Source organism: Paraniabella aurantiaca (assembly GCF_050309965.1).
In the GTDB taxonomy this organism is placed as follows: Bacteria; Bacteroidota; Bacteroidia; order Chitinophagales; family Chitinophagaceae; genus Niabella.
The window spans coordinates 2,478,650-2,536,320 of the sequence record NZ_JBLOSY010000001.1 but is presented as its reverse complement, the minus strand read 5'-3'; the positions used below and the strand labels follow the sequence as shown (position 1 = coordinate 2,536,320).

56 protein-coding genes (2 of these 56 running past the window's edge) are annotated in these 57,671 nt (G+C 41.5%); 26 read left to right on the top strand and 30 right to left on the bottom strand.

The window, feature by feature from the left end; all coding sequences use genetic code 11:
• Together ACLOAU_RS11080 and fusA are read right to left on the bottom strand one after the other, a co-directional pair.
• On the bottom strand, positions 1 to 166 hold the beginning of the coding sequence (locus tag ACLOAU_RS11080) for a lipocalin family protein (protein WP_427861935.1). The gene continues 317 nt to the left of window position 1, outside the view; the window shows 166 of its 483 coding nt (coding positions 1-166); the start codon lies at positions 164 to 166; its stop codon lies beyond the left edge, outside the window.
• A 168-nt stretch (positions 167 to 334) separates the two neighbouring features.
• Positions 335 to 2,485, bottom strand: a complete 2,151-nt coding sequence (gene fusA, locus ACLOAU_RS11075; protein WP_427861934.1) for an elongation factor G — start codon at positions 2,483 to 2,485, stop codon at positions 335 to 337.
• A 448-nt stretch (positions 2,486 to 2,933) separates the two neighbouring features.
• On the opposite strand from fusA, the gene ACLOAU_RS11070 reads away from it, so the two are divergent.
• Entirely contained in the window at positions 2,934 to 3,614 is a 681-nt protein-coding gene (locus ACLOAU_RS11070) for a metal-dependent hydrolase (protein ID WP_427861933.1), read from the top strand.
• 7 nt (positions 3,615 to 3,621) lie between these two features.
• Here the strand turns inward: ACLOAU_RS11070 and ACLOAU_RS11065 are convergent, their stop codons facing one another.
• Together ACLOAU_RS11065 and ACLOAU_RS11060 are read right to left on the bottom strand one after the other, a co-directional pair.
• Positions 3,622 to 4,143, bottom strand: a complete 522-nt coding sequence (locus ACLOAU_RS11065; protein ID WP_427861932.1) for an META domain-containing protein — start codon at positions 4,141 to 4,143, stop codon at positions 3,622 to 3,624.
• Positions 4,125 to 4,394, bottom strand: a complete 270-nt coding sequence (locus tag ACLOAU_RS11060) for a hypothetical protein (protein ID WP_427861931.1) — start codon at positions 4,392 to 4,394, stop codon at positions 4,125 to 4,127. The genes ACLOAU_RS11065 and ACLOAU_RS11060 overlap by 19 nt, the downstream gene beginning before the upstream one ends.
• 138 nt (positions 4,395 to 4,532) lie before the next feature.
• Here ACLOAU_RS11060 and ACLOAU_RS11055 point away from each other — a divergent pair, with 138 nt between their 5' ends.
• The 9 genes from ACLOAU_RS11055 (at position 4,533) to ACLOAU_RS11015 (ending at position 17,402) form a co-directional block, all read left to right on the top strand.
• Entirely contained in the window at positions 4,533 to 7,517 is a 2,985-nt protein-coding gene (locus ACLOAU_RS11055; RefSeq protein WP_427861930.1) for a DUF2135 domain-containing protein, read from the top strand.
• 58 nt (positions 7,518 to 7,575) lie between these two features.
• Positions 7,576 to 7,989: a hypothetical protein gene (locus ACLOAU_RS11050; RefSeq protein WP_427861929.1), complete on the top strand. Its 414-nt coding sequence runs from the start codon at positions 7,576 to 7,578 to the stop codon at positions 7,987 to 7,989.
• 156 nt (positions 7,990 to 8,145) lie between these two features.
• Positions 8,146 to 8,388 (top strand): hypothetical protein, encoded by a 243-nt coding sequence (locus tag ACLOAU_RS11045; protein ID WP_427861928.1) that lies wholly within the window; start codon positions 8,146 to 8,148, stop codon positions 8,386 to 8,388.
• A 246-nt stretch (positions 8,389 to 8,634) separates the two neighbouring features.
• Positions 8,635 to 11,787, top strand: coding sequence for a SusC/RagA family TonB-linked outer membrane protein (locus ACLOAU_RS11040; RefSeq protein WP_427861927.1), 3,153 nt, complete (start codon positions 8,635 to 8,637; stop codon positions 11,785 to 11,787).
• A gap of 10 nt (positions 11,788 to 11,797) precedes the next feature.
• Positions 11,798 to 13,207 (top strand): RagB/SusD family nutrient uptake outer membrane protein, encoded by a 1,410-nt coding sequence (locus ACLOAU_RS11035; RefSeq protein ID WP_427861926.1) that lies wholly within the window; start codon positions 11,798 to 11,800, stop codon positions 13,205 to 13,207.
• Between the two features lie 18 nt (positions 13,208 to 13,225).
• A complete protein-coding gene (locus tag ACLOAU_RS11030; protein WP_427861925.1) occupies positions 13,226 to 14,287 on the top strand; it encodes a cyanophycinase in 1,062 nt (353 codons plus the stop codon).
• Positions 14,288 to 14,321: 34 nt separating this feature from the next.
• On the top strand, positions 14,322 to 15,374 hold the full coding sequence (locus ACLOAU_RS11025) for an isoaspartyl peptidase/L-asparaginase family protein (protein WP_427861924.1): 1,053 nt from the start codon (positions 14,322 to 14,324) through the stop codon (positions 15,372 to 15,374).
• Positions 15,374 to 16,213, top strand: a complete 840-nt coding sequence (locus ACLOAU_RS11020; RefSeq protein WP_427861923.1) for a cyanophycinase — start codon at positions 15,374 to 15,376, stop codon at positions 16,211 to 16,213. The genes ACLOAU_RS11025 and ACLOAU_RS11020 overlap by 1 nt, the downstream gene beginning before the upstream one ends.
• Positions 16,214 to 16,268: 55 nt before the next feature.
• Positions 16,269 to 17,402, top strand: a complete 1,134-nt coding sequence (locus ACLOAU_RS11015) for a PKD domain-containing protein (protein ID WP_427861922.1) — start codon at positions 16,269 to 16,271, stop codon at positions 17,400 to 17,402.
• 154 nt (positions 17,403 to 17,556) lie between these two features.
• On the opposite strand, the gene ACLOAU_RS11010 is transcribed toward ACLOAU_RS11015, so the two are convergent.
• From ACLOAU_RS11010 to rpmI, 3 genes are all read right to left on the bottom strand, one after another.
• Positions 17,557 to 19,041, bottom strand: coding sequence for a type III PLP-dependent enzyme domain-containing protein (locus ACLOAU_RS11010; RefSeq protein WP_427861921.1), 1,485 nt, complete (start codon positions 19,039 to 19,041; stop codon positions 17,557 to 17,559).
• Between the two features lie 160 nt (positions 19,042 to 19,201).
• A complete protein-coding gene (gene rplT / locus ACLOAU_RS11005) occupies positions 19,202 to 19,546 on the bottom strand; it encodes a 50S ribosomal protein L20 (protein ID WP_114792010.1) in 345 nt (114 codons plus the stop codon).
• A gap of 72 nt (positions 19,547 to 19,618) precedes the next feature.
• On the bottom strand, positions 19,619 to 19,816 hold the full coding sequence (rpmI, locus tag ACLOAU_RS11000) for a 50S ribosomal protein L35 (RefSeq protein WP_114792011.1): 198 nt from the start codon (positions 19,814 to 19,816) through the stop codon (positions 19,619 to 19,621).
• Positions 19,817 to 20,208: 392 nt separating this feature from the next.
• Between rpmI and ACLOAU_RS10995 the strand changes: the two genes are divergently transcribed.
• On the top strand, positions 20,209 to 22,452 hold the full coding sequence (locus tag ACLOAU_RS10995; protein ID WP_427861920.1) for a cation:proton antiporter domain-containing protein: 2,244 nt from the start codon (positions 20,209 to 20,211) through the stop codon (positions 22,450 to 22,452).
• A 22-nt stretch (positions 22,453 to 22,474) separates the two neighbouring features.
• Here ACLOAU_RS10995 and ACLOAU_RS10990 read toward each other — a convergent pair whose 3' ends face one another.
• Positions 22,475 to 23,125 (bottom strand): hypothetical protein, encoded by a 651-nt coding sequence (locus tag ACLOAU_RS10990; RefSeq protein WP_427861919.1) that lies wholly within the window; start codon positions 23,123 to 23,125, stop codon positions 22,475 to 22,477.
• Between the two features lie 167 nt (positions 23,126 to 23,292).
• Here ACLOAU_RS10990 and ACLOAU_RS10985 point away from each other — a divergent pair, with 167 nt between their 5' ends.
• From ACLOAU_RS10985 to ACLOAU_RS10970, 4 genes are read left to right on the top strand one after another with little or no spacing between them, the layout of a single operon-like run.
• A complete protein-coding gene (locus ACLOAU_RS10985; protein ID WP_427861918.1) occupies positions 23,293 to 23,703 on the top strand; it encodes a DoxX family protein in 411 nt (136 codons plus the stop codon).
• A gap of 2 nt (positions 23,704 to 23,705) precedes the next feature.
• Positions 23,706 to 24,131 carry an acyl-CoA thioesterase gene (locus tag ACLOAU_RS10980; RefSeq protein WP_427861917.1) on the top strand — a complete coding sequence of 142 codons (426 nt, stop codon included), beginning with the start codon at positions 23,706 to 23,708 and terminating at the stop codon, positions 24,129 to 24,131.
• A complete protein-coding gene (locus ACLOAU_RS10975; RefSeq protein ID WP_427861916.1) occupies positions 24,112 to 25,104 on the top strand; it encodes a site-2 protease family protein in 993 nt (330 codons plus the stop codon). Before ACLOAU_RS10980 ends, ACLOAU_RS10975 begins: the two co-directional genes overlap by 20 nt.
• A gap of 50 nt (positions 25,105 to 25,154) precedes the next feature.
• The gene (locus ACLOAU_RS10970; RefSeq protein ID WP_427861915.1) at positions 25,155 to 25,532 is read left to right on the top strand and encodes a VOC family protein; all 378 of its coding nucleotides are present in this window, start codon (positions 25,155 to 25,157) and stop codon (positions 25,530 to 25,532) included.
• Between the two features lie 185 nt (positions 25,533 to 25,717).
• Here ACLOAU_RS10970 and ACLOAU_RS10965 read toward each other — a convergent pair whose 3' ends face one another.
• From ACLOAU_RS10965 to dacB, 7 genes are all read right to left on the bottom strand, one after another.
• Positions 25,718 to 26,125: a thiol-disulfide oxidoreductase DCC family protein gene (locus ACLOAU_RS10965; RefSeq protein WP_427861914.1), complete on the bottom strand. Its 408-nt coding sequence runs from the start codon at positions 26,123 to 26,125 to the stop codon at positions 25,718 to 25,720.
• Position 26,126: 1 nt separating this feature from the next.
• Positions 26,127 to 26,546 carry a hypothetical protein gene (locus tag ACLOAU_RS10960; RefSeq protein ID WP_427861913.1) on the bottom strand — a complete coding sequence of 140 codons (420 nt, stop codon included), beginning with the start codon at positions 26,544 to 26,546 and terminating at the stop codon, positions 26,127 to 26,129.
• Positions 26,547 to 26,556: 10 nt separating this feature from the next.
• On the bottom strand, positions 26,557 to 27,858 hold the full coding sequence (locus ACLOAU_RS10955) for a Gfo/Idh/MocA family protein (protein ID WP_427861912.1): 1,302 nt from the start codon (positions 27,856 to 27,858) through the stop codon (positions 26,557 to 26,559).
• Positions 27,859 to 28,121: 263 nt separating this feature from the next.
• On the bottom strand, positions 28,122 to 28,856 hold the full coding sequence (locus tag ACLOAU_RS10950) for a DUF4488 domain-containing protein (protein WP_427861911.1): 735 nt from the start codon (positions 28,854 to 28,856) through the stop codon (positions 28,122 to 28,124).
• A gap of 25 nt (positions 28,857 to 28,881) precedes the next feature.
• A complete protein-coding gene (gene mgrA, locus ACLOAU_RS10945; protein ID WP_427861910.1) occupies positions 28,882 to 29,868 on the bottom strand; it encodes an L-glyceraldehyde 3-phosphate reductase in 987 nt (328 codons plus the stop codon).
• Positions 29,869 to 29,916: 48 nt separating this feature from the next.
• Positions 29,917 to 31,236, bottom strand: coding sequence for an NAD(P)/FAD-dependent oxidoreductase (locus tag ACLOAU_RS10940; protein WP_427861909.1), 1,320 nt, complete (start codon positions 31,234 to 31,236; stop codon positions 29,917 to 29,919).
• A gap of 22 nt (positions 31,237 to 31,258) precedes the next feature.
• On the bottom strand, positions 31,259 to 32,635 hold the full coding sequence (dacB, locus tag ACLOAU_RS10935) for a D-alanyl-D-alanine carboxypeptidase/D-alanyl-D-alanine endopeptidase (RefSeq protein WP_427861908.1): 1,377 nt from the start codon (positions 32,633 to 32,635) through the stop codon (positions 31,259 to 31,261).
• A gap of 146 nt (positions 32,636 to 32,781) precedes the next feature.
• Between dacB and ACLOAU_RS10930 the strand changes: the two genes are divergently transcribed.
• A complete protein-coding gene (locus ACLOAU_RS10930) occupies positions 32,782 to 33,282 on the top strand; it encodes a hypothetical protein (RefSeq protein ID WP_427861907.1) in 501 nt (166 codons plus the stop codon).
• Positions 33,279 to 34,058, top strand: coding sequence for a tetratricopeptide repeat protein (locus ACLOAU_RS10925; protein WP_427861906.1), 780 nt, complete (start codon positions 33,279 to 33,281; stop codon positions 34,056 to 34,058). The genes ACLOAU_RS10930 and ACLOAU_RS10925 overlap by 4 nt, the downstream gene beginning before the upstream one ends.
• 30 nt (positions 34,059 to 34,088) lie before the next feature.
• On the opposite strand, the gene ACLOAU_RS10920 is transcribed toward ACLOAU_RS10925, so the two are convergent.
• Positions 34,089 to 34,976, bottom strand: a complete 888-nt coding sequence (locus tag ACLOAU_RS10920; RefSeq protein ID WP_427861905.1) for a DUF6528 family protein — start codon at positions 34,974 to 34,976, stop codon at positions 34,089 to 34,091.
• A 67-nt stretch (positions 34,977 to 35,043) separates the two neighbouring features.
• Here ACLOAU_RS10920 and ACLOAU_RS10915 point away from each other — a divergent pair, with 67 nt between their 5' ends.
• From ACLOAU_RS10915 to ACLOAU_RS10905, 3 genes are all read left to right on the top strand, one after another.
• On the top strand, positions 35,044 to 36,336 hold the full coding sequence (locus ACLOAU_RS10915; protein WP_427861904.1) for a CinA family nicotinamide mononucleotide deamidase-related protein: 1,293 nt from the start codon (positions 35,044 to 35,046) through the stop codon (positions 36,334 to 36,336).
• A 216-nt stretch (positions 36,337 to 36,552) separates the two neighbouring features.
• Complete coding sequence (locus tag ACLOAU_RS10910; protein ID WP_427861903.1) at positions 36,553 to 37,872, top strand: dihydrolipoamide acetyltransferase family protein; 1,320 nt, start codon at positions 36,553 to 36,555, stop codon at positions 37,870 to 37,872.
• A 169-nt stretch (positions 37,873 to 38,041) separates the two neighbouring features.
• On the top strand, positions 38,042 to 39,457 hold the full coding sequence (locus ACLOAU_RS10905; RefSeq protein WP_427861902.1) for an AAA family ATPase: 1,416 nt from the start codon (positions 38,042 to 38,044) through the stop codon (positions 39,455 to 39,457).
• A gap of 109 nt (positions 39,458 to 39,566) precedes the next feature.
• Here ACLOAU_RS10905 and ACLOAU_RS10900 read toward each other — a convergent pair whose 3' ends face one another.
• Positions 39,567 to 40,454, bottom strand: coding sequence for a DMT family transporter (locus tag ACLOAU_RS10900; RefSeq protein ID WP_427861901.1), 888 nt, complete (start codon positions 40,452 to 40,454; stop codon positions 39,567 to 39,569).
• A 125-nt stretch (positions 40,455 to 40,579) separates the two neighbouring features.
• Here ACLOAU_RS10900 and ACLOAU_RS10895 point away from each other — a divergent pair, with 125 nt between their 5' ends.
• The 3 genes from ACLOAU_RS10895 to ACLOAU_RS10885 all read left to right on the top strand — a co-directional run bounded on the left by ACLOAU_RS10895 (position 40,580) and on the right by ACLOAU_RS10885 (position 43,612).
• On the top strand, positions 40,580 to 42,019 hold the full coding sequence (locus tag ACLOAU_RS10895; protein WP_427861900.1) for an arginine deiminase family protein: 1,440 nt from the start codon (positions 40,580 to 40,582) through the stop codon (positions 42,017 to 42,019).
• 72 nt (positions 42,020 to 42,091) lie between these two features.
• A complete protein-coding gene (gene ctlX / locus ACLOAU_RS10890; RefSeq protein ID WP_427861899.1) occupies positions 42,092 to 43,012 on the top strand; it encodes a citrulline utilization hydrolase CtlX in 921 nt (306 codons plus the stop codon).
• Between the two features lie 3 nt (positions 43,013 to 43,015).
• Positions 43,016 to 43,612 carry a DUF1684 domain-containing protein gene (locus tag ACLOAU_RS10885; RefSeq protein ID WP_427861898.1) on the top strand — a complete coding sequence of 199 codons (597 nt, stop codon included), beginning with the start codon at positions 43,016 to 43,018 and terminating at the stop codon, positions 43,610 to 43,612.
• 80 nt (positions 43,613 to 43,692) lie between these two features.
• On the opposite strand, the gene ACLOAU_RS10880 is transcribed toward ACLOAU_RS10885, so the two are convergent.
• From ACLOAU_RS10880 to ACLOAU_RS10865, 4 genes are all read right to left on the bottom strand, one after another.
• Positions 43,693 to 44,580: an SDR family oxidoreductase gene (locus tag ACLOAU_RS10880; RefSeq protein ID WP_427861897.1), complete on the bottom strand. Its 888-nt coding sequence runs from the start codon at positions 44,578 to 44,580 to the stop codon at positions 43,693 to 43,695.
• 177 nt (positions 44,581 to 44,757) lie between these two features.
• The gene (locus tag ACLOAU_RS10875; RefSeq protein WP_008585204.1) at positions 44,758 to 45,615 is read right to left on the bottom strand and encodes a sigma-70 family RNA polymerase sigma factor; all 858 of its coding nucleotides are present in this window, start codon (positions 45,613 to 45,615) and stop codon (positions 44,758 to 44,760) included.
• Positions 45,616 to 45,785: 170 nt separating this feature from the next.
• Positions 45,786 to 47,072 (bottom strand): prolipoprotein diacylglyceryl transferase, encoded by a 1,287-nt coding sequence (locus tag ACLOAU_RS10870; protein WP_427861896.1) that lies wholly within the window; start codon positions 47,070 to 47,072, stop codon positions 45,786 to 45,788.
• Between the two features lie 184 nt (positions 47,073 to 47,256).
• The gene (locus ACLOAU_RS10865; RefSeq protein WP_427861895.1) at positions 47,257 to 47,673 is read right to left on the bottom strand and encodes a BrxA/BrxB family bacilliredoxin; all 417 of its coding nucleotides are present in this window, start codon (positions 47,671 to 47,673) and stop codon (positions 47,257 to 47,259) included.
• A 199-nt stretch (positions 47,674 to 47,872) separates the two neighbouring features.
• Here ACLOAU_RS10865 and aqpZ point away from each other — a divergent pair, with 199 nt between their 5' ends.
• The 3 genes from aqpZ to ACLOAU_RS10850 all read left to right on the top strand — a co-directional run bounded on the left by aqpZ (position 47,873) and on the right by ACLOAU_RS10850 (position 50,577).
• Positions 47,873 to 48,586 carry an aquaporin Z gene (gene aqpZ, locus ACLOAU_RS10860; RefSeq protein ID WP_427861894.1) on the top strand — a complete coding sequence of 238 codons (714 nt, stop codon included), beginning with the start codon at positions 47,873 to 47,875 and terminating at the stop codon, positions 48,584 to 48,586.
• Between the two features lie 120 nt (positions 48,587 to 48,706).
• Entirely contained in the window at positions 48,707 to 49,153 is a 447-nt protein-coding gene (locus ACLOAU_RS10855; RefSeq protein ID WP_427861893.1) for an Hsp20/alpha crystallin family protein, read from the top strand.
• A 128-nt stretch (positions 49,154 to 49,281) separates the two neighbouring features.
• Positions 49,282 to 50,577 (top strand): hypothetical protein, encoded by a 1,296-nt coding sequence (locus ACLOAU_RS10850; RefSeq protein WP_427861892.1) that lies wholly within the window; start codon positions 49,282 to 49,284, stop codon positions 50,575 to 50,577.
• Between the two features lie 83 nt (positions 50,578 to 50,660).
• Here ACLOAU_RS10850 and ACLOAU_RS10845 read toward each other — a convergent pair whose 3' ends face one another.
• From ACLOAU_RS10845 to uxaC, 9 genes are all read right to left on the bottom strand, one after another.
• On the bottom strand, positions 50,661 to 50,828 hold the full coding sequence (locus ACLOAU_RS10845) for a hypothetical protein (protein WP_427861891.1): 168 nt from the start codon (positions 50,826 to 50,828) through the stop codon (positions 50,661 to 50,663).
• A gap of 9 nt (positions 50,829 to 50,837) precedes the next feature.
• Positions 50,838 to 51,161 (bottom strand): hypothetical protein, encoded by a 324-nt coding sequence (locus ACLOAU_RS10840; protein ID WP_427861890.1) that lies wholly within the window; start codon positions 51,159 to 51,161, stop codon positions 50,838 to 50,840.
• Between the two features lie 174 nt (positions 51,162 to 51,335).
• Positions 51,336 to 52,778 carry an MFS transporter gene (locus ACLOAU_RS10835; protein ID WP_427861889.1) on the bottom strand — a complete coding sequence of 481 codons (1,443 nt, stop codon included), beginning with the start codon at positions 52,776 to 52,778 and terminating at the stop codon, positions 51,336 to 51,338.
• A 9-nt stretch (positions 52,779 to 52,787) separates the two neighbouring features.
• Positions 52,788 to 53,450 (bottom strand): bifunctional 4-hydroxy-2-oxoglutarate aldolase/2-dehydro-3-deoxy-phosphogluconate aldolase, encoded by a 663-nt coding sequence (locus ACLOAU_RS10830; protein ID WP_427861888.1) that lies wholly within the window; start codon positions 53,448 to 53,450, stop codon positions 52,788 to 52,790.
• A 120-nt stretch (positions 53,451 to 53,570) separates the two neighbouring features.
• Complete coding sequence (locus ACLOAU_RS10825) at positions 53,571 to 54,032, bottom strand: NanQ anomerase/TabA/YiaL family protein (protein ID WP_427861887.1); 462 nt, start codon at positions 54,030 to 54,032, stop codon at positions 53,571 to 53,573.
• Positions 54,033 to 54,121: 89 nt separating this feature from the next.
• Complete coding sequence (locus ACLOAU_RS10820; protein WP_427861886.1) at positions 54,122 to 55,147, bottom strand: PfkB family carbohydrate kinase; 1,026 nt, start codon at positions 55,145 to 55,147, stop codon at positions 54,122 to 54,124.
• Positions 55,148 to 55,257: 110 nt separating this feature from the next.
• On the bottom strand, positions 55,258 to 56,157 hold the full coding sequence (gene kduI, locus ACLOAU_RS10815; protein ID WP_427861885.1) for a 5-dehydro-4-deoxy-D-glucuronate isomerase: 900 nt from the start codon (positions 56,155 to 56,157) through the stop codon (positions 55,258 to 55,260).
• 83 nt (positions 56,158 to 56,240) lie between these two features.
• A complete protein-coding gene (locus ACLOAU_RS10810) occupies positions 56,241 to 57,005 on the bottom strand; it encodes an SDR family oxidoreductase (RefSeq protein WP_427861884.1) in 765 nt (254 codons plus the stop codon).
• 46 nt (positions 57,006 to 57,051) lie between these two features.
• Positions 57,052 to 57,671, bottom strand: the final stretch of a protein-coding gene (uxaC, locus tag ACLOAU_RS10805) for a glucuronate isomerase (protein ID WP_427861883.1). The gene runs 793 nt beyond the window's last position; the window shows 620 of its 1,413 coding nt (coding positions 794-1,413); the start codon falls outside the window, past its right edge — the gene reads right to left on this strand; its stop codon occupies positions 57,052 to 57,054.

The following is a 57,671-nucleotide window of genomic DNA, read 5'->3' as shown; positions in this document are numbered from 1 at the left end:
GTACAGTATTATCATATCCTTTCTCAAGAATCTGCCGGGTTTGTGGCTGCCATTTTTTTGCGATCAATACCTCAGGCAATGAGTCGTTCAGTTTCGTATCCGACCCTTTACTACAGGAAAGCAGGGTTGCAAAGAGAAAAATGACGGAGTAGTTTTTTAGGTTCATATTGGTGCTATTTGATTTGCAAAGATACTAATTTCCAGGTAGTTAACCAACAACTGGCTATTCAAGAGAGGCGCCACCCTGCCGACATCAAAAGCCCCGACTCTTGGGCCGGGGCTTTAATATTTAAGGAAACTACCTGTTCACTATTCCCTACTCACTGTTCACAAATTAAGCAGTTACTTTACCTTTTGTTTTTGCAATCACTTCTTCAGCGATGTTATTTGGCGCCGGAGAATAGTGCGAGAACTCCATGGTAGAAGAAGCACGACCAGAGCTTAAAGAACGCAATTGAGTTACATAACCAAACATTTCGCTCAACGGAACTTTTGCTTTGATTACCTGAACACCGGCACGGGTATCCATACCTTCCATCATACCACGACGACGGTTCAAGTCACCCGTTACATCACCCATGTACTGCTCAGGAGTTAATACCTCAACTTTCATGATTGGCTCTAACAAGATAGGTTTTGCTTTTCTGCCTGCCTCGCGGAAACCTTGTTTAGCACAAAGCTCGAAAGACATTGCATCAGAATCCACTGCGTGGAAGCTACCATCAAATACACGGATCTTCAGGTTATCTACAGGGTAGTTAGCCAATACACCGCTTGTCATTGAAGTTTCAAAACCTTTCAGAATTGCAGGGATAAATTCACGGGGAATAGATCCACCAAAAATATCATTTACGAACTGGAAGTTCTTATCAGGATTTTCTTTTTGCCATTCTTCATCAACAGGTCCCAGGCTAAACTGGATATCGGCGAACTTACCACGACCACCGGTTTGTTTTTTCAAAGTTTCACGGTGTTCTACAGTTGTATTGAAAGCTTCTTTATAAGCCACCTGGGGAGCACCCTGGTTAACTTCAACTTTAAACTCACGACGCATACGGTCGATGATGATCTCTAAGTGAAGCTCGCCCATACCGCTAAGGATGGTTTGACCAGTATCTTCGTCAGTTTTTACACGTAATGTAGGATCTTCTTCTACCAGTTTAGCGATAGCCATACCCATTTTATCAACGTCAGCCTGCGTTTTTGGCTCAACAGCTACAGAGATTACAGGCTCAGGGATGAACATGTTCTCTAATGTAATCGGATGGTTTTCGTCGCAAAGGGTATCACCGGTTTTGATCTCTTTAAAACCTACTGCTGCGCCAATATCACCTGCTTCGATAAAATCGATCGGGTTTTGCTTATTGGCGAACATTTTCATGATACGGCTGATACGCTCTTTCTTACCGCTTCTTACGTTTAATACATAAGAACCTGCATCTAAGTGACCGCTATAACAACGGAAGAATGCCAGACGACCAACGAATGGGTCAGTCATGATTTTGAAAGCCAATGCTGCAAATGGTTCTTTTGCATCTGGTTTACGAACCAGTTTCTTTTCAGGATCGTTAGGATCTGTACCTTCAATCGCCTCGATATCAACAGGAGAAGGCAGGTAACGGCAAACTGCATCTAAAGCGGTTTGTACACCTTTATTTTTGAAAGAAGAACCGCACATCATAGGAACGATGCTCAGGTCGATAGTAGCTTTACGGATCGCTTCGTGAATTTCATCTTCAGAGATAGAATTAGGATCTTCGAAGAATTTCTCCATTAAAGTGTCATCGTATTCAGCAACTGCTTCAACCAGTGCAGCACGCCATTCTTCAGCCTCAGTAACCATATCGGCAGGGATATCGATCTCGTCAAAAGTCATTCCTTCTGTTTCTACGTGCCAGATAATACCTTTCATACGGATCAGATCTACTACACCCTGGAAATTATCTTCAGCACCAATTGGTAACTGCAAAGGAACCGCTTTAGAGCCTAACATTTCACGAACCTGTTTTACCACGTTCAAGAAGTCAGCACCCTGACGGTCCATTTTATTTACGAAACCGATACGTGGAACCCTGTAACGGTTAGCCTGGCGCCATACAGTTTCAGATTGAGGCTCAACACCGTCAACCGCAGAAAATAAAGCGATCAGACCATCCAGTACACGCATAGAACGCTCTACCTCTACGGTAAAGTCCACGTGACCCGGAGTATCAATAATGTTGAAAGAATAGTCTTTGGTGGTACCTGCAATCGCTTTTCCTTTATCTGTAGGAAACTGCCATTTACAGCTTACCGCAGCAGATGTAATAGTAATACCGCGCTCTTTTTCCTGCTCCATCCAGTCGGTAGTAGCACCACCATCGTGTACTTCACCAATACGGTGAATCATACCTGTGTAACGTAAAATACGTTCAGTTGTAGTGGTTTTACCGGCGTCAATGTGGGCGGCAATACCAAAGTTCCTTTGAAATTTTAAATCTGCCATGATTATTCTTAATTGAATTATAAACTTTCTTATTACTTAAACAACTCATTTTCAATAAGGTAAAAAATATTTACCCTAAGTAAGAAATTTAAGGCTGCAAAGGTAAGGAAAATAACAGATTTCAAATTTAGTGTTTGAAACATTAGTAATAAATTTTTAATGGTACTGTTTGCACGCCCCTGCTCCGAACAGGATTTTGGTAAATACTCCGCAACAAACAAATAGATTCATAAGAATTGCCCTGTCAAACAAAGACGGAACAAAAAAATGCTCGCCGGTAATTAAAGCGGTACAGAAGTACAAAATATATCGCAACTACAACCCGGCATGCCAGGAGTTCTTATATAAAGGGCTCTTTCTATCATATCAGTATCTCAGCTTTCAGAATAACAACAGTTCGTTAATCAACTAAAAATATTTAGTATCTATATTTACGCAAAAAATTATTATGCAATTCACATACCTTGGTCAGTCATCTTTTTCAGTAACAATAAGTGGCAAAAAACTATTGTTCGACCCCTTTATAAGTGGCAATCCTTTAGCCCAACATATCGATATAGAAAAAATTGAGGCAGATTATATATTAGTCTCGCATGGCCATGGTGACCATATTGCCGATGTAGTGCCTATTGCCAAAAGAACCGGTGCTAAAATAATAACATCTCCAGAGGTTGCCGGCTGGCTGGGTAAACAAGGAATTGACAACATACATGAGCTTAATCATGGTGGGCCTATGCCCTTCGACTTCGGGAAAGTCAGAGCTGTTAACGCCATACATTCATCGGGCTTGCCGGATGGCTCTTATGGAGGAAATCCGCTCGGATTTGTGATCACCTCAGAAGAAATAAACTTTTATTTTGCAGGCGATACTGCCCTCACTATGGATATGCAGCTCATTCCCCTGTTTACACATTTAAATTTTGCCGTATTGCCGATCGGTGGCAATTATACCATGGATGCAGCTGACGCTATCATTGCATCGGACTTTATTAAATGTAACGAAATCATTGGAGTGCATTATAACACTTTTGATTTAATAAAAATAGATATAAAAGCTGCTGTAGATGCTTTCGCCGAAGCCGGTAAAACATTGCTGCTCCCTGCTGTTGGTGAAACTATTGAGTTTTAATTTTTCCTTATAGCAATACTTCTGTTGCCAACAATAGCAATACATTATCCTTATCAAATAATTTCAAACTGTTACCGACAACCTGGTATTTGTTAACCAGCGGTAACAGTTTGGAAAAAACTGATTCATTAGCTGCGGCATGCTGACAATACATTTCGGTTGCTGCAGCATCAGCCAAAGCGATATGATAGGTATCATCGGCAGTTACTTTAAAAGAGAACTTGTTACACCCTACTCCCCCCTGAGCTCTGGTCAGATCAGTAAGGTCTAAAAAACCTTTATCTTTTGTCAGCTGCTCATGATCTGCATTGATCATTTCCTGTATCAGCCATTTCCTACTTATCGAATTTCCCTCATCGTCTGCTGCCCTTTCTGCGGAGAAAACAGTATGCCCATCTTTAGCCAGCAAGCGTAGCTCCTTGTCGGTTACAGAAAATGAGTATACAGATTCCAGGTTCAATTTTAATGTCTGGTCTGCCAGATCATCCGGGCAGGATAATAAATGTGTACTTATATTAGCAATCTGCATTCTGCTGTTATGGCCGATTTAGGTGTGAATGAAAAATACCGGCAGCCGGCTGTTGCTCCGGAATGACGTATATCCCTTAGATCAATATAAGTATCTCCACCTATCGCCATACCATCAGCACTCTTCACCTTCCATTTATGGTGCACACTTTCTGTTTGCATGGTGCTTACCGGAGGGGCTCCCTTTCTGCTGCAGGCAGCAACTAACGATCCAGCCACCAATATATAAAGTATCCCGTAAAAACGATTCATATCAATAAGTTTTTCCTCTTTGCTAAAGTAGCGAGATTTCCCGCCACTTCAACACGACATTTTCAACACATTTCAATAATAAGGCCAGTTATTTTATGAAAAACAGGTAGCTGCTGCATCTAAGGAGAAACAGATTCTATGAGACTTTCTTTTATCGTGCTATTTATGCTAACCAGTTGGTGCTCCTATGCTCAGATGCCCACTTTAAAGGTAGGCGAAGAAAAAAACAACCCGGTTATATTAGAACAGATAGATATAGATGTAGCCATCACTGGCAATATTGCTACCACAACCATGCTACTGAGTTTTAAAAACAATGGCAGCCGGGTGTTGGAAGGAGAACTTACCTTTCCCATGCCTGAAGGAGTCACGGTAAGCAAATATGCGCTCGACATTAACGGGAAGATGCGGGAAGCGGTTCCTGTGTCAAAAGCACGGGCCACTGAAGTATTTGAAAGCATCCAGCACCGCAATATCGATCCGGGCATCCTGGAAAAAGTAGAAGGCAATAATTTCAGAACAAGAATATTTCCCTTGCCGGTTGGCGGCATACGTACTGTTATGATTGGGTATGAACAAGAACTTACCACCAATAAACATCATGATTTACAATATTACCTGCCTTTTAATTACACGCAAGCTATTCCCAGGTTTTCACTAAAAGCATCAATATGGGGAACCAAAGAAAAACCGGTTTTATTAAAACAGCCCGATGGCAGTTTCACATTTTCCGGGTACGACAATGTTTTTACGGCCAAAATGGAAAAGCAAAACTACCAGCCTGTTCAACCGCTGTTAATCAACCTGCCTAAGAAAACCAATACTTATGAAAGCATTTTGCAGCGCAATACGGATGGACGTGCATATTTCCTGATCAATGATTTCCCCGCCACTGAAAGTCGTGCCAGGCAATGGGGCAATACTATTGGGTTATTGTGGGATGTATCGCTCAGCGGCGCTGAAAGAGATCATCAAAAAGAAATCGAGCTACTGGACCAGATCATCCAACAAAAGCAAAACCTGACCATTGCATTGGGCCTGCTCAACAACCGGCTTTCCTATGGTGGCAACTATAAAATTGTGAATGGGCAATGGAGTGAGCTTAGAAAAAAACTGGAGCAGCTTACATATGACGGAGCTACTGATTACAGCGTATTAAAGCTCCCGGTATTTATTGACCAGGTACTTTTTGCCGCACTGGACGAAATACTCTTTTTTACAGATGGTATGAGTAGTTTCGGAGATGCTGAAATCCATATCAATCGCCCCATACATACCGTTACTACCAATCCGGTTGCTGACTATAGTGTATTGAAAAATATCAGTCAGAAAACCGGCGGACAGTTTATTAATCTTGGCAACCAGAGCGCGGATCAGGCTTTTGATGCCCTGGGTCAGGAATATATGCAGTTCCTGGGCGTAGAAGGACCCGGTGTAAGCGAAGTATATCCCAATATTAAAATACCGGTTATTCAATCAATATCCGTTGCGGGGCTGATCACTGATCCCGGTAATGAGATCACCTTACTTTATGGCTGGGGGAACAAAATAACGTTACGAAAAAAGATAAAAGCGGGTGTAGTAGCTAAAGACATCAGCGTGCATAAAATATGGGCACAAAAGAAAATTGCGGCCATGGACATTTATTATGATAAATACAAAGAAGAGCTAAATGTAATAGGTGAACAGTTCGGTATTGTAACACGAAATACCAGCCTGATGGTACTCGAAAATATCGACGATTATATTCGATATGACATTACCCCTCCTGCCGAACTGCTGGCGGAGTTTAACCAGCTGAAAAAAGAAAATAGGATTGCCCAAGAGCAAAGGGTAAACGATTTACTGGAGCGGGCAGCTACGACGGTAGCTGATTTAAAGGAATGGTGGCGCACCGATTTTACAAGCATATCAAAAAAAAATAAGTATCCTATTCCTTCCATCATGGCCGATTCGGCTCCTTCCACTGTTGACGCTGTAGGTACGCCTCCTCCCCCTCCGCCAAGAGTTGAGGTGCCAGCATTTACCAGCCCCAATGTGGTAAGAGACGAGGAAGTAAAAGAAGCACCTGCCATCTCCAATGTTCAAAGAAATGCTGAAATGACAATCGCTGCCATTAAAAACACCAGCATAGAAAGAGAATTACAAGGCGGGATGCCGGGTGTAACAACCGGACAAACAAAGGCAATCGATGGGACGCCGGAAATAGAGATTCCGGAATTCAAAACTGATAAAGACTATATAAAAAAACTAAATGCTGTTCATAAAACCCAGGCTTACCCCACCTATTTAGCATTGCGAAAAGAATACGAAACAACTCCATCCTTTTATTTTGATGTAGCTGATTGGTTTTATAATCAAAAGAAAGCGGATACTGCATTTATGATACTAAGCAATATCACCGAACTCTCCATCGAAAATGCCTCTTTGTATAAAATGATGGCTTATAAATTAAAACAACTAGGCAACAATGCCAAACAATTATGGACAGCAAAAAAGATCCTTGACTGGCGCCCTATGGATCCGCAAAGTACACGCGATTACGCCCTGGCGCTTATAGACAACGGTCGCTACCAGGAAGCGTTGGATGCGCTCTATTCCATACTTACTAATAGCTACAGCGCAGAAGCTGCATCCAGGGATGAAGGCATCGAAGAAGTGATTGTAATGGAAATTAATAAACTGGTGTCGCAACAGCGTAGTAGACTGAACCTTTCTAAAATCGATAAACGCATTATCGCAAATCTACCCGTTGACATTCGCGTGGTTTTGAACTGGAATAAGCCTGACACCGATATTGATCTTTGGGTAACCGATCCCAACGGCGAGAAATGTTATTATAGTTATAACCGCACCAGCAACGGTGGAAGGATCAGCAATGATTTTACCGACGGCTTCGGTCCTGAACAGTTCCTGTTAAAGAAAGCGGCGAAAGGTGAGTACAAAATAGAAACTAACTTTTTCAACGAGGACCGGTTCACCATCACCGGCCCGACTACGCTAATGGCTGAGATTTACCTGTACTATGCCAGTGGTAAAGAAACCCGTAAAATTGTAACCCTGCAAAGCGGTGAAAACGGGAAAGAAGCAGATGGAATGTTAGTTGGAACATTTAAGTTCTAAAAAAAATTTCATATTGTTGCAGTTTTGTATTTTTTCATGTCTGAAAAAAATAAAATTTATGAAAAAAACATTCCTACTACTACTTATTACTATTAGTGTCATTTCCTGTAAAAAGGATGCTGTTACAGAAACACCAGAGGAAACCACGAAAATCCCCGACAATGTAGCGGACTTTTACACAAAAATTGCCGGCACATGGAAGTTGAATGAAATGCTCTGTGCAGGGTGTGGTCCGGTAACCATGCCCAGGCAAACGATTAGCATTAGCAATAAGGGATCTATTGAAACAAACCTCGATGGAAAAATTACTTTAGGAAATCTCGATCTCACGGGAGCAGATGGCTGTTTCAAAAATTCGTTTTTATACTCATCCGGCTTTCCACAATCTATAGGTTTGGAAGGTTCAGGTGTTCTTACTATTCTTGATTGCAACAGTGGCGGCTATCGTAAATATGTAAAGGTTACCAACTAACTTAGCAGACAAAGTTTCAACCATTAGTGTGTATGCCATTCGTAATAAATAGCCGAACGTTTTTCTTAAAAAAGAGCGTCCCATCGTTGAGCTTTCTACTATAGCTGTTCAGGAGAAGAAGTTCTTACTCTCGGAAGAAATGGACAATATGAGATATTGAAAAGCGATACGGTCTATTATAGCGGTCAGTATAAAGTAGTATACACTAACAGATGTAAGGCTGAAAATCTCGAAAAAATTTTTGTCTTCCAGGATATCCGAGATGTTGGAAAACCAGCGCCTTACTACCCTTCAACAATCACCTTAGGCAATAGTAACAATAACGAATTAACTATTGCCGCTGCTCAATGTATGGTAGATATGGACGGGTATCGGTTCTATAAAAAAAATACAGAGTAAACAGCTATTTTGAATTATGCAAAAAAACCATAAGATTTCGGTCTTATGGTTTTTTTGCTGTAAGGCATACACTTAATCATGCTTCACTTGCAATTATTGGTTTGAATAAATTAAAAACTCACTATTTAGTGACTTATTTTTCCTAAAAGGTGCCAAATCTGGTATAAATCTTAAGTTATAGTTATTTTTTTTCTTTTTAAGCATATAAAACGCTATTTTTCGCACGTTTTAAAACTAATTATAAATATGACATTAATTGTTTATGAGAAAAAGGGCAGTTGGCTGTCTTTTTTAAAAAGCATGTCGAAAAATACGGTGCTAGCTGTTTTTTCACTGCTTCTTGCATTTCAGACGAAGGCTGAAATGAGATTGAAGAATGATTTTGATTTAAAAACAAACATCTCTTACACTAAAAGGACTTTTAAGACGGTTACCGGTAAGGTTGTGAATGCAGATGGCAATCCTGTTGAGAGTGCCGTAATAAGCGTTAAAGGCCATAGCACCATTACCACAACGGCTACCGATGGTAGTTTTTCTATAGAAGCCTATGAAGGAGATGAGCTGGTTATTTCTCACGCTTCCTATATTAGCCAAACCGTTACGGTAGGAACAGCCGGCAGTATTATGATCACCCTTCAGTCGAACATGGTCAATTTAGATCAGATTGTTGTAACGGGGTATACCGAATATACGAAACGCAATAGTCCCAGTGCTTCCACCCAGGTAAATGCTTTGGATATTAATAAAGTACCGATGAGTACCCTTGACCAGATACTGCAGGGACGGGTACCGGGCATGAGTGTTATCTCGAGCTCAGGTCAGCCAGGCCAAAGCGCTTCTGTAGTAATAAGGGGTATTGGCTCCATCAACGGCTCCACTTCGCCTCTATATGTTATGGATGGTATTCCCATAGAGAGTGGGTATTTCCAAACCATTAACCCGGAAGATATTGAATCTGTTACGGTACTCAAAGATGCCTCTGCGAAAGCATTATATGGCTCACGAGGTTCTAATGGTGTGATCGTGGTTACGACCAAAAAAGGCAGGAAAGGCAGGCTGAATATCGGTTACAGTTCACAATATGGTTTTTCAACATTGACGCAACCAGGGTTTGAAATGATGGACACTCGTGAGCGCCTGCGTTTCGAAGAAGAAGTAGGGCTGGAAACCGGTCGCAATATTGGCCCGGGTTGGACCTTATCTCCTAAGAATCCCGACTATGCATCACTTTCTCCGATTGAACAACAGCAAAGAGACGGCATATTGGATAGCCTGGGACGGATCAATACAGATTGGAGAGATTTGTTCTTTCAGAACGCCAACTTTATGCAGCAGCAGCTGAGCCTCAGCGGTGGTAACGAAAACGTTCAAACTTATAACGCAATAGGCCTTTGGAGAGAGCAGGGCATTGTAAAAGAAACCGGGCTGGACCGGTTTTCGCTCCGCAGCAATACCAATATGAACTATGGTAAGTTTACCGCAGGCTTCAATATCAACCTGGGCTACTCTAGTTCCCGGTTTACGTATAATGAAGGCGGTACCAGCGTAGGGTCGCCTATGGCATCAGTGTACTATGCGCTGCCTTACGAATACCCTTATACAGCCGATGGTGTATTTCATGCTACTGATGATGGGTTGGGCTTTTATGATACCCGTGAAGGAAGCCGGGGTATTGATGTATTGTATGGCGCTTCTGACAAAACGGAACAATTTAAAACCATTCTTGGAATTAATCTCACTTATGAAATTATTAAAGGATTAAAGATCAGCACACGAAATGGTATTGACTATAGAAATTCAGTTGACCAGGTTTTTATCAACCCATTGTCTTATATCGGAAGCAGGCAGGCAGGCGGAAAAGGTGCTTTCGGAGAAGGATTCAGAAGAAACTTTAACCTGGTTTCTACCTCCGGCATCACTTATAAAAAAAGGTTAGATATACACGACTTTGAAGTGTCAGGATTTATTGAATACTTGTATAATAATGCCAGGTCCTTTAGTTACAGGGGGTATGGTTTAGACGACCGACTGCCGGAAACACCCGCAGGAGTTACAGTTAGTACCGGATTCCTGCCCGCTCTTGGTGGCAGCCGCTCTAATAGCGCTATGCTTTCGTATATGGGTGTGGGTCGTTATACACTCGATAATAAATATACACTTACTGCAAGTTACCGGTACGACGGGGCATCCGTTTCGTCAGTGCCGCTTAAAAACCGCTGGCATGGGTTCTACTCTTTCGGCGCCAACTGGGATGTTAAACAGGAAAATTTTCTGAAAGCCACTGAATTTATTGCAGCTTTACAACTAAGAGCCAGTTACGGACAAACTGCAAGTCCATTTGGCAGTAGCTTCGCCTACTTGCCTACTTATTCTGCAAACACTACTTATGGGGGGCTGCAGGCAATCAGACCTACTAATATTGGTAATCCTGATTTTGACTGGGAATATGTGGACGAGTTGAACGTGGGATTTGATCTTTCGCTTTTTAAAGCACAAAGAGTAAAGCTTGTTGCTGATTGGTATAATAAGATTACCAGGAATATGTTTATCGACCTGCCGCTTTCCGCTTTCTCTGGTGCCGGAACAGGTGGAACTGCACCTTTAAGCTCCGCAAGAATGGGCAACAAAGGAATTGAATTCAGCCTGAGTGGAGATGTGATTCAAAAAGAACACTTTAACTGGAATATTGGTGTTAATGGGGCTTATAACCAAAACAAAATTTTGAAGGTAAGTGATGTTACGGATGAATTGCCCGACGGTGATACCAGAATCATCAAGGTAGGTCTTCCTTATGGAACGTATTATGCACAACAGTGGGCAGGAGTAGATCCTGCTAACGGAGATGCCCTTTACTATAATCGTGATGGCTCAGTTACCAATATATATAGTGCAGAAGCGCAGGCCATTCCGCTTTCAGCAAATATGTTCCCTAAGTTAACCGGTGGTATTACCACTGCCCTGCGTTGGAAGAGTATAACACTAAGCGCCTTGTTATCCTTTGTATCCGATGTACAGCGCTGGAATAATATCGACTTCTATAACGAAAACCAGGCCTACATGACCAGTAATCAAAGCAAAAGAATGTTATACGATCGCTGGAAAAAGCCTGGGGACAACGCCATTCTGCAACGCATTGATGTGCCGAGGAATTTCACGTCGAAAGATATACAGGATGCATCCTTTATGCGTTTAAGAAACCTGCAACTCAGCTACGGTATACCTACTGCCCTTTTGCAATCTACCAGGATCTTAAAATCGGTTGATATTTTCGTACAGGGACAAAACCTGTTTACATGGACTAAATGGCGGGGCCTTGACCCGGAAAACAACCGGCAGTACGGCAGGTTTGAATACCCGAATGCCAGGAAATATACTGCAGGTATTAATGTTAATTTTTAATCTGATCATCATGAACATAAGAACAATAGTTGCTTCTTTATTACTGGCAGGACTTATATTCCAGTCCTGCTCTAAGTTGGACACTCCTCCTACTGATGTCATCGACCCTTCTAAAGCTTATCGTAATTTAGATGATCTGAACCTGGGTGTGTTGGGAGCTTACGCAGCATTAACTACTTCACTAATTGAAGCAGGCGCCATCGTATCTGATGAAGTGATGTATCCCACAGAAAATACTGTATCCAATAACTCGGCTCATAGATGGCTGTACAATTCTACTTCAGGCTCGGTTACATCGGCGCTTTATGAATATGCGGTAGTGATAGACCGTGCTAACAGGGTATTGGAAGCCGCTCCTACCATTCCTGCGGCCGGTGAGCAAAACCGTTTGGATCGATACCGTGCAGAAGCATTGGCACTTAGAGCATATTCGTACCTTGAGCTGATAAGAGCATATGCTTCATCGTACGAGCCCAACGGTATGGGCATGCCTTATATAAAACAACGTACACTCGAGTATCTCCCGCGGGAGTCGGTAAAATCCAACTTTGATAATCTGAATGCAGATCTGCAAACAGCTAAAGAAATGATACCTTCGGGCCTCAATGACAATACCCGCATTACTAAAACGGCTATAGCGGCGATACAGGCAAGAGCAGCATTGTATGAAAAGAAATGGGGCGATGCTATCACCTACGCATCAGAAGTAATAGCAGCAGAACCATTAGCTCCTAAAAGTGATTTCGGCAAAATATGGAAAGATAGCAGTCAGTCTGAAGTTATTTGGAAGCTGGCAAGAGCAATCGGGGATTCCCGGCTGGGAGCGGCATTCTTTCGCGAAACGGGGGAAATTGTATTATATGCCCCTTCATTTAAACTGATTGATTTATTTGGCTCTAATACGCAACGCGCAGATGATGTACGTTTCAGCAGCTATATCCAATATGCGCCTACAAGACCGGCAGGTAAATCACAGTATTTAATAAACAAATATGTTGGTGGTAATACTGCTTATCGCGGCCTTACAGATGTTAAATTGTTTCGTGCAGGTGAGATGTATTTAATTAAGGCAGAAGCTGAGCTCGAGAACAATACCGGTGCCGCTGGTATTACTGCGGCCGCGAAAGATCTGAACGATTTAAGAAGAGCCAGGGTTTATAATTATATTGATCAGAATTTTACTGATAAGCAAAGCCTCTTAAATGCTATCTATAACGAACGTTTTAAAGAGCTGGCTTTTGAAGGGCATCGCTTCTTCGACCTGAAACGGAGAAATTTACCTGTAGAACGTACCACGCAGGATGCTATCAATACATCGGGAGCTCTAAAGCTTGAGCCTACTGCAGCCCAGTACTGCTTCCCGATTTCAGACAGGGAAATGTCCGTTAATAAAAACATGATCCAAAACCCGAACTATTAAACGCTTATATTATTAAAGATGAAGAAATTTTATACGATACTGGTTGCTGCGGTTTTGCTCACGAGCTGCGAAAAAAAATGGGACCCCAATGACCCGTTCCGGCCCGACGCACCTAAACCGGCACCCCCGGAAACACGTTTGGCATCTATAGGAATTGTAGGAGACATAGCCGATGTACAAACCACCACCAAAAGCGGGATCGTTATAATGGGCGGAGGAGCGGATGTATCTGCTGCCTTTCAATGGATGATAGCTCGCAGCGGCGGCGGCGACGTAGTAATCATAAGAGCTACCGGAACTGATGCCTACAATGCTTATGTAAAAGGATTAGGCACCGTAAACTCCGTTGAAACATTAAAGATAGACTCCCGTAAGCTGGCAGATGATGACGGCGTAGCTAAGATTATCCGCAATGCGGAGATGCTCTTTATTGCGGGTGGCGATCAGTCGGATTATACCGGGTACTGGAAAGGCACCAAGTTGATGGCAGCAATTAATTATCTGCTTACAGAGAAAAAAGTACCTGTTGGCGGAACCAGCGCAGGTGCAGCTATTCTTAGCAACTATTATTTCAGTGGAGAAAGGGGCACTTTAGAATCTGCTGAAGCACTGGCCAACCCATACGCCCAAAAGGTAACACTGGGCAGCGATGATTTTATCAAAGCGCCTTTCCTGCAAAATGTAATAACCGATCAGCATTTTACCCAGCGTAACCGCCAGGGGCGCTCTGTAGCCTTCCTGGGCAGAATTATGAAAGACTGGAGTAAAACACCTTATGGCATTGCTGTTGATGAAGCCACCGCAGTTTGTATCGATGAAACAGGCATGGCCCAGGTATTAGGCACCAATAAAGCTTTCTTCCTAAAAACAGATGCGGCAAAAACTCCCGAAACATTTACCAGCGGGAGCCCGGTAACCTGGAACAGCGGCGGACAGGCCATAATGGTATCCGCCATTTCAGCTGCAGCTACCGCCAACAAATTTAATATAAGCCGCTTTGAGCCGGAAACTACAGCAGGGCTCGAAAAATTATGGTGGTCTGTTGTAGGTGGCAATTGGGTTCAGACAGCCCGCCCTTAGTAACGTTTACAAGAAACAGAAAACATACCTGAATATGAATAATACTTTAAAAACTTTTTTTTCGGCCCTGGCTTGCAGCATCATTGTGTTTTCATGTAGTGATCAATCTGCAACAACCGACAACGCTAAATATGTCATGGTTATTCATGGCGGAGCGGGCACTATTGAAAAAAAGTTCATGACCCCTGAAAAGGAAAAGGCCTATACAGCGGCACTTACAGAAGCGCTTCAAAATGGTTATCATTTACTGAAAGAAGGAAAAACCTCAATAGAAGCAGTACAGGCAGCTATTAATGCAATGGAAAACTCCCCTTTGTTTAATGCAGGGAAAGGCGCCGTATTTACACATGACGGCAAAAACGAACTGGATGCTTCCATCATGGATGGTCAAATGCTGAAAGCAGGCGCAGTAGCCGGTGTAACCAATATCAAAAATCCTATTAATGCGGCTATAGCCGTAATGAACAGATCAGAGCACGTAATGATGGTGGGCAAAGGTGCTGAACAGTTTGCAGCTGCTAATGGATGCGATACAGTTCCGCAATCTTATTTCTTTACACAGGAGCGTTGGGATCAGCTGCAAAGAACCATAAAGGAAGAAGAACAAGGCAGGGCCGCGTACAATGACATTGATCCGCGAAAAAGCGAGATCTACGGCATCTCTGATAAAGATAAAAAATTTGGAACCGTAGGTGCCGTTGCTTTGGATAACAAAGGCAACCTGGCTGCAGGCACATCTACGGGTGGTATGACCAATAAAAAATATGGCAGAGTAGGCGACTCCCCTATCATCGGCGCAGGCACTTATTGTAACAACGCTACCGCCGGTATTTCCTGCACAGGCTGGGGAGAATACTATATCAGGGAGGTCGCAGCCAACCGTATGTCAGCGCTCATCGAACTAAAAAAGCTTCCTGTAAACGAGGCTGCCAAGCAGGTAATTGATGAGATCGGCAAAATGGGCGGAGACGGCGGTATCATTGGCCTGGACAAATCGGGCAAAATAGCTATGGAGTTTAACACATCAGGCATGTACCGCGGTACAGTTGATGAAAATGGTAAAATATCAGTATACATCTACAAATAATGAAAACATACTTTAATAAAAAGAGCGCTTTACTCACTGCCTTTTTGGCTACTACATTATTAACCTTTGGCCAAAATAAAGGGAGCTTGTTTATTATTGGTGGCGGAGACCGGTCTCCCGCATTGGTTAAGCAAATGGTAGAAACAGCAAAATTAAAACCCAACGACTACATTGTTGTACTGCCAATGGCTACCAGTATTCCCGAAGAATCGGTGGCTTATATCAGCAGCCAGCTATCAGCAGCATGCAACAATAAAATTACCAGCTTTAATTTCACCAGGGCACAGGCCGATAACCAGCAAACCTGGATCGATTCGGTTAAGAATGCACGATTTATTTTCATCACCGGTGGTGATCAGAATAAATTTATGGATGTGGTTCGAGGTACTAAATTATACGAAGCATTGCACCAGGCATTTCGCAATGGTTCCACTATTTCAGGCACCAGCGCAGGCGCCGCAGTAATGTCTCAGATCATGATCACCGGAGAAGAAAAAGGAAAGAGTGATAAAGACAGCTTTAGAGAAATAAAAAGTAATAGTGTAGTCACCTCATCCGGGATGGGTTTTTTAACCAGCGCGATCATTGATCAGCACTTCATCATTCGCAGCAGGTATAACAGGCTTTTAAGCGCTTTGGCTGATCATCCTGATAAAACATTAATTGGTATTGATGAAGCTACCGCCATTATTGTAACAGGAAAAAAAGTAACCGTAGCCGGCGAAAGCCAGGTAGTGGTGGTGTCCCAACCTAAACAGCTGAAAAAAGGTAATAAAGTTACTTTTAAAAATGCCGCCCTCTCATTGTATTCGGCTGGCGAAAGCTTTGAACTAAAATAGTAAACCAAAGCCTGCCCTGTATTTAACCAGGGCTGACAAACTTAAATACGTTAATATGACGATTCTATTTAAAAAACTGTTTCCCGCCTTTTTACTCCTAGCATTAATAGCTACGGCGGGCTGTAAGAAAAACAATTACAACTTCGATGACTTACCTCCAACAGTAAAAAGCTTCTTTTCCATCGGCAATACCGAATTGAAAATGAATGAACCTATTCAATTCAAAAATGAATCTGAAAATGGGGAGTCTTATAGCTGGGACTTTGGTGATGAGACAAAGTCTACAGAAAGCAACCCTACTAAAACCTATAGCAAAGCAGGTACTTACACCGTTAAGCTTAAAGTTGTGGGAGCCGGTGGTACGGGCAATTATTCCAGGGATCTGGCCATCATCGATCCTAATGCCAGTACAGATAGCGACAAAGAGCTTTATTTTATCGAGTATGGTACAAAACTCATTCGTAAAATATCTCTTAAGCCAGGCTCTCCTGCTGAAACTGTTGTTAACATGACAGGTAAAGATGGCCATGGAATGGCTTACGATTCCATCAACAAAAAAATATACTACTGCGATTTCCTAACTGCCAATTCAGGTAAAGTGTGGCGTATGGATGCTGATGGCACCAACCAGGTAGAATTACTTTCGGGACTGGCATCTCCTTATGGCATAGCCATAAACCTGGCCGAGGGAAAAATGTACATAGCGGATGGGCCTAACGTATCAAGAGCAAATCTGGATGGAAGCAATTACCAGAAAACCTTTATTTCGGTAACTGGTGGTGCTATGAGAGCCATTGGGTTTAACCGCAAAACCAACATGATTTATTATTACGAAGTAAACGACGAGAATATGCACGCCTCCAAATCAGACGGAACCGGTGCGGGAATAGTGATTGAGGGCGCTTACGGCTATGGTATGTTTGTAGACGAAGTAAACAATAAAATTTATTACGACGACCGAAACAAAACAGGCCTTATGCAGGCTAACCTTGATGGTACAGGTATAGTAAAACTTGCCAACTTAACTGGTAGCAGGGGTAGTTCGGGTATGACCATCGATTATAGTGCTAATAAACTTTATTGGGCCGAAACCAATAATAACCTGATCAAACGTGCCAACCTTGACGGAACAGAAGCCGAAACCTTTATATCGGGCGTTAATAACCCGAGAGGTATGTTTATGAAATAAGGGTTAGAAATAAGTTTGAAACCAAAAGCAGGAAGCATCATTTCTTCCTGCTTTTTTTATGTCTTATTGATTTATCAAAGCATACAATTTGGAAGGAATAAAAAAACTGCGGCCTGATGTAGACCGCAGTTTTGTATAAATATTTTCGTAAATACTACCTCAAATACCCCAATATTTTCAGCATGCTCTGAGCAGACTGCTCTTTAGCGTATACCCACTCTTCCAGCTCCCCGTTTTTATCATACTCGATAATCACATGCTTGGGCGAAGGGATCAGGCAATGCTTGATACCCCCATAACCGCTGATCTGGTCCTGGTAAGCGCCTGTGTGGAAAAATCCTACATACAAAGGTTCATCATCACTTTCCTGGCTTTGCTTCTTTTCCAGGTCTACCGCATCTACCGGGCGTACGCGTGAGTTGCCTACGCCATTATCATTTTTTATCTTAGGTAAAAACACCTCGTTGATATGCTCCTCACTATCGTAATAGTCATGGCCGTCGCAGGTAATACCTCCTAACACCACACGCTGGTATTCGTTATCCCATTTATTAATAGGCAGCATCAAAAATTTCTCACCAATGCCCCAGGTATCAGGTAAGGTGGTAATAAAAGACGAGTCGATCATATACCAGGTTTCCCGGTCGTTCTGACGCTTCTCTCCTATTACACTGTAAATATGCGCCATGCTTTCACCAACTGTATAGCTGCCAAATTCGGTGTAAATATTCGGTACGGGTACCTTGGCTTTCTTACAGGCCGATTTAATATTACTGATGATCTCGTTGATCATAAACTGGTAGTCGTACTCAAAAGCCAGGCTGTGCTTAATAGGAAAACCGCCGCCAATATTCAATGAATCCAGCTCCGGGCAGATCTTTTTTAACTGGCAATAAAGGTTAATGCTTTTACGCAATTCGCTCCAATAGTAGATGTCATCTTTAATACCTTTATTCAGGAAGATATGCAGCATTTTTAACTGGAACTTATCTTCATTGCCTTCTATTTCATCTACATAAAACTCCAGTACATCCTTTGAGCGGATTCCTAACCTGGATGTATAAAAAGGAAAAGAAGGTTCTTCCTCAGCAGCCACACGGATACCTATTTTAAAAGGCTCTTTGCTTTTTACGCTGCGTTTATACATATTTAATTCCTCTTTGTTATCCAAAACAGGAATCACATTTCTAAAGCCGCTGTTGATTAATTTAGCAATACGGGAGGTATAATTCCTTTGCTTAAAACCGTTGCAAACAATATTGATGTCCTTATTAATCTTGCGACGCTTATATAGCTGGTTGATGATATCTATATCGTAAGCAAAAGAGGTCTCCAGGTGTATATTATGCTTAAGAGCTTCCCCTACCACGAATGAGAAGTGAGAGCTTTTGGTGCAATAAGTATAAAAGTATTTTCCTTCATACTTATACTTCTTCATAGCATTAGCAAAATACTGCTTGGCCTTGTTGATATTAATACCAATTTTGGGCAGGTAACTCACCTTTAATGGCGTACCATACTTTTCTACTAACCTCTTATAATCAATGCCGTTAAAAATAAGGTCGCCCTTTTTAACTTCAATATTTTCCTGCGGAAAATTAAAGGTCTGTTCAACCAGGCCTAAGTATGAGTTATTCATTTGCCATAACGCCGGCTGCACCGGCACTTATTGGTTTAAAAATTGAGCGCTAAATTAGGAAAAATACAAATGTGCAGACATTAAATTGTCTAACTGAAATTCTCCTAATAAAAAAGGCGATGCATTATGCATCACCTTTTAAACTTTTTGCTATAAGTAATTACTTAACAGAAGCTACCAAAGCTTTGAAAGACTCAGGATTGTTCATAGCTAAATCAGCTAATACTTTCCTGTCAAGCTCGATACCTTTAGTTTGTAATTTATTGATGAATTGAGAGTAAGTTAACCCTTCTTCACGAACTGCAGCGTTAATACGCGCGATCCATAAAGTACGGTATTCTCTTTTCTTTAATTTACGACCTACATACATGTAAGTCATACCTTTTTCTACAACGTTTTTAGCAACGGTGTATACGTTTTTACGTTTGCCGTAAAAACCTTTGGCTTGTTTTAATATTTTTTTCCTGCGGGCTTTAGAAGCAACTGCATTTACTGAACGTGGCATATCTTATATTTTAGATTTCAGATATAAAATTTTAAAAACCTTTTTCTGAAATATTTTTAAAATGGTTACTAATTACTTTAATCTCAACAAACGTTTTACGAAATGTACATGAGACGGTGCTACTGTACCATCGATGCGCATACCGCGCTTACGCTTAGTAGATTTTTTAGTTAAGATGTGACGTTTGAAACTCTTTTGGTGAGTGATCTTGCCAGTAGCTGTTACTTTAAAACGCTTTTTCGCGCTTGAATTTGTTTTTACCTTAGGCATGGTAAATTTTAATTTAATTGTTAACCTTTGAGGCGTCTCCACACCGGTGGAGCCCTTTACGGGCCTCTTCAGGAAATATCCACTTTTCTCAAAATGGAGTGCAAAGGTACAACAAAATTGCAATTAGACATTTCTTATTCGCCATTTATTATTTCAATACTCATTATCAAACACTTACACCACTTCATTCCCTCTTTTTTCTTATAAGGAAGCGATAATTTCGAAAAAAAATATTACATTTCGCCCAAAGCCAAACAATTTTTCTATTGACTATTTACTTTGCTGAAGATACATATTGTGAAGCGGAGCTGTGTGCATTGGGTAATGACCCCAAAGCATAATGAAGATAGGAGTATGCCGGAAACAGCCGGTAGGGACACAATTATATATTTATGAATCATTTACCACATCTGATAACGGATCTGGCGCTGATACTGGGCGTGGCAGCTGTTATTACCCTTATTTTTAAAAGACTGCAACTCCCGTTAATATTAGGTTACCTGGTATCAGGCATTTTAATCAGCCCCAATTTTAAAATATTCCCCCCGAAAGTTTACGAAATAACCGATGTACAAACCTGGGGCGAGATTGGCGTTATCTTTCTTTTATTTAGCCTGGGACTGGAATTTAGCTTTAAGAAACTGGCCAAAATGGGCGGATCGGCCACTACAGCAGCCGGTTTTGAAGCCGTAGGTATGGCGGCTATAGGATTTGGCCTCGGCAAATTATTGAACTGGCCCTTTATGGATTGCATCTTTCTCGGAGCCTGCCTGACCATATCTTCTTCGTCTGTCATTGTAAAAAGCTTTGCAGACCTTGGCCTGAAACAAAGAAATTTCGCCCAACTGGTATATGGCATCCTGGTGGTTGAGGACCTGATTGCTGTAGTACTGCTCGTGCTGTTAGGTACTTTTGTTGCCAGCCATACTTTTGATGCAGGGCAAATTGGTATGTCCATCTTAAAACTAGGCTTCTTTCTTATCGTATGGTTCGTAGGCGGTATCCTGTTTATTCCATCCCTTTTAAAAAGAGCTAAAAACTTCTTATCAGATGAGATCTTGCTGATCGTTGCTATTGCCATGTGTTTCCTGATGGTATATCTTTCTTCACAAGCCGGCTTTTCTGCAGCTTTAGGAGCCTTTATTATGGGATCGCTTTTAGCGGAAACCACCAAAGCCGAAAGAATAGAGCACCTGGTCATCCCGGTAAGAGATCTCTTTGGCGCAATATTTTTTGTATCTGTAGGTATGTTGATCGATCTGAACGTAATCAAAGATCACTGGCTACCTATTTTGCTCATTACTGCGGCCGTAATTATTGGCAAAAGCATTGTTATTACACTGGGGGCTTTTATTTCGGGAAACAGCCTTCGCACATCCATCCAAACGGGCATGAGCCTGGCCTTGATCGGTGAGTTCTCATTTATCATCGCATCAATGGGTGTAAAGCAAAAAGTTGTGAGTGAAGAACTCTACCCTATTATTATCACCGTTTCAGCTTTAACCATTTTTATAGCTCCGTCGTTAACGCTTTCCAGCACCCGCATCTACAATTGGATCGCTGGGCGCCTTTCACCTAAGTGGGAATCCCGGTTAAACCGTTATAGCCTGGAAGCTACCGCCTTAAGAGCCGTAAGCGACTGGAATCATGTACTGAAATTTTTCCTGATCAATACCGTTGTTTTTTCAGCAATAGAAATTGCATTGATCATTTTGAACGATAGCTTTGTTTTACCCTGGTTACGGGAAGTGGCACGGGGATTTGGACGCGCCACATCTGCAGTGCTGGCTTTATTGGCCATGGCCCCTTTCCTATGGGCATTGATTGTAAGAAATGAGAAAACAGAGCCTTTCGCAAGGATCTATACCCAACAGAAATATCATGGTCCTATCTGGATCATGCGCATCATCAAAGTTTCACTGGCCCTGCTGTTTATTATCGGGCTTTTAAGAAGTATCTATTCGCTCGATTTTGCGCTTATGGTAGGTATTGCGTTATTGATACTATTATTAATATTCAGAAAAAGACTGCAACGCACTTACGATAACATTGAAGACCGCTTTGTAAAAAATCTCAATAACCGCGAGATTGAAGAACAGCGCCTTTTGGCCGAACAGGCAGCGGAGAAAAAGAATCAGAACCTGGCGCCTTGGGATGCACACCTTACTACTTTTGAAGTAGCGCCGGAAGCCGTAAATATCATTGGCAAAACACTGATGGAACTACAATGGCGGGAACGGGTAGGTGTAAATGTGGCCATGATCAAGCGGGGAGCTACCTCTATTATTCCACCCGACCGCGATGAAAAAATTTATCCCTGCGATAAGCTCTTTATTATTTGTACCGATAGCCAGGAAAGAAGGATGAATGCCATTTTAAGACCTGATAAAAAAATCATAGAAAGTGCACGTGAAGTAGAAATGAAACTGGATCAGCTAACTATCGATGCAGACTCACCACTGATCCACAAATCAATCCGCGAGAGCGACATTAAAAACCTAGCTCACGGACTGGTAGTAGGTATTGAACGGAATGGAGAACGTCATCTCAACCCTGAATCTACCTGGGTTTTTGAGGAAGGGGATCTTTTGTGGATTGTGGGCGAGAAAAAACTGATCAGTACAATTGCAGACTAACTGATAACAAGCTTTTAGTTCATTAACGAATCTTATAAGTATCTCCGGGTTTCGGGCTTTCAACTTTTTGCTGGTTACCGCTGGCTGAGGCACTACATCCTTTCTGACTAAAAAACCAGGCGGCCGCTATCAGGGCTACGCCCAATATCACCCACATCATGGTAGCACCGCTTCTTCTCTTTTCATCCGGAAGCTGTAACTGCTCACGCATTTGAGCGGTAGTCGTCTCCCTGTCCCCCACCAAAGTCTGATGATTGGTATTTTCTCTTTTTATTTTTTTTGCCGCTACATCGGTAAACGGGGACATTTGAGCTGCGCTTTGCTGAAATTGTATCTCACCATTATTTTGTTGCAATAGGCCCAGTTGAGGCCAACTTACCAACTCCCCGTTATTCAGCCTGGATTGCAGATCAGTAACAAAATGCTCTAACTGCCTTCCAGCCTCATCTGTAGAAATGTTCCCGTTAGCAGCCAGCCAGCTTAGCAACCGGCTATTTTCACCTGTTTTCACATCTCCGCTATAAGGCTTAAAACCAATTATCCAGGTTGGTGCTGCTATGGTAGATTCAGCAAGATTAGCATTGGCGGCTTTACTTTCCAATTCAAATTTCCCTACCGGAGGTAGTTCCAGTCTTCCAAACTCAAACAGGTATTGCACAAGAACATCAAACATGGTATACGCTAATTTTAAACGAATATAACAAATATGGCTGTTTGCCACCATAGCACCAAAGCAACTATACCGGATTTTAATCCCCGTCCCGGCTTTGGCTACACTTCACCTTTTCACTATTAATTATTTCATTATGTTTGTTACATATAAAAACTAAATATTCCTACATGAAATTGATGACCTCAAAATATGCTGAACCATCCGTTAGTATTGCCTTGTTATTATTGCGCGTAGTTACCGGTTCCTCTATGTTGATGAATCATGGACTTAAAAAAATCAGCAACTTCAATGCTATATTATCCAAAGGCTTTGCCGATCCATTTCACATAGGTACAAAAGCCTCCCTTTCATTGACCATTTTTGCAGAGGTTTTTTGTGCAGGCCTGTTGGTCATTGGTTTATTAACCAGGCTGGCGTCTTTACCACTTATTATTGCAATGGTAGTTGCTTTATTTTTCGCACATGGTGGTGAACTCTTCGGAGAAGGTGAAAGCGCAGGCCTGTTCCTCACTTTGTTCGTTGTAATTTTTTTAATGGGACCTGGCAAATTCAGCCTGGATAAAAAAATAGGTAAATAAACATGTACGTTGCAGAAACTACTATAAGGGTTCGCTATGCCGAGACCGACCAGATGGGTGTAGTGTACCATAGCCATTATTTTCAATATTTTGAAGTTGCAAGAGCGGAATGCATAAGGCACCTGGGTTTTACTTATGCAGACATGGAAAAGACCGGCATTATCATGCCGGTAGTAGAAGTCAATTGTAAATACCTGCGGCCGGCCTTATATGATGATTTGCTCACCATCAAAACTATATTAAAGCAATTACCTGAAGATCATAAAATCTTGTTTCACCAGGAGGTATACAATGAAAAAAACGAGTTGCTGGCTACCGGGAATGTGCTGCTTTTTTTTATGAATGCAGCTACCCGGCAAAGAGCCAAATTGCCGGATGTTCTCTACCAGAAAATTAAACCGTCTTTTGATGCAGCCGGAAACCAATAATATTGCCGGCCCTGGTAATACCGCTAACCCAATGCCACCCCGGTTTCCTTTATCCGAACCGGTGGTATCCAATTCTTTGGCTAATGCTTTAAAAAGCCTGGTCCTATATGTAGGATTTGGCTACCTGTTACTTCGAAGATGGGATCTTTTGTTGGTGATATTTGGTATATTACTACTACATGAAGCCGGTCATTTTATTGCTATGAAGTATTACCGTTATGCTGATGTACAGGTACTTTTTCTTCCCTTTATCGGTGCATTGGTTAAAGGCTCTAAGAATGAGATTAGCCAACGCCAAAGCATTTTTATTTTGCTGGCCGGACCAATACCGGGTTTGCTACTGGGAATAGCCGTATACTTTTTTGATATAGGTAATAACGGTTTAAAAATTGGAGACATACCGCTGCAATTAATTGCCCAGCTCCTCATTTGGGCCAACCTCTTAAACCTGCTTCCTGTTTACCCTTTAGACGGAGGTCAGTTGTTTAACAGGGTTTACCTGGAAGAGGAAGGACTGCTCAGCGATATCTATTTCTATTTATCAATGATTGTTATAACAGTCACCCTCGTTCTCTTAAAATTCTACATCCTGCTGATTGTGCCGGTACTCCTTATTTACCGGTACATTAAAAACCGCAGCCTGACCAAATTAGATAGGGAGTTAGAACATGCCGGTATTGATGTTTATACCAGTTATGACGAACTTTCCGATGAAGATTATTGGAGAATAAGAGCCATTATAATTCAACAAACGCCAGCTTTCCAAACCATTCATCCGGGTCCGCCCTATCAGTATCATAGTAATGAAAATAAAATTGCCAGTGAAGTAGAAGCGGCCTTATCGCCGAGATTGTTGCTGCTTGACGCTTCCATCCCAACTAAAATGATGCTGGCATTACTCTGGGGCCTGGCAATAGCACTTCCCTGGATCCTGAATATTGATTTCACACTATTTCAATATCTGGCCCGATAATATTATCTTACACTCTTTAATTCTGTAACTGATAACAACAAAATATTGCAATGAAAATACCCAATGGACATCAACCACTGATGCCTTACCTGATCCTTAAAAATGCGGACACCTTTATCGAATTCACAAAAACTGTTTTTGGCGCTAAAGAGATCTTTAAAAGCTATCGCGATAATGATAATAAGATCATTATGCATGCCGAGGTACAAATAAATGGCTGCAATATTATGTTTGCCGACATGAATGAATTTTATGGTGTGGCCAACGCTAATTTATTCATTTATGTGGAAGATGCCGATGCGACGGTGGATATAGCGCTTGCCAATGGTGCAACCATTATTAATGAACTTGCCGACCAGGATTATGGCCGCAGTGGCGGCATTGAAGATCCCTTTGGAAACGTTTGGTGGGTTACAAGTATGAAGTAGTGAAGGGGAATAGTGAATAAGATAGATGTAAGAATAGATTTACGATATTATCCATGTATTCTTTACAACATTCATTATTCTTTTAAACTCCCGGCGTCGCCACGTCTTTGCTCCAGCCAGCTATAGCAGGCTGGGTTTTAGTGGCACCGGCAAATCAATCGTACACAGAACGCTGAAATTCGGGGTTAACTATAAAACCGTTCTTTCAATTGGGGTGTTGGTATCATACAGGCATCCTGCCGTCCAAACAGCCTGTATCTGTTTTTGGCAATAAGGTCGTACACAAGATCTCTTATCCATTTTGGAATAATTATAGATCCATATAGTAATTGCACCGGTCCATTCAATTGCTTTGCTACTTTTAATGCGGCTGTAGACCTGGTATAAAACCGGCTCCCGTGTATATAAACAAAAGACTTCAGGTGATCCCGGGGCAACCCACTTTTTACAAGTAATGCCTGACCTGCTTCCGACTGCAGGGATGCAAATTTAAATATACCTTTCTTATCCCGCTTAATAATATACTGTACTGCGCCGTTACATAAATTACAGACGCCGTCAAACAAAATAATATGGTCATCATTAGCTTCCATTCTATTTAGATTGCTCTAAACTGATATAAGCTCGTTGTATCGGTTTCTCCAGGGTTTTTGTAGGATCAGGCGTAATGCTATCCAACCTGAATAAATATTTCTGGTCTTCCAATGAAAGTGTATAAGCAGCATTAAGCGATCTTCTTTCACAATCAGGACCTGTACAAAGCTGTACATTCCTTTCTGTTTTGCCATCAATCACTACATTTAAAACTGCCACGGCTTCACCCGCTCTTATGCATCGGGCGTTCATCGGGCACCGGCTCTCGTTAATCTCCTTCAGGGTAATTACCACATTCTGGTAGGTAGTTTTTTCATTTACCTGCAGCGATATCGCGTGCGGCGGTGTTATTACAGATTTAGATCCCGTACAGGCAATTAAAAACAATGTTACGACGAAGAATACAAGATATAGTTTCATAGTTACAAAGTTACACAATTGGCAATTTCCACCCATTATGATACAAAGGCTTTACCAATTGATTCGCTTTCTCCACATTAAATTTATTTTTAGCCTCATCCCAGTAGATCTTCTCTCCTGCCCGCAAGGCCACATTACCAAAATGACTGGCTATGGCCACTTTTGCACCAGCTTCGAAAGGACAATTTAAATCCTGCATCTTACGGGATTTCACTACGCTTATAAAATTAGCAGCATGTTTATCAAGGCCGCTGTCAACAGATTTAGACCAGGGCAGGGCCTCCAGCTTATCTTTTTCCGGTTTCACTTCCCATCCCTGCCGGTTTAATAGTAAAGTACCGTTTTCACCTATAAAAGCAATTCCGTGTTGCATGCCATACAATCCCACACCCGTAGCCATATTATGCTCCCAGGTCATTTGAAAATTGCCAAAATCATACAAGGCCGTTTGAATATCCGGCGTTTCCCTGGCATCAGAAGGGAACACATATTTGCCGCCTGTGGCCATTACTGATTTAGGTGTACCCGCCTTCATACCCATCAATACCATATCAATCAGGTGCACACCCCAGTCGGTCATTAATCCACCTGCATAATCCCAAAACCAACGAAACTCGTAATGAAAGCGATTTTTATTGAAGGGATGTTTTTTAGCAGGTCCCAACCACATATCATAATTAACACCCGCAGGAACCGGTGAATTGGCCACAACGGGCAGTGGCTTTGAACCACCACGATACATCCAGGCTTTGGTAGAAGACACCCGCCCCAATTTACCCGAATGCACAAAAGCAATGGCATCCCGGAAATGTTGCTGACTACGCTGCCACTGTGCTACCTGTACAACCCTGCCATAACGCTGTACGGCTTTATTCATGAGTTGCGCTTCATATATTGAGTTGGCTACCGGTTTTTCACAAAACACATCTTTACCGGCGGCACAGGCATCAATTAATTGCAAACAATGCCAGTGATCAGGAGTAGCCACTACCACAACATCTACATGCTTATCTGCAATAAGCTTGCGATAATCACCATACAGTTTGGGTTTAATATTGAGTTTATCCAGATCAGTCTTGCGTTGGTTGAGTATATTCTCATCAATGTCACATAGTGCTACGCATTCAATTTCAGGTACTTTTAGTAAAGCAGTAAGGTTTTGCCATCCCTGGCCTTTGCAACCAATTACCCCCAGGCCAATTTTATCGTTAGCGGAAATACCTGAACGAATAGCTGCCAGAAGATCTGCTGAAAGCAAGGTACCGGCACTTAGCATAGCTGTATTTTTTATAAAATGACGTCGATTATTCATGTGGCGATATTTAAAATGGTCGGTTACTAAAGTATAATCCTCTAAAAATATTTAAAATCGGGCAAAGGCCTTACATAAAAAATAGTACAACGATTGAATAGATCGGCTATACGCTTGCAGCCTGCCTATATTAGGCAATCCAATTAGATATCCGAAGCGCCGCAGAGCTGATCGCTATAGCGAATAAGTTCAACGCCTGACAAACAAAAGCCCGGCTAAATGCCAGGCCTTTTGAATATCGCTTTTAGAAAAACACAGAAAAATCAATTGTCTTTAAACCTACCCCATACTTCGTATATAGGGTCTCCTTTAGAACTCTTCCCTGAATGGATCCAATTACCATCCTGAAGTTTACCATCAAAACTCAAAGACATACCTACACGTGAGCTGTCCCTTGAAAAGAACTCGATATACTCGGTATACTTTCCATCTTTAAAGGTGTAAGTTCCGCCGCCGGTTCCCGAAAACTCCCCGGTTTCTACATTAATAGCCGCCCATTGAAATCGGGTTGCCGTTAATAGTTTCAACGTTCTCCTCGGCCGTAATGGAATATCCGACATTTCCTCACCCTGCTTCCTTTTAATAATACGCCAGTTACCAGCCAGGTTCTTTTCGCCTGCATCTACGCGTTTCCATTTCAGTTCGAAACCCTCCAGCGTAGTTGTCAGCTCGTCACCAGACAGCTTATATCCGTACTCCTGCATTTTCCCAACTTCTGATTTATTAGCGCTGTTAAATTCAGTTTTAATCCTGATCTTACCATTCTCCAAAGTAAAAGGCCCGCCGGCCGTTAGCCCGAATTTTTTCTCCTTCAGATTGTATTGAGTGAACATGCAATATCCATCTTCAAGGAGTATGGCAAAATCCTGACCGCCATAATTAAGACGCCACGCACCTTCCAGCGAATCAGTTGCAGAAGGCCGCTGCTTTTGATTCATAGCCAAAAAACCGATAGAGCATAGTAACAGAATTGCCGGCAACCATTTCCTGATAACCATATCATAAAATTTAGAGGTTAAAAATTTACGACTTAAGAATTCCTTCTATTCCGTTCAACTCAATTTTATCAAAATTGGTATTGTTTAAGCACTTCAAAGAATCCAGCAACTGCTCCGGGCTACTGGCGCCTACCAAAACTGAGGTAACTCTTTTATCTTTCAGCAACCATGCCAGGGCCATCTGGGCAAGAGTCTGGCCTCTGTCGCTTGCAATTTCATTTAATTTTTTTAATTGATTAACACGCTCTTCGGTAATGGCATCTTTTTGTAAGAAACCATGAGATTTAGCGGCTCTCGAATTTCTGGGAATTCCTTTCAGATACTTATTAGTAAGCAAACCCTGCGCCAATGGGGAAAAAGGAATACAACCTACTCCTTCTTTTCCCAAAAGATCCAGCAAGCCGTCTTCCACCCAACGCTCATACATCGAATACTTGGGCTGATGTATGAGGCAGGGGGTACCCATTTTTTTCAGCATATGAATGGCTTTCTTTGCTTCAGGTGCTTTATAATTAGAGATCCCTACATATAGCGCCTTACCCTGCCTTACAATCAGGTCCAGCGCCGACATCGTTTCTTCCAGTGGCGTATTGGGATCAGGACGATGATGGTAGAAGATATCCACATAATCCAGCTTCATTCGCTTCAGGCTTTGGTCCAGGCTGCTTACCAGGTATTTTTTGCTACCCCAATCTCCATAAGGTCCATCCCACATAGTGTAGCCGGCTTTGGATGAAATGATCAACTCATCCCGGTGATCTTTAAAATCGGTATGTAATATCTTGCCGAAATTAGTTTCAGCACTTCCCGGAGGAGGTCCGTAATTATTAGCCAGATCGAAATGCGTAATACCATTATCAAAAGCAGTGTGTAATGTTTTGCGATATACTTTTGGATCATCAACATCTCCAAAGTTGTGCCATAGGCCCAACGATATTGCAGGCAATAAAATACCCGACTCGCCACAGCGGCGATATTGCATTTGGGTATACCGGTCAGACGAAAATTTCATTGTATGTTCTGTTTGTTTTATTAGATTGCTTGAACTGTAAATATAAGATTAAGCTTGAAGTGCCGGCAATGTCCACCATTTTTCCTGGTCTGGCTTTTTCCGGAAATCTGCAGCAGCCCCGCTTAATATTGCTGAAAGCATTACACCAGGTGATGCCCAGTTTTTAGGTGAAATACGCCTGGTTGCCAGCAAGCCAAACCGCTCCCGGTACTTTTTATTGGTGAGCACCCAACGTAGCAAACCATTGGCCATTTTAGGCGAAGGAGATGTAAACATTTCTCTTTTAAGACGATCAAGCGTGGACTTGAACATGGGATGCAGGGCATCATATACTTCACGATTGTAAGACTGCATGGATGTAACCCAGTCTTTTTTACCCTCTTTCCAATCAATAAGCTGCAGCGCCAATATTTTGGCACCCAGTAAAGCATCATAAATACCCTGGGCGTCATAAGAATCTTTTTGATGATAAGCATCACCTGCCAATGCCCAACCATTTCCCCAGGCTTGCCGGAAAAGATTACCGACGTTTTTCATGCCACTTAGCGCTGTCACCTGTTTAGCATTTTTCAACCTTTGTGCTATTCTTGGAAAAGAATGAATTGTATCACGATACCATGCGTCCACACCGCCAGGTGCATTGAAATAATCGTGGCGACATTGCGCTAATACACCAGTCAGCCCTTTGCTAGCCGGTATAACCACTGCGCTGAAACCATTGCAGCCCGAATGTATCTGTATCCATTCTTTTTCCTGTGCTTGATAAGCCTCAACACCCTCCCAGTAAGCATAATATACAGCCGTATTATACTGTGTTATTTCTTCCGTAACTACAGCCCCGGCTTTTCTGGCAACAATACTATGCCGCCCATCTGCACCAATTACCGCCTCCGCCAAAAAAGTCTGCGATTCACCTCCTTTGTACATGCCCGTTACACCATTGGCCTTTCCGTCTTCATCAACCAGTAATTCTCTTACCGAAAAATTCTCCAGCTGCGTAACATTGGGGAAACGTTCCAGGTTTTTCCATAATGCTTCGTCCAAAACCTGCCGGTCGATTCCATATAAAAAATGCCGGCCATACACATCTGGTATCTCCACAAAAGTTCTGAAATATTCCCCCATCTCTAAAGCTACACCTGCAAAGCGCGTATTATCGGGCGCATACAAGGATTCATCAATCCCGATTTCGTCCAGCAACTGCATGCCACTGCTTAATAACAAAGGGCATGATACCACGGTACGGCCGGGCACGGTATCCTTTTCCAATATCAAAACCTTCAATCCAGCCGCACCCAGCCTGGCGGCTAAAGAGGCTCCGGCTATTCTACCACCAACGATAATAACATCATATAGTTTTTCACTCATAAGGAAACTTTTGAAACAGCTGCTATTTTAATTGATCCAATACCTGGTACATCTTCCTGATTAAAGAAAGCTGGCTGCCATTGTAATTATTAACAATGATAGAAAATATATACTCTTTGCCCGCTTTCGACTTCTGATAGCCCGTAAAACCTTTTACGCGGTTAATCGTTCCGCTTTTCATCTTCATGTCGTTGTAAAGAGGTATTCCATCATAAAATTCGGGATACCACGACTGAGCTTTTGCATAATTTAAAACAGTTACTTCGGCATGTGGTGTAATCCTGTTTTGAGGAGACAAACCTGATCCGTCATATAAATGCATTTCTTCCGGGTCTATGCCTTTAGTTTTCCAATATTCCTGTACCGCCTCAACTCCTTTTTCAGTAGTAGCCTCCCCTTTCATCTTTAGTGCTATTGTCCTTATCAGTGCCTCACCATACAGATTTATGCTTTTTCGTAAGAACCAATAAACTATTTTAGCCATCGTTGGCGAAGTATGGGTGTAAAGCCAATCTACATTATCATAACTCCTGGATGTCAACTGTATATTTTCTTTAATGACTGCGACATCCTTCAACTCACTGATGATGGTTTTGGCAAACTGCCGGGAAGGATCATACATAGAACCTGATATTACAAAATCATTTTTTCCTGCCGGTATCGTGCCCTTTAACACACTAAACGCATTCCCCTTGGATGGATAATACAAACTGGACTCATCACCCGTTTCTTTGCCCGCGGCTCTTGCTTCAGATATAATTTTGTAATTATAAAGAAAAGGTTTCGTTTTTAAAACAGTTACAGGATCTCCAACATTGGCACCTGATTTCACGATCAGATCAAATTGGTTTTCGCGCCAGTTTAGCCCCTGCGATCCCGCGCCATAGTATTGTCCGATATCTTCCCAGGTCCAGCGCGCCGGCAAACCATCATCGGCCAGCCAGTCTTTGCTGCTAATAATAATGGATTCAAGTTGCTTGATGCCTTTTGCTTTTACCGCATTTTTTATAGCCGTTAGCACTATATCTTCTTTTGTACTATCCCAACGCCAGCTACCTAATGTGGGATCTCCGGACGCCTGTATATAAAGACTTTTACCCTGAGCAGTATTTACAATCCCAAACTTTGTTTCGTAAGTAAAATCTTTTCCCAAAACATCAAGAGCAGTGGCCGCAGTAACGATCTTTTCCGTGGAAGCCGGTGCCAGGCCGGTATAGGCATTTTGTTCAAAAACGGTTTCCCCAGATTGCCCGTCGATCACATATATACCTGACAGCGCAAATTTCAGCTGGGAATCGTTGTTAAACTCCAACAGAGCTCGCTTCAAATCCTGATCTACCTGTGCATTGACACATACAACGTTTACAAAAAATATAAACAGAAAAGCTATTTTTTTCATTGGGTTAAAGTAATCATTTTACTGCAAAAAGCCTTAAAACCACAGATATTTTGACGATTGCAACCGCCAAAGATTAACGAATGATTAGCCTGCAGTAAATACCAACATAATCAGAACTTACCTTATTTTACAATAACAAAACGCTCGTGAGAAATATACTAGGCTACATTATTTTTTTGACCATCGCAAGTTGCCAAATATCTCAGCAGGCCACCCAATATGAGAAAAGAATTGGCGATATCGCTTTCGATCCTCAAAGCGACAACAAGAACTTTGAACTATGTTATCCCAATGCTATTCAACAATATTTTGTATTTACATCTGATAAGTCTTTCGCAGACTATAAGCCATATATTGACTCTGTATTTTTTGCTTCCTTTCGTTCTATCCCGTTAAAAGAATCGGGATTAATCAGGATCAGATTTATCGTAAACTGCAAAGGAGAAACCGATCGGTTCCGATTATTAGCCATGAATTGGCAATATGAGCCAATCCGCTTCAACAAGCGCATCACCACCCAACTTTTATTTATAATAAAAAGTATTAAGATTTGGCAGGTACAAGTAATAAATGAACGCCCAGTAGACTATTATCAGTACTTGATCTTCAAAATCAGTAATGGCCAACTAATTGAAATACTACCATGAAAAAGACAATCCTATTCCTCTTATTGCTCGCAGGAAAACTCTCAGCACAACCGGTTTGTAGTGCTTTTCTTTATATGAACGACACTTTACAGTACAAGGCATGTAAGCTAGTAGAAAATATCGATGAAAGGCATTATCAGTTCTCCAAAGAATTTCAAATACTTTACGATTCTGCTTTAGCTCTATGCCCTCATTTTTCATGGGGCTACAGGGAAAAAAGCGTGGCCTACCTTAAAAGCGGCGATTTCATTACATGGAAAAAACTAATAGACAAAGCTGTACAATATGATACGTTATTAAATCTAGGTTATCGTGCCTGGTGCCGGTATGAGTTCTTCAGAGATTGCGAGGGGGCCATAGCGGATATTGAACTGCTGGAAACAAAAACACCGGAAATTGGCTGGGGAATAAATGGGAATTACCATCTTACGGTAACGAAAGCCATCTGCCACAGTGAACTGGGCCAGCAGGCAAAAGCCATCAGCGTTTTAAGCAGCTATCTTCGGGATGCACAACCCATTGGCTTATACGATTACTATCAGTTAGGCGCTATTCATTATAAAAACAAAGATTACGCGCAGGCAGCGACTGCCTTTCAAAAGCAAATTGAGTATAACAACCTGGCAGAGGCACACTACTATCTAAGCCTCATCTATAAAGGGTTCCATAAAGATATTCTGGCTGACCAGGAACTGCTTCGGGCTAAGCAGCTGAAGGCTGAAGGCAAAAAGTTACGAGTGGTTTACACCCATCACTCCAATACGATATTCTTTTAAGCATCAATTGATTTTTAATACGCCTCAGTACTATTTCAGCACTCTTGCTTTATACAGTTTTATATCCGGAATATTGATAATCTGGCTGGGATTAATGCTGTAAATGTTAAAGGTCCACCAACTTTGTTCAGCCTGCGTATATACCAACCGTTGAGTAACCTTATCGTAATTAGCAGCCTTAATATCGTGCTTACCAGCAAGTGGCTCAAAGACATTAAATTGTTCTTTTTTGATATCAAAATTAAAAACATTATGATGGGTACTTACGATCACTTCATTATCATCTACAGCTGAAAGATCATGTCCTCCTTCATCGGGCAATTTCCAACTTTTCTCCAATTGTAATACTGGTTTCGTACTCTTCCCGTCAACCAGCCGATATAATCTCAGCTCATCGAACCCTAAAGCAAAAAGCCTTTGCAGCTTTTCATTCCATATTACACCATGGCCGGAGTAAAGGGAATCTCTGAATAACCTTTGTGCGCTTTTCTTGCTATCATATAATTCTACACTATTACCCATAGCATGAGTTGATAAAGCCACCGCGATTTTACCACCAGGCAGCATTTCAGCAGAGTGTGCCATCGGAGAATGGGCGTAGAATAATATCTTTTTTGATGCTACATCTATCAATGCCACTCCTCCACCCGACGAAGTGACCAGAAATTGTTTGCCGCCTTGGACCGGTTTGCACTCATCCAGGGGCACCATTATTTTCCGGTACTCCTCAGGAAGGCCTACGGCATCTCCTACTTTCCAGGTCCAGGTAATATGAGCTTTACCCGGTGTTGACTTCCGGCTATCAATCATCACCACTTTATCGCCGCCGCAGGCTACCAGGTCTGTCTGCGCTCCGATAGTAACTGTTATCAGCAAGGCGGTAAACAACGCAAAAGCTATTTTAAAATTATTCTTCATACAGGCGCTATAAATTACTTTTCTTGTAAGCTTATTTCAAAGATATTTGTTTTTAAATACAAGTTGAATGAGCGAGATCAATGCATCTATCATCACCATTGGGGATGAGTTACTGATAGGCCAGACTATAGACACCAATAGCGCTTTTATTGGACAGGAATTAAACAAAGCAGGTATATGGGTAAAACGACGTGTAGCTGTGGGTGACGTATACAACGATATATGGAATGCGTTGGATGAAGAAAAAAAATACTCCCGGCTGATCATTTTAACCGGGGGGCTGGGGCCAACGGCAGATGATATTACCAAGCCTCTACTCTGCGATTATTTTAATACCCGACTGGTTCGTAACGAAGCTGTACTGGCACATATACACCACTTGTTTGTGAATGTTTATAAAAGAAAGGTAGCTTTATCAGAAGCCAATATACGGCAGGCCGACCTCCCGGAAAATTGTACAGTACTGCATAATGAGCATGGCTCTGCCGCCGGTATGTGGTTTGAAACGGAAAATAAGGATGGAGAGAAAGTAATTGTCATTTCTATGCCGGGGGTGCCTTATGAAATGAAAAAAATACTGGTCAATGAAGCGCTGCCACGGATAACGGCCTACTTCGGTGGCGATATCGTTATTCACAAAGTTTTATCAACTTTCGGAATGGGTGAATCGATGGTGGCAGAAAAACTAACTACCCTTGAAAGCCAGCTCCCGCCTTACATCAAGCTTGCTTATCTCCCAGGCTATGGTATGGTCAAACTAAGATTAACCGGAAGAGGTAATGACCGGTTGAAGCTGGAAGCAGAAATGAATCAGTTCTACCAGCAACTGAAAGATCCTTTAAAGAATATTACCATTGCTGAAAATGACGACACACTGGAAATAATCATCGGCCAGCTACTGCAAAAGCAACAAAAAAAAATGGCTACAGCAGAAAGCTGCACAGGTGGCTATATTGCCCACCTTATTACCAGCCTTCCTAAATCTTCACCTCATTTTAACGGGTCGGCAGTCACCTATAATAACGAAGCGAAAGAGAACATACTGGGTGTCAACCATGAAACGCTGGAGGCAGTGGGAGCGGTAAGCGAGGAAACAGCTATTCAAATGGTTGCAGGCGCTCTTGATCGGTTTCATGCGGATTATGCCCTGGCCACAACCGGCATTATGGGGCCAGCCTCCGATAACGATGAAAAGCCCGTAGGAACAGTATGGATAGCAGCGGGAAACCGGCAAAACGTAATAACCAAACAACTAAACCTGGGTTACGACCGGCAACGTAATATACAGAGTACAGCTCTTCAGGCATTGAACCTGTTAAGGAAATTTATTATTGACGAAGGAATGGAAGGTAACATTTAAAAATCAGGCTGTTATATATACACAGCAGTACGAAGGACCCTCAATTAAAAAATTAACCTTAAAATACAAAGGTACACAGTCCCTCAGGATCGGGGTTAGAAACTCAACCTGACATTTAATGCCGTTTCCCTACTTTTGTGAGGCAACATGGAGCAGAAATGTGGGTGTACGGGTACAGATAGCAAGGTTGCAAGAATTATTTAAACTGATATCACGATGGCAATAGTTGATCTGGTAATGCCTAAGCTAGGCGAAAGCATAATGGAAGCAACCATTTTAAAATGGGTTAAAAACGTAGGTGATGCTGTAAAAATGGATGAAACCATTTTAGAGATCGCCACGGATAAAGTGGATAGCGAAGTGCCTAGTACCGCCGAGGGCGTGATAACAGAATTATTATTCAAAGAAAACGATGTAGTGCCTATCGACGCTGTTATCGCCAGGATTGAGACTTCCGGCAGTGTACCGGCTGCGGCACCTGTTACCATCAAAACAGTTCAGCCGTCAGAAGGAAATATAATAACTGAAGAAATAAAAGAAACACCCGCTGAAGTTGTAGCTACCCAAATAAAAAAAGATGTAAAAACTCATACGGCAAAGTTTTATTCCCCGCTGGTACTAAATATAGCAGCACAGGAAGGCGTACCACTCCATGAGCTGGAACAAATAGAGGGTACGGGTAATGATGGACGCGTTACTAAAAATGATTTGTTGAATTATATAGCCAGCCGCAGTAAAAAAGATGTTTCACTTCCTGTAAAAGCAGTAAGCAATGAAGCAGCTGCGGGCACTTCTTCCTCTTACAGCAGCCCTGCCACCCAATCAAGCGGGAATGTGGAGATAATTGAAATGGATCGTATGCGTAAGCTGATTGCAGACCACATGGTACGCAGTGTGCAAACCAGCCCGCACGTTACCAGTTTCAGCGAAGCAGATGTAACCAATATTGTACTATGGCGCGACTCTGTCAAAAATAGCTTTCAGCAAAGAGAGGGCACTAAAATAACCTTTATGCCTTTGTTTATTGAAGCAATTGTAAGATGCATCAAAAAATTCCCGCTGATCAACAGCTCGGTAGATGGTGATAAGATCATTATTAAAAAGGATATTAATATAGGGATGGCTGCGGCCCTACCCAATGGCAATTTAATTGTGCCGGTTATTAAAAACGCCGATCAGCTAAACCTTGTAGGATTAACCAAACAGGTCAATCACCTGGCAGATGCCGCCCGAAATAGCAAGCTCAAGCCAGACGATACACAAGGAGCTACTTTCACACTAACTAATGTGGGTACCTTTGGCAGCCTGATGGGCACTCCGATTATCAACCAGCCACAGGTAGCAATTATGGCAGTTGGTGCAATTAAGAAGCGCCCTGTAGTAATAGAAACGCCTCATGGAGACAGTATCGCTATTCGTCACATGATGTATATCAGCATGAGTTACGACCATAGAATTATAGATGGCAGCCTTGGAGCCACTTTTGTTACTGCCGTAGCCAAAGAGCTGGAAAACTTCCAACCTCCGGCCTTGTAATTCTAAACCTACCCAACAATATTTATTTACCACGTTTTTACGTACTAATTATATAGTACGTAAAAATGTGTCCCATCGCCAACACGGCATATTCGGGTCTTTGCTCACAATTTATATTTCGCCAAAACTCTGTTTTTTTACTAATTTTGGCGGAATATATTTTTTTATAATGTCAAAATTCATCGGCAGAAAATATGAGCTAAACATACTTCAGGAGTCTCTGCACAACAACAGGTCAGAACTGATCGCCATTTATGGCAGAAGACGCGTAGGCAAAACATTCCTGGTTAGAGAGTTTTTCAGGAAGCACCTGGCATTCGAAATTAGCGGCTTGTATAATGGCAACATGAACGACCAGATCCGGAACTTTACTCATGAAATTCACAAAAAAGACCGGGCTCTTAAATCAGAAACGCCTGCAGACTGGCTGGCTTCTTTTTCCTTACTGGAAACATACCTGAATAAACTTAAGAAGCCAGGCAAAAAGGTGATTTTTATTGACGAATTTCCGTGGATGGCAACCGCAAGGTCAAATTTTTTGATGGCATTTGAAAACTTCTGGAATCACTATTGCACCAAACGAAAAGACCTGATAGTTGTGATCTGCGGTTCTGCTGCATCTTATATGATACAGAAAATTATAAAAAACAAAGGGGGATTACATAACAGAATAACACGACAAATAAGACTGCTACCTTTTAACCTGGGAGAAACACAGCAATTTTTAAAAAGCCGGGGTATTGATTATACATTATATGATATCACCCAGGTTTATATGGCAATGGGCGGCGTTCCACACTACCTCGAAAAACTACGTAAAGGAGCAAGCGTAGCACAAAATATAGATCAGCTTTGTTTTGAAAAAGATGGAACATTAAAAAATGAATTCAATCAATTGTACGCTTCACTTTTTGACGACTCAGAGAAACATCTTACTATAATAAAAACGCTTGCCAACTCCAATAAAGGCATAACAAGGCTGGAATTAGCCAGGCAAAGTGGTATTGCCAGCGGCGGTGATCTTTCTTTAAAACTGGAAGAACTAATAGAATCGGGCTTCATAAGCGAATACCCTTACTATGGCAACAAGAAACAACTAACCCTTTATAGATTATCAGACGAGTACTCAAAATTTTATTTGAAGTTTATACAAAACAACAGGAATAGCGGCTCCGGTACCTGGCAAAAATTGTATAAAAGCTCTTCCTATGTTTCATGGGCCGGCTTTAGCTTTGAAACGCTTTGCCTGAAACATATCACACAAATTAAAAGAGCGCTACGAATTGATGCCATTTTTTCTACCAACAGTAGCTGGTTTAATGACCTTGCACAAATTGACCTGTTAATCAACAGAGACGACAACATTATGAACCAGTGCGAGATAAAGTTCTATAATGCTCCTTTTACCATTGATAAGCAGTACTACCTGAATTTAAAAAACAAAACCGCCGCCTTACAACAAGCTACCCAAACCCGGAAAAATATTTTCATTACTATGATCACTACCTTCGGGTTAAATGAAAACAAGTATAGTCATGAACTGGTGCAGAACAGCATTTCGCTCGAAGATCTTTTCACTTATTAAATTTATAATTCGCCAAAACTCGGTAAAAAAGATAGTTTTGGCGAGTTATAATATTTTGAAATTACTAACAAAGGAGACACTAAATATCCATATTTCAAAACTTCATGTACTATACAGGCTCTGTCACTTTTTTGTTCTTCCTTCGTAACATCAACATATGCAGTACCAGGGTAGACATGATCAGGGCCGTTCCCAGATAAAATCCTTTATTTAAAACCTGGTTTTCTTTAAACAGCAAAAAGGCCATAAGTATCCCGTAAACCGGTTCTGCACTGTAGGAAAGGTTTACTGTAAATGCAGATAATTTTTTTAATGCGTTCATTGAAAACTGAAACGCAACAACTGAGCAAACCCAGGCCAATACCAATAACCACAAAAAATCACTTAGTGATGGAAGCAAGCTTTCTACCGGGAAAGCCTGAAGATAAAAAGGCATAACCAACGAGAGCGTGAGAAAGCCGCCTGTCATTTGCCAGGTAAGCACCGTTTGCATATTGATGCGCCCCAGTTTTAGCTTTAGCAATATAGGAAAGAGCGCTCCCAAAAAAGCAGCAACTAAACCCAGGGCTATCCCTAATTTATAAGTAGTATCAAAATGAAAGATCAGCCAGATACCTAATACGTTCATCAGACCAAAGAGCAGCTCGGTCCGGTTGATCCGTACCCTGTTGATCAGAGGCTCTAAAATAGAAGAAAAAAAACTGATGACCGAAAAACAAACCAAAGCTATAGAAACGTTCCCATATTTTATAGAAGCATAAAAAAACACCCAATGTAAAGCGCTTATAAAGCCGGCTCCCGTTAAATACAAGATATCTTTCAGTGATATTTTCTGCATTCGCTTCGTGGCATAAAAAAGCACCCATAAAGTAATAGCAGTAATCAACAGTCGATACCATACAATAAGCCCTTCATTAAGCGTAATTAAACGCCCCAAAACGCCTGTAAAGCCTGCCAGTAATACAGCTATATGCAATTGAAAAAAAGATTTCCTCATGGGGCCGCAAAGCTAGTTGTTTTAAAAAATAAGGCGAAATAACACTTTTTAAAGGTTAGCAGTATTAACGCCCCTTTGCTTATTTTTGGGGGAAGCGAACAAACTCATTTGTTCGCCCAACCGTTATGCAGGAACAAAAAATCAATGTCGGCTCAGAAACAGGCTCATTAAAAAGACTTTTAGTACATAGCCCTGATAGTGGATTAGGCAAAGTTGTCCCTTCCAAAGCACAGGACTGGCTTTTTGAAGATATTGTACATCTGGAAACAATCCGGCGCAAAGAATACGACTATTACACCAAACTATTACTCTATTTTCTTGATCCGGAAAAAATAAAGGGCCGATTAGCCGAAATAGATGACAAAAATAATGACTACAATTTTTTCAAGCCATCCAGTAAACATTTTTATCAATCAACCAATGTGATAGAAATTGAGTGGTTACTGGCGCAGATACTGGAAAATAGTGAAATCCGCTCCAAACTTGTAGCTTCAGTGTGCGCTATCGAAAACTGCTCGTATAAAATACAGGATGAATTAATGAATATAGAGGCACATAGCCTGGCCAATGTTTTTATTACCGGTACTTATAAGAATACCGAGATGCTGTTTCCACCGGTGCCCAATTTTATTTTTACCAGAGATATTGGCATCGTCATTAACGATCATATTCTTTTAAATAAGCCGGCCAAGCAGGCCCGTACAAGAGAGGCCCTGTTGATGAAATACATATTCTTTAACCACCCGCTCTTTAAAAACTACCGGGACAATATTATTGAATTGCCGGAAAGCCCTCAGCAGTTTTTACTCCCCGCAGATTCGGAAGACAAGCTGGTTACCCTGGAGGGCGGCGATATTATGGTAGTTAGCCCCGAGCACGTATTGATAGGTGTGAGCGAACGAACCTCCATGGAGGCTGCACACATTGCTATTAAAACACTATTTGAAAAAAATGTAGTAAAGAAAATATCGGTTATTAAGATTCCCAAAAAGAGGGACTATATGCATATAGATACCATCTTTACTCAAGTGAAAAAAAACATGTGGGTAATGCTGGGAAAGTTCTCCAGAAAACATGTAAAAAAAGAAGATGCGGATGACATACAGAAAGCGCTGGATACAAGAAAGAAAGATGAAAGCATCAGCATCATCCAGTTTAAAAAAAAGGACATCGGCAATCCCGTTTATTTCGACACTCTTGAAGACCTTTTAATAGACATCAGCAAGAATGATTTGCAGTGTGAGGATAAAGTAAAATTTATATACTCCGGCAATAACGAGTTTCCCTTTGATGTACGCGAGCAATGGACGGACAGCTGCAATTTACTGGCGCTTAAAGATGGCGTTGTAGTAGGCTATGACCGCAACGACAAAACCCTGCAGGCCTTTGTCAAAGCAGGATTTAAAACCATCCCGGTGAAGGAGTTACTACAGCAATTAGAATCGGATACAATAACTCTTAAAGATATTAAGAATACGTTTATTGTTATGCCATCTGCAGAACTATCACGGGCCCGCGGTGGCTTCCATTGTATGAGCATGCCTTTACTAAGAGATGAAATATGACGTCCTAAACAGCTCCTGTTGATAAAACATTCATAACCCAATCTACGATCCACTAATATCTTTCAATAAACAATGACCACGTCTGCATTATTAATGATTCGCCCGGCAGCATTTGCGTTTAATCCGCAAACTGCGGTCAATAATAGTTTTCAAAAAATAAACGAACAACTTCATGTACATGAAAAAGCCTTGCTGGAATTCGACAACTTTGTCAATATACTAAACGTTTATGGCATTAAGGTTACAGTCATGCAGGATACGCTGGAGCCACACACACCAGACTCTGTATTTCCCAATAACTGGATATCTTTTCATGAAGACGGAACGGTTGTGCTGTATCCGATGTTTGCCGACAACCGGAAACTGGAGCGCAATAAAAATATTGTAGACAAATTAAGTGAGACCTTCTTTATCCGATCTACAATAGACTTAACCAGGTATGAACAAAAAAATGCCTACCTGGAAGGTACCGGCAGCATGGTGTTGGATAGAGATCATGAAATAGCTTATGCCTGCCTGTCTCCCCGAACCAATGCTACCGTGTTATACGATTTTTGTGATTCGATAGGTTATAGCCCCGTACTATTTAATGCTGTGGATGAAAATGAGAAAGAAATTTATCATACCAATGTAATGATGTGCATGGCCGACACTTATGTTGTTGTTTGTTTTGAAAGTATCAAAGATCAGCTACAAAGGCAAATGCTGACCGATAAATTTAAAGAAACCGGGAAGGAAATCATTGAAATCACCCTGCAGCAAATGAATCATTTTGCCGGCAATATGCTGCAGGTAGAAAATATCGCGGGCAATCAATTTCTTATCATGTCTACACAGGCATATAATAGTTTAACAGAAGAGCAGGTTCATCTCCTGGCATCATTTAATCCTGTTATTCATTCCTCGCTCAATACAATTGAACAAAACGGCGGAGGAAGTGCCCGCTGCATGATGGCTGAAATATTCCTGCCTTTAAAATCAGAAAACTCTTAATTAATGAGCTTTTACATGCGTTTTATCTTTGCCTTCTTATTGATCTGTGCTAATGGTGCAGCACAAGAGTCTTATCGGGACAGTCTCCAGGCATTTATTGATGACTACAAGTTGAATCATGGCGTAGTAAAAAGCAACGACAAACAATACCTGCAGTTTTTCCCGATAGATGAAAAAGCCAGAATAAAGGCTCACTTTGAACCGGTAAAAAATGCTGAATGGTTTAGCCTTCCTACGTCCAGTGGCCGCTCTAAAATGTACAGGCAATACGGAAAGCTTAGTTTTATGTACGAAGGCTCAAAGCAGGCTTTATATGTTTATCAATCGCAGGCATTATTGCAGGACCCTAAACACATGGATCATCTTTTTTTACCCTTTACCGATCTCACTACAGGGAAAGAGTCTTACGAAACAGGAAGATATATTGATCTTACGGTATCTGATATAAAAGACGGGTATATCATCGTTGACTTTAATAAATCTTATAACCCTTATTGCGCCTATGTTTCGGGCGTTTACAGTTGTCCTATACCGCCCAAAGAGAACAGGCTTCAGATAGCGGTAAGAGCCGGGGAGAAAAAATATTTAAACGAGCATTAGTAATCTAAACAGGAGGCAGGCTTTTCTCTATGCCGTGTAGATTCGGCTTCTCCCTGATACCCACCGTATCTCCTTACATACTACCCTAAAGTTTCTCTCAATCCTTCGTCAAAATTTACTGGCTGATATTGCAATTCTGCAATTGCTTTCCTAATATCCAATCCACCTTTCAGAGGCCGCTGAGCCAGTTCTTTGAACTCATCCTTTGTGACCGGGCTTATCAGGTGATCAGAAATACCTAAATAAGCAGCAACACGCTGAGCCATCTCAAAAGGAGTTAGTACATCTTTACCAGCAATATTAAATACACCCTCTTTCCTTCCTTCAACAATAGCCGCAATACCATTAGCCAGATCGGTTACATACGTAGGTGTTCTTAACTGATCGTTCACCACATTAAACGGCTGCCTTGTTTTGATTTTCTCTGCAATCATTGTAATGAAGCTGCTCCGGCCGTATAAGGGTTTGCCATACACAAAAGAGGTACGCGCTATTGCCCACCCATGCTGGTATTCCATTACAGCTTCTTCAGCGTCCATCTTGGTTTTGCCATAATAGCTTACCGGCGCGGGCTTATCCTCTTCTTTATACATTCCTTTTTCACCATCAAAAATAAAATCAGTTGAGAGGTAGATAAAGAAGGACTTATAAGCTTCAGCATTTAATAGTAGCTGCACCGTTCCAAACACATTCGTATCAAAAGCGTCCGGTTGTTTTAATTCGCAATCATCAGGCTTGCTCATAGCACCGCTATGCACCACCACATCAGGCTGTACAAACTCAAAGGCATCATGCAAAGAAAAGGGATCTGAAAAATCAACCTGGATAAAGCGATAGTTTTTGTTCGCATTAAATGCTGACAAATCTCCTGTGCGGGAAGATGCGAACACTTCATGCCCATTGGCCAACAACCGCGCCACCACATAACTACCAACAAAGCCATTAGCTCCTGTCACAAATACTTTCATATCAATTCGTTAAAGCGTAAACAATAAAATTCTTTTAACAGATATTATACTGCTAAAATAGAATTGATTTTGTTTCATTGCACAAATTTTTAAAACCTAACCTACCATTAAAACCCTTACACAAAAAAACTCCGGCCTTGACCGGAGTTTTTAATATCTGTACGCTGATTCAAAATCTTATCCCAAGTAAGACTTCAAAGCACTGCTGTATCTTGCTTTTTGCAGGCGCTTAATTGCACGTTCTTTGATTTGGCGGATACGTTCTTTAGTCAAATCATATTTCTGACCAATTTGCTCGATAGTAACACCATTCTCACCGTCCAAACCAAAATATGCATTTACTATTTCAGCTTCACGTGGAGAAAGCGATTTCAATACGCGACGGATCTCGTTACGTAAAGAATCTTTCATTACATCATCATCTGTATCCGATCCACCTTCCAGCAAATCTCCCATTGCAACATCTTCTGCTTCATGCACAGGTGCATCAAGAGATGTATGGCGGGTATTGCTCTGGAAAATATTATTGATCTCGGTTTCGCTCATCTCCAGTAATTCAGAAAGCTCTTCTGTAGAAGGCTCCCTTTCATGCTCCTGTTCAAAAGCCATGTAGGCTTTATTGGCCTTGTTATAGGTACCAATTTTATTTTGTGGTAAGCGTACCAAACGCCCCTGTTCAGCCAAAGCCTGTAAAATACTTTGACGAATCCACCATACCGCATAAGAAATGAATTTAAAGCCTTTTGTTTCATCGAAACGCTGGGCAGCTTTGATCAAACCTAAGTTTCCTTCATTGATCAGATCACTCAGAGACAAACCCTGGTGCTGGTACTGTTTCGCAACTGAAACCACGAAACGCAGGTTGGCCTGAACGAGCTTGTCTAAAGCACGTTGGTCACCCATTTTTATTTTTTGAGCAAGAGTAGTCTCTTCCTCAGGTGTGATCATAGAAATTTTAGAGATCTCTTGCAGGTATTTTTCAACCGCCTGTGAATCCCTGTTGGTAATCTGAGTAGCAATTTTGAGCTGACGCATATTTTAATTGAATCTCCTTTTGGTAACTTTAGTGTAGGATTGTACCTAAATATAAATAATAACTTGCAAAAATACGCAGAAATTAGAAGAAAATCAACAGGTATTAGCTAACATATTCTAAAATCTGCCGATAATCCTATAAATTCTTCGCTTTACTATATTATAACGTATTAAACAGTCGTTGGTTTGGTCTTTTTATAATTTGTTTGAGCGAAAACTATCATGGCTATGCCGCCTAGCATAATTGCAAAAGATATTAATTGAGCCTGGGTCATTTCAATTCCCAGGAAATGCATTTTTACATTTACGCGGATACGCTCAATCATAAAGCGCTCCAGCCCGTTAAATACCAGGTAAATACCAAATAATAGTCCCGGTACTTTAATTTTTTTACGGATCATCCACAATATGCCGAATAAAATAAGACAAACGATGATTTCGTACAGCGAAGTAGGGAATACAGGAACCGGCAAGTGATTGCAATACTGAAGATCAACACAATTAGCCAGCCTTACACCGGTTTCGTTAACGTTATGAGGGAAATCATAGGCAAAAAACCAGTCGGGAAGAAACCTCAGAAACCCTGGTTTTGAAAAAAAGGTATGATGTGTATCATGGCGGGCAAAAAACTCGGCATTTGCGTTAACAGCCGCCTCGAAATCACCCTGTACAGCAGGCAAAATACCACCAGTAGGTGTTGTTTTAAAAGCCGCATTGTAGATCCCCCAGTCTCCATCTCCCGAAACCTGGCAACCTATTCTACCGAGGGCGTAGGCCAGCATCATAACAGGCCCCATCACATCAACAAAATGAATGAAAGGAATTTTATGCTTGCGGGTAAACCACCAAAGAGCAATACCAGCCAAAATTAATCCCCCGTAAAAGGTTAGTCCAGATGCTGAAAATATAGAAGCAGGATCTTTAATAAAAGAATCCCAGTTTTCAAACGTATCAAATATTTTAGCACCTACCAATCCGAATATCAGGGCGATCATGGTGATCTCCCCCACCCTGTCATGAGGCCATACACGAATCGTTCGTGTTTCCGGCTTAGCCAGCTTTTGTTTATTTTTCTCCCGCCACTTCATTGCGGCAAAAACAGCTCCAAGTGCAATACCTGCCAGCCAGTTACCTTGCGACGAAAAAATATAATCCTGCGGATTTACGTTGAGCGAGTTTTTTAAAAATGCCAGGCCCAGAATTTTATATCCCAATATAAAACCTAATATAAAATTAGTGGCCAGTTCGCTTACAGATGCGGGATGCCCTACGGTAATGGTTTCTTCAGTTGGCTGAAAAATGCCTTCTTTACTTTTCCGCCTTAGCTCTTTTGCCAATACTACAGAACAAACGATAAAGCCTATCGCTACAAAAAAACCAAAAGAATTCACAAAATGTAAAAACTTCCATTCTACACCAAACCAATCCCGGAAAACATAATATAAATTAGGGTACATGCAGCAGGTAATTTAATTTATTTGCGGCAATATTACGATAAATTAGGGGTAAAAGCTGATAACTTAAAAGCCTTCCCGACGGAAGTCAGGGTTGATCATACTTTGATGCCACCATTAATAAAAAGGGATGCACTTTTATAAAGTACACCCCTGTAAACTATTATACTTACTAACCAACTGATTTTTAGCTGCAATATTCGTCGAAGGCAGCAAGCAAATTCTGAGCGATCATTTGCGCCGAGCGACCTTCAATCATATGCCTTTCGATAAAATGTACCAGCTTACCATCTTTGAACAATGCAATAGATGGAGACGATGGAGGATAAGGCAACAGATGTTCACGCACTTGTTTCACTGCATCGAGATCAAAACCAGCAAAGCTTGTAGTTAAATGGTCGGGTTTTTTCTCAGCATTGGCCACGGCCATTAACACGCCGGGTCTTGCAGTACCTGCCGAACAACCACATACAGAGTTAATCACTAAAAGATTAGTACCGCCCTCGGCAAGGCTGGCATTTACCGCTTCCGGAGTTTGCAATTCTACAAACCCATTATCTGTTAATTCCTCTTTCATAGGAACCACTATTTCTGCAGGATACATATCGCTGTTTTAAATTTTGATTAATTATTAAACTATTTAACACAAAAGTAGAAAAAAAGTTTTTTGCTTCCCGAACAACCAGCAAGCATTTACACATGCGCCTGCCTTATCAAAATATTATGTGTCAGCCAATTCCGTTAAAAAATGTTAAATTTAGCACATTCAATATTTATTAACTATCATCTTAAACACTTTAAACATGAAAATTTCTGGCAGTTCTAAATTCATCGCTGAGATCATCGGCACCATGGTGCTAGTATTAATGGGATGCGGCGGCGCAGTAATAGCCGGCGCTGACGGCACAACCGGGGTTGGCTTACTGGGCATTTCGTTTGCATTTGGATTAAGTGTAGTAGCCATGGCATATGCTATCGGACATATTTCCGGGTGCCATATCAATCCGGCCATCTCCATTGCTATGGTTATAGCAGGGCGTATGAAGGCGTCCGAAGCAGCAGCTTACATCGCAGCCCAGATAATAGGGGCACTTCTGGGAGCAGGCCTGCTTTACCTGATTGCAAGCGGCAAGGCTGAATACGCAGGCGGCCTTGGACAAAACGGGTATGGAGACTTCTCTCCTCAAAAGTACAACCTCACCAGCGGGTTTGTAGCGGAGGTGATTTTTACTTTCATTTTCCTGCTTGTGATATTAGGGTCCACTTCCAGCAAAAATATAAACGGGGGCTTTGCCGGGTTAAGTATCGGATTAAGCCTGGTTTTGATCCATATTGTAGGTATTCCTATAACAGGCGTATCAGTAAATCCGGCCCGTAGCATTGGTCCGGCAGTTTTTATAGGTGGAAATGCCCTCCAACAAGTATGGCTATTTATAGTAGCACCCATAGCTGGAGCAATCCTGGCAGCTTTAGTATGGAATACACTGATAGAAAAAAGAGAAAAAATTACAAATTGAGACATATTGTCACTTTAAAATAAAATTTACTGTAAAAATGTCGTAAAAATTGCGTTGGTCTGTATTTTGAATATTGCGTTACCGTAACAAAATCACTTAAAAAATTTAAAATCTAATACAATGACAAACGTAAAATTCAACGGCGTTCCTTTTGAGAGAACTTTCACCAGCTTAGTAGATGATTTCTTTACAGAAATCCCTGGTTTATTAAAAACTGAGGTAGCCAAGCCTAATATTAAAGGGCATGTACCTGTAAACATTACTGAGCATGAAAACGAATACCAGATTGAGGTAGTAGCTCCGGGCTATGATAAAAGCGACTTTAAAATAAACGTAGAGAATAATATATTGACCATTTCGGCTGAGAAGAAAGCGGAAGAGCAAAAGGAAAATGGTAAATCCATTCGCAAAGAGTTTCAGTTACGCTCCTTTAAAAGAACCTTTACTATTGATAACAAAATAGATAGTGAAAAGATCAATGCGCGTTTTGTTAACGGAATCTTAATAGTAACATTGGAGCGCAAGGAAGAAGCTAAAGCAGCGTCAAAAGATATAGAAGTACAATAACAAGTTTTTCTCATAAGCAGTTAGTTTTGGTTTAAACCCTTCGTTTCCACGAAGGGTTTTTTATTTTTATCAATCTAAACCGGAACCAATACCCGCTTTTCGCCGTCTTATGCGTAAATTTGCGTTTATTGAAAATTCAAGTTCCTGAAATGCGTTATCCTATTCTTATTTTATTACTATTATTTTTTTCGGTCACCAGGGCCCAGGTGAGGCCGGATAGTATAGTACTGAAGCCGATACATGAGATACCACATATTTTCAGTTCCGATACTGCTTTGAGAATCACAAACTTTAGTCCCTTCTTTTCAATGCATGTTGATTCCAGCCTCAATTACAAGTTTCAAATTAATAAAGACCCGAGAAAATATTATTGGTATTTAAAAAATGCACCCGCAGGGTTTAAGATTGACAAAGACAATGGTATTTTAAGTTTTCGTAGCAACAAGTCACTTTTTCTGTCTGGACGCTTAAAGTATGACCGGGAATACCCGATCTCTTTTGGAGTGCAAAGTCTTTCCAACCCTGGCGACAGGCTGGATACGACATTAAATGTAATATTTTACAGCACAGACGTTGTATATCCCAAAATAAAGCCATCGGTTGTAAGTCCTGTTACCATTAATGAAGGAGATCGCCTGAGCTTTAACGTGCTATGTGAGAATGGTAATTTCCCCATAGAAAAAATATTAATGTCAAGCGATATTTCGATCGGTAACTTTAAGTTACCTAAAACCTGTGACGATAATTTTGAATGGGTGCCGGGTTATGACTTTGTAAACGAGAAAGATGCCAAAGGGGAAAGAATTGTAAATCTTGAATTTATTGGAACGACTAATTTCAATTTTGCTGATACTGCCCGGGTAAAAGTACTGGTTAAAGATGGTTTGAATTACGATATCGCTACTAAGGAGTACAATGATGCCCTTAGACTGATGAAGATCTGGATACTAAGGTATAAGTATACTTTTTATCAATTGGATAAGAAGATTAAAAAAACAAAAGGCTGGCGCTCGGGTTTCGATATCACTACTGCATCTACTACTTTAACAGGTACCGTTTTGGCCACTACGGCTGATAAAGAAGATACCAAGAAGCAAAATACCGGTAAGATACTTCCAAGCATCGGCGTGGTAGCTATGCCTGTAAAAGAGGCCGCAGCACCCCAAAAAACTACAGAGCAAAACCAGGCAACTTTATTACGGGTTAATATTAAGCGCCTGGACTACATGATGACAGAAACGCAATTACTGGGTACCAGGGATCCGCTGATCAGAGAAAAGACAGAAACGCTTAAAAAAGAGTTACGGCAGAGCCAGGACCAGTTGCGGGAGGTGCCTACTGAAATGTCTGAACGTTTTTCGGAAAAGCAGCTAAACGAATACTTTGACAATCCCAGAGTACAAAAGAAATATCGTTTTAAATAATCGTTATCGATGTATATAATGTAAAGAGGCCTTCGCGATTGAAAGCCTCTTTTATTTGGAGCTGGAACTATTATTTTTTGGGGTCACTTCTTTCTCAGTGCAGGTTTCACTACAAATCTGAAGAACAGAAATGCGATTAAAAAACCAACGATAAATTTTCCCAGATGTCCTCCTATTGCCCTGGCGCTTCCATCCTGAGATATAGCATTCAATGTCGTCAGCAGAAAAACGATGGTATACAATTTTTTCATTTCCGATTTTTAATTTTTAGGCAAACAAGATTTTGCTGCTGCTTCCATTATCTCCTTCACTTCATCCGAACTCACTTTATTTGCATCTGCGTAGGCATACTTCTCTTCAATTATTTTACCACTAAACTGGCACATACAGGTAATAACTGCAGAGTCTGGCTGCATCCCGCGTTGTTCATAGGTTTTCCTGGCCGACGAAATACAGTTGCTCATAAATTCTTTTCTTTCGTCCTGCACCCATTTGCCTTTTTCGCCGCTTTTTTTGTCACCACCGGAGCCACAGGAATTTAAAAGAACTACTGAGGTCATTATTAACAGACTTACCTTTTTCATTGTTATGGTTTTGAATGTAAAGAAAACAATAATAATGCAAGAATATCAGCGCCATTTACAATTCGACAATTCCTGTTTATAATTCGCGATCAAACCGGCATTCCGGCGCGCAAAGTATTGACACAAAAAACCGCCTCTGGCTTGAGGCGGTTTTAATATCTTTTATAAGATGTGTTATAGATCTGTAATGGGTGCGTACTTTGGAACCAGGGATTTCATTACGGTCCAGCCTATAAGATAAGCTATAGCGCAGAAACAAAATATAATGAAGTAGCCCGCAGGTTTACCTTCAAACCCGAAAAATTGCAGATTATTCTCGCCTGCATAAACAAAAAGTTTACCAGCTGTTTTTTGAAGAAACATGGACCCTAACCCGCCTGCCATACCACCTATACCCGTAATAGTGGCAATCGCCTTTTTAGGAAACATATCACCAACTGTAGAGAATATATTAGCTGACCATGACTGATGTGCGGCTCCGCCTAGTCCTATCATAATAACAGGAAGCCAGGGCGATATAGTTCCTAACGGTTGCGCCAATAAAACCAACAATGGAACAAAAGCAAAAATAAGCATGGCTTTCATCCGTGCAGCGTAAGGGTTCTGTCCTGTCTTTTTAATAATAATAGACGGAAGCTTTCCTCCATAAATAGACAACATTGTAATAGCATACAAAGTAAATATTAATGCCACACCCAAACCTTCAGAAGTTTTAATACCAAACTGTGTGCTAAGGTAGGACGGTGTCCAGAATAAGAAAAACCACCAAACTCCATCTGTCATAAACTTTCCGAAAGCAAAGGCCCATGTTTGCCTGTAATTAAAGCACTTCAAAAATGAGATTTTCTCTGTTTCTACCGCTGCTGCTCGCTCCGGTTGCACTTCAGCTTCTCTATCTGAAAGGATATAAGCCAGTTCCTCTTTACTAACACGAGGGTGTTCTTCCGGCTTTTTATACATGAATACCCAAAATCCCATCCAGATAAAACCCAGCGCCCCAATTATGATGAAAGACATTTCCCATCCGAATACGGCTGCTAAAGGTGGAATTGTTAAGGGTGCTAACAGTGCTCCTACAGATGCTCCCGCATTGAATATACTTGTAGCGTAAGCCCTGTCTTTTTTGGGGAAATACTCCGCTGTCACTTTAATAGCTGCTGGAAAATTACCAGCCTCACCTACTGCAAGTACAATACGAGCTACAATAAAAGCATACATACTAATGGTAGATATAACTACAGCAGTATCGCCCGTTGCCTGTACCAATTCAGCTGCAGAGCTTAGCCCTACATATTGTTCTGTAACAACGCCACAAAGTGCATGTAAACAGGCACCTACTGACCAAACACCAATAGCCCACAAAAATCCTTTCTTAGTGCCCAACCAGTCAACAAATCTTCCGGCAAAAAGCATTGACACGGCATATACTATAGAAAAAATAGACGTGATCGTTCCATAGTGATCTTCGTTCCAGTGAAATTCAGGCTTAATAAACTCATCCCATGTAAGAGATAGCACCTGCCTGTCCAGATAGTTGATCGTTGTGGCTACAAAAAGTAGCAACACCATCGTCCATCGATAGTTTGTCATTTTTCCATTTCCATTGGCTTGCTGCATGTCGTTAGTTTATTTTTTAGTTGATTGAATAGTGGCAAGAACTTCTTTAGTAGCGCTTTCAATGGTTGCATAATCTTTATTTGCCATCAGCTCTTTACTGATCAGTTTACTTCCCATACCAACCGCACTTACTCCAGCCTTAAACCAGCTTTCAATATTTTCCTTAGTAGTATCTACACCGCCCGTTGGCATAAAGATCAGGTTAGGGAACACCGGCTTGATAGCTGACAGGTACTTAGCACCTAATGTATCACCGGGGAACAACTTAATAAATCTAACACCTGCAGTTTCAGCTGCGATGATCTCTGTGGGTGTCATACAACCCGGAGCATATAATACATCATTGGCAACCGCATATTCAGCAATTTCTGCTACATAGCCAGGACTAACTAAAAAATCTGCACCAACTGCAAGGTATTCTTTTACCTGTGTAAGGTTTTTAACAGTACCAATACCTAATAAAAGACCCGGCATTTCTGCATTACGTATTGCTACCATTTTGGCAAAATTATTTAAAGCAGCTTCGCCACGGCTGGTATATTCAATTGCTTTAACGCCTGCTTTATATACAGCACGCAAAATCTCTACGCTTACTGTTTCGTCTGCATTAAAATATAAGGGCAGCATGCCTTGTTCTACTATCGCATCAATTGCCTGTTGTGTTGTAGCCATTTCAATTTAAGATTTAAGGCCTGTCTGCCGACAGGCAGGTTTAAAGTTTAAGGTTTAAGATTATTCCAACCTTAAATAATTATTGTTGTGTGAACCAGTACCAGTCAACTAACCAACCCGTCAACTAATTTTTACCTTAATCACCATTTTCTTGATATTCCCCTCGCCTACACCAATCATGGGTGCATGTACATCTTCGGGGAACAATATTACAAACTGGTTATCGGTTAAGTTAAAGTACATATCTGGTTTTTCATCCCAGAACTGTACATCTTTTGCTTCGTTATATCCACCTTTATCAGTGTCGCACTTCTCAATAGGCTTCCAACCTATTTCTTCTACACCACTAATACATACCTGGATATCGATATGCTTACGATGGCATTCAAATTTCTCTAAAGACTCTTCGCGGCTTTTGCCTTCTTTATCGGATACTATAGCTTTTAATTCTTCACCCTGTATCTCATAAGTGCCCGGTTCTATCGTTGCTAAATCAGTGGCAGCAATATATTCAAATGCCCTTGCGAACAATGGATGAACACTGCTATATTTCTGTGCGTTCTGTAAGGAATCAATGATCATGATGATATGTTTGATGTATAAATGTACGATGTACTTGCCACTCTATGCGGCATCCGTACATCGTACACCAGATATCGTACCTATTAAAGTTATCTCTGTACCCTTCCGCTTGCGTCGCCTTTCATCAGCGTTTTTACATCGCTTAATGTAGCGTGGTTTAAGTCGCCCGGAATAGTGTGTTTTAATGCAGAAGCAGCTACACCAAACTCAGCAGCATCGGCCATGCTCATGCCGGTAACCAGACCATAGATCAGGCCACTTGCAAAGCTGTCGCCACTACCCACACGGTCAACAATACGAACGTCATACTTACGCGTATGGTAGAACTCGTTACCATCGCTTACCAATGCACTCCAGCCGTTGTCGCTTGCACTATAGCTTTCGCGTAAAGATGAAGCAATATATTTAAAGCCAAATTTTTCTTTCATCTGGCGGATCACGTCTTTATAACCATCCAGGTTCAGCTCACCTTTGGTGATATCACTATGAGCTGCTTTAAAACCTAAAGTTGTTTCAGCGTCTTCTTCGTTACCAATACATACATCTACATATTTGCACAGCTCAGTCATTACCGATTGCGCTTTTTCTTTGCTCCATAATTTCTTACGATAGTTTAAGTCGATAGAAGTAGTAATGCCTCTTTCTTTAGCTGCTTTCAAAGCTGCTTCCGTAAGTGCCGCAGCTTTATCGCTTAATGCAGGTGTAATACCTGTTGTATGAAACCAATCAGCTCCTTCAAAAATTGCATCCCAGTTAAACTCGCTTGCATCCACATCGGCGATTGAAGCACCTGCGCGGTCGTAAATCACCTGCGAAGCACGCATTGAAGCGCCTGTTTCCAAAAAGTAGATACCCAGTCTTTCGCCACCTAATGCCACGTGTTGCGTGTCAACACCATAACGGCGTAAATGATTAATAGCAGATTGTCCTATTGCATTGTCAGGTACTTTCGAAACGAAAACACCGTTTAAACCATAGTTAGATAAAGCTACGGCTACGTTGGCTTCGCCGCCACCATAGGTAACATCAAATGAATCTGCTTGAACGAAACGTTGAAAGCCTGGTGTGGAAAGGCGCAACATTATTTCTCCGAGTGTAACAACTTTTTTTGACATGACTTCTTATTGAAAATTGAATATTGAAATTGAATATCGATGATTGATGAACTACAGTACAAGAGTGCGACGCAATACCGATGCTACCTGCACCACAGATGATACCATAATTATTTTACCGTATGTACCGGTGCCGGATCCATATCGCTATACACGAGATTCTCGCCGGCCATACCCCATATAAAACCGTAGTTGGCAGTACCGCATCCGAAGTGTGTGCTCCAGGGTGGAGAGATCACCGCTTCGTTATTAGCCATAACGATATGACGTGACTCAGCCGGGTTGCCCATGAAATGGAAAAGGCGCTGGTCTGCTGGCAGGTCAAAATAGAAATAAGCTTCCATCCTGCGGGTATGCGTATGGGGCGGAACAGAGTTCCATACACTACCCTGCGCCAGAATAGTCAAGCCCATTACTAACTGGCAGCTTTGAAGACCTTCCAGATGAATATATTTGTAAACGGTTCTTTTGTTAGATGTTTCTGCTGCGCCTAAATCTACCGGAGAAGCCTGCTCTTTAGTAAATACTGCATTAGGATAGGTTGCATGTGCAGGAGCCGACAAAATGTAGAAAATAGCCGGCGCTTTTTTGCTGGCTGAGGAGAAGCTTACTTTTTTAGTTCCCTTACCTAAGTAAAGGCAGGAAAGCTTTTCCAGTTCGAACTTTTGACCATCTGCGGTTACGGTTCCTTTTCCTCCCACGTTAATGATGCCCATTTCTCGACGCTCCAGGAAATACTCTGCGCGCAACTCAGGATGATTACCTAAGGTTAATGCTTTGGTTGCCGGAACAGCTCCACCAATAATCACACGGTCGTAGTGAGAGTACACCAGTTTAATGGTATCGGCTACCATCAGGTCTTTCACCAGGAAATTATCTATGAGTTTCTGCGTGTCCATTGTTTTGGTTTCTTCAGGACCTACTGCAAAACGTATTTCCATATCACCATCCACGAAAGTGTTGGTTTTATAATCTTTGAGTGCGGGTGCAGCACTTATTTTTTTCGCCATTATTAAGTTATTTTAACTTCAACCGTTCTCTGAAAGTCGGCTAATGTTGATTCGTTCTTTATTTGATTTTTTATTATACAACGCTATCGTCCCATCCATCCGCCGTCTACAACCAGGATCTCTCCATTGACATAGTTGCTGGCTTGTGACGCGAGGAAAACAGCAGGACCTGCAAAGTCTTCGGGAGTACCCCATCTGCCGGCAGGAATACGACTCAGGATAGACTGGCTGCGATCCGGATCGTCGCGTAATGCCTGCGTATTATCAGTAGCGATATAGCCGGGAGCAATACCATTTACGTTAACGCCCTTCGACGCCCATTCGTTAGACATGGCTTTAATAACACTAGCCAAAGCGCCCTTGCTTGCAGCGTAACCCGGTACGGTAATACCCCCCTGGAAGGTCAGCAATGAGCAGGTAAAGATGATTTTACCACCTCCCTGTTCAATCATTTTTCTGCCGAATTCACGGGCCAGGATAAAAGGAGTGTCCAGGTTAATGGCTAATACATTATCCCACCACTCGTCCGGGTGTTCAGCAACGGGTTTGCGCATAATGGTGCCTGCATTGTTTACCAATATGTCGATACGCTCGTTTTCGCCCTGCACATTTTTAATAAATGCATATACACTATCTCTGTCGGAGGCATCCAGTTTATAAAACTTAAAGCTGCGTCCTAAAGCAGTAACCTGCTTTTCTATTTCAGAACCAGCTTCAACTGTTCTGGAAGCTACTATAATGTTAGCACCAGCCTGCGCCAGCCCCAGAGCCATACCTGCCCCGATGCCTTTATTACCGCCTGTTATTAATGCTGTTTTGCCGGATAAGTCGAAAAAGTTCAAACTCATTGTTTTTATTTTAAGGAAGAGGGCAATCGTCGTTCTGCCGAAGCTACTATTTTAATTGTAAGTTGAAATATTTGTTGGCATTATTAAAACAGATATCCTGTATCACCTGGCCAATCCATTCAATATTGGCAGGTAGTTCTCCGTTCTCTACATCGTTACCAAACAGGTTGCACAAAATTCTCCTGAAGTATTCATGTCTCGGGAAAGAAAGGAAGCTTCTTGAATCTGTTAACATACCCACAAACTTACTTAGTAAACCCATATTGGATAGCGCATTCATTTGTCTGATCATGCCATCTTTCTGGTCGAGGAACCACCAGCCCGATCCCCACTGGATTTTACCGGGAGCAGAACCATCATTGAAGTTGCCTATCATGGTTGCCATCAGTTCGTTGTCGGCCGGATTCAGGTTATATAAAATAGTTTTTGTGAGTTTATCCCTATCGATCAAACCACCCAGGAATTTGGATATAGCACGTGCCTGTGGAAAATCCCCGATAGAATCCCAACCTGTATCAGGTCCTAACTCCCGCATGGCTTTTAAGTTATTATTCCTGATAGCGCCCAGGTGGAATTGCTGTACCCAGCCCTTTTCATGATCCCACTCAGCAAAATATACCAGCATAGCCGAACGAAACTTATTCTGTTCTTCCAGGCTAAGTTCGT

What these genes read in the sequence shown, in the direction of transcription:
- aqpZ (WP_427861894.1), top strand. Translation starts at nt 47,873, where the DNA reads ATGAAAATTTCTGGCAGTTCTAAATTCATCGCTGAGATCATCGGCACC.
- ACLOAU_RS10825 (WP_427861887.1), bottom strand. Translation starts at nt 54,032, where the DNA reads ATGATCATTGATTCCTTACAGAACGCACAGAAATATAGCAGTGTTCAT.
- ACLOAU_RS10975 (WP_427861916.1), top strand. Translation starts at nt 24,112, where the DNA reads ATGCAGCCGGAAACCAATAATATTGCCGGCCCTGGTAATACCGCTAAC.
- ACLOAU_RS10880 (WP_427861897.1), bottom strand. Translation starts at nt 44,580, where the DNA reads ATGAAAGTATTTGTGACAGGAGCTAATGGCTTTGTTGGTAGTTATGTG.
- ACLOAU_RS10900 (WP_427861901.1), bottom strand. Translation starts at nt 40,454, where the DNA reads ATGAGGAAATCTTTTTTTCAATTGCATATAGCTGTATTACTGGCAGGC.
- ACLOAU_RS10960 (WP_427861913.1), bottom strand. Translation starts at nt 26,546, where the DNA reads ATGAAACTATATCTTGTATTCTTCGTCGTAACATTGTTTTTAATTGCC.
- ACLOAU_RS11055 (WP_427861930.1), top strand. Translation starts at nt 4,533, where the DNA reads ATGAGACTTTCTTTTATCGTGCTATTTATGCTAACCAGTTGGTGCTCC.
- rpmI (WP_114792011.1), bottom strand. Translation starts at nt 19,816, where the DNA reads ATGCCTAAGGTAAAAACAAATTCAAGCGCGAAAAAGCGTTTTAAAGTA.
- ACLOAU_RS10810 (WP_427861884.1), bottom strand. Translation starts at nt 57,005, where the DNA reads ATGAGTTTGAACTTTTTCGACTTATCCGGCAAAACAGCATTAATAACA.
- ACLOAU_RS11020 (WP_427861923.1), top strand. Translation starts at nt 15,374, where the DNA reads ATGAAAACATACTTTAATAAAAAGAGCGCTTTACTCACTGCCTTTTTG.
- ACLOAU_RS11060 (WP_427861931.1), bottom strand. Translation starts at nt 4,394, where the DNA reads ATGAATCGTTTTTACGGGATACTTTATATATTGGTGGCTGGATCGTTA.
- ACLOAU_RS10995 (WP_427861920.1), top strand. Translation starts at nt 20,209, where the DNA reads ATGAATCATTTACCACATCTGATAACGGATCTGGCGCTGATACTGGGC.
- ACLOAU_RS10970 (WP_427861915.1), top strand. Translation starts at nt 25,155, where the DNA reads ATGAAAATACCCAATGGACATCAACCACTGATGCCTTACCTGATCCTT.
- ACLOAU_RS10940 (WP_427861909.1), bottom strand. Translation starts at nt 31,236, where the DNA reads ATGAGTGAAAAACTATATGATGTTATTATCGTTGGTGGTAGAATAGCC.
- ACLOAU_RS10870 (WP_427861896.1), bottom strand. Translation starts at nt 47,072, where the DNA reads ATGTACCCTAATTTATATTATGTTTTCCGGGATTGGTTTGGTGTAGAA.
- ACLOAU_RS10925 (WP_427861906.1), top strand. Translation starts at nt 33,279, where the DNA reads ATGAAAAAGACAATCCTATTCCTCTTATTGCTCGCAGGAAAACTCTCA.
- ACLOAU_RS11010 (WP_427861921.1), bottom strand. Translation starts at nt 19,041, where the DNA reads ATGAATAACTCATACTTAGGCCTGGTTGAACAGACCTTTAATTTTCCG.
- ACLOAU_RS10950 (WP_427861911.1), bottom strand. Translation starts at nt 28,856, where the DNA reads ATGGTTATCAGGAAATGGTTGCCGGCAATTCTGTTACTATGCTCTATC.
- ACLOAU_RS10915 (WP_427861904.1), top strand. Translation starts at nt 35,044, where the DNA reads ATGAGCGAGATCAATGCATCTATCATCACCATTGGGGATGAGTTACTG.
- ACLOAU_RS10910 (WP_427861903.1), top strand. Translation starts at nt 36,553, where the DNA reads ATGGCAATAGTTGATCTGGTAATGCCTAAGCTAGGCGAAAGCATAATG.
- kduI (WP_427861885.1), bottom strand. Translation starts at nt 56,157, where the DNA reads ATGGCGAAAAAAATAAGTGCTGCACCCGCACTCAAAGATTATAAAACC.
- ACLOAU_RS10990 (WP_427861919.1), bottom strand. Translation starts at nt 23,125, where the DNA reads ATGTTTGATGTTCTTGTGCAATACCTGTTTGAGTTTGGAAGACTGGAA.
- ctlX (WP_427861899.1), top strand. Translation starts at nt 42,092, where the DNA reads ATGACCACGTCTGCATTATTAATGATTCGCCCGGCAGCATTTGCGTTT.
- ACLOAU_RS10885 (WP_427861898.1), top strand. Translation starts at nt 43,016, where the DNA reads ATGAGCTTTTACATGCGTTTTATCTTTGCCTTCTTATTGATCTGTGCT.
- ACLOAU_RS10840 (WP_427861890.1), bottom strand. Translation starts at nt 51,161, where the DNA reads ATGAAAAAGGTAAGTCTGTTAATAATGACCTCAGTAGTTCTTTTAAAT.
- ACLOAU_RS10985 (WP_427861918.1), top strand. Translation starts at nt 23,293, where the DNA reads ATGAAATTGATGACCTCAAAATATGCTGAACCATCCGTTAGTATTGCC.
- ACLOAU_RS11040 (WP_427861927.1), top strand. Translation starts at nt 8,635, where the DNA reads ATGACATTAATTGTTTATGAGAAAAAGGGCAGTTGGCTGTCTTTTTTA.
- ACLOAU_RS11035 (WP_427861926.1), top strand. Translation starts at nt 11,798, where the DNA reads ATGAACATAAGAACAATAGTTGCTTCTTTATTACTGGCAGGACTTATA.
- ACLOAU_RS10905 (WP_427861902.1), top strand. Translation starts at nt 38,042, where the DNA reads ATGTCAAAATTCATCGGCAGAAAATATGAGCTAAACATACTTCAGGAG.
- ACLOAU_RS11025 (WP_427861924.1), top strand. Translation starts at nt 14,322, where the DNA reads ATGAATAATACTTTAAAAACTTTTTTTTCGGCCCTGGCTTGCAGCATC.
- ACLOAU_RS10980 (WP_427861917.1), top strand. Translation starts at nt 23,706, where the DNA reads ATGTACGTTGCAGAAACTACTATAAGGGTTCGCTATGCCGAGACCGAC.
- ACLOAU_RS10955 (WP_427861912.1), bottom strand. Translation starts at nt 27,858, where the DNA reads ATGAATAATCGACGTCATTTTATAAAAAATACAGCTATGCTAAGTGCC.
- ACLOAU_RS11015 (WP_427861922.1), top strand. Translation starts at nt 16,269, where the DNA reads ATGACGATTCTATTTAAAAAACTGTTTCCCGCCTTTTTACTCCTAGCA.
- ACLOAU_RS10820 (WP_427861886.1), bottom strand. Translation starts at nt 55,147, where the DNA reads ATGTCAAAAAAAGTTGTTACACTCGGAGAAATAATGTTGCGCCTTTCC.
- rplT (WP_114792010.1), bottom strand. Translation starts at nt 19,546, where the DNA reads ATGCCACGTTCAGTAAATGCAGTTGCTTCTAAAGCCCGCAGGAAAAAA.
- ACLOAU_RS10830 (WP_427861888.1), bottom strand. Translation starts at nt 53,450, where the DNA reads ATGGCTACAACACAACAGGCAATTGATGCGATAGTAGAACAAGGCATG.
- ACLOAU_RS10865 (WP_427861895.1), bottom strand. Translation starts at nt 47,673, where the DNA reads ATGTATCCTGCAGAAATAGTGGTTCCTATGAAAGAGGAATTAACAGAT.
- ACLOAU_RS10875 (WP_008585204.1), bottom strand. Translation starts at nt 45,615, where the DNA reads ATGCGTCAGCTCAAAATTGCTACTCAGATTACCAACAGGGATTCACAG.
- dacB (WP_427861908.1), bottom strand. Translation starts at nt 32,635, where the DNA reads ATGAAAAAAATAGCTTTTCTGTTTATATTTTTTGTAAACGTTGTATGT.
- ACLOAU_RS10895 (WP_427861900.1), top strand. Translation starts at nt 40,580, where the DNA reads ATGCAGGAACAAAAAATCAATGTCGGCTCAGAAACAGGCTCATTAAAA.
- ACLOAU_RS10835 (WP_427861889.1), bottom strand. Translation starts at nt 52,778, where the DNA reads ATGCAGCAAGCCAATGGAAATGGAAAAATGACAAACTATCGATGGACG.
- ACLOAU_RS10965 (WP_427861914.1), bottom strand. Translation starts at nt 26,125, where the DNA reads ATGGAAGCTAATGATGACCATATTATTTTGTTTGACGGCGTCTGTAAT.
- mgrA (WP_427861910.1), bottom strand. Translation starts at nt 29,868, where the DNA reads ATGAAATTTTCGTCTGACCGGTATACCCAAATGCAATATCGCCGCTGT.
- ACLOAU_RS11070 (WP_427861933.1), top strand. Translation starts at nt 2,934, where the DNA reads ATGCAATTCACATACCTTGGTCAGTCATCTTTTTCAGTAACAATAAGT.
- ACLOAU_RS10920 (WP_427861905.1), bottom strand. Translation starts at nt 34,976, where the DNA reads ATGAAGAATAATTTTAAAATAGCTTTTGCGTTGTTTACCGCCTTGCTG.
- ACLOAU_RS10845 (WP_427861891.1), bottom strand. Translation starts at nt 50,828, where the DNA reads ATGAAAAAATTGTATACCATCGTTTTTCTGCTGACGACATTGAATGCT.
- ACLOAU_RS11030 (WP_427861925.1), top strand. Translation starts at nt 13,226, where the DNA reads ATGAAGAAATTTTATACGATACTGGTTGCTGCGGTTTTGCTCACGAGC.
- fusA (WP_427861934.1), bottom strand. Translation starts at nt 2,485, where the DNA reads ATGGCAGATTTAAAATTTCAAAGGAACTTTGGTATTGCCGCCCACATT.
- ACLOAU_RS11050 (WP_427861929.1), top strand. Translation starts at nt 7,576, where the DNA reads ATGAAAAAAACATTCCTACTACTACTTATTACTATTAGTGTCATTTCC.
- ACLOAU_RS10855 (WP_427861893.1), top strand. Translation starts at nt 48,707, where the DNA reads ATGACAAACGTAAAATTCAACGGCGTTCCTTTTGAGAGAACTTTCACC.
- ACLOAU_RS11065 (WP_427861932.1), bottom strand. Translation starts at nt 4,143, where the DNA reads ATGCAGATTGCTAATATAAGTACACATTTATTATCCTGCCCGGATGAT.